Raw genomic sequence first — 57,671 nt, 5'->3', positions numbered from 1 at the left:
CCCGGCCCTGGAAACCGTCGACCTCGACCGGCAGAACGGCCGGGAGCTGCTGGCCCGGCACTTCGTGCAGCGTCGCCGCGCCGACATCCGGGCGTTCCTGGAGGACACGCCGTTCCCGGAGGACCGGGAGTCGACCGAGCGGGCCTACCGGCTGACCGGTGACTACCGCAGTCTCTTCGACGACGTGGTCAGCTACGCCCGGCAGACGGTGCGGGACCCGATTGGCGGCCAGGTCCGGCAGCGGGTCCGTTACTGGTCGGCGTTGGCGCTGCTGCGGGCGCTGGCCTCGTCGCCGCTGGCGGCGGCGGCGACCCTGCGTACCCGGGCGGCCAACGCCGACGCCACCGACGCCGACGAGGCGGACGCGCTGGGCCGAGCCGCCGTGCTGGACCTGCCGGACGACGAAACGCAGGAGTCGGTCGACCTGGTGCCGGGCGCGGAGACCGAAGACGACCGGGGCAGCCCGGAGCGGCGCAGACTGCTGGGCTTCGCACGCCGGGCCGAGGCGCTGGCCGAGCAGGGCGACAGCAAGCTTGCCCTGCTGGTCAAGGAGGTCAAGTCGCTGCTCGGCGATGGCTTCAATCCGGTGGTCTTCTGCCGGTACATCGACACGGCGGAGTATGTGGCGGCCCGGCTGGAGACTGCGCTGGGCAGGAACTTCGCGGTCGGCTGCGTGACCGGCACGTTGCCGCCGGAGGAGCGTACCGAGCGGATCCGGGAGCTGACCGCCGACGCCAAGCGCCGGCCGGTGCTGGTCGCCACCGACTGCCTCTCCGAGGGGGTCAACCTTCAGGAGCACTTCCAGGCGGTGGTGCACTACGACCTGGCGTGGAACCCGACCCGGCACGAGCAGCGGGAGGGCCGGGTCGACCGGTTCGGCCAGCAGGCGACCAAGGTCCGGGCCGTGATGATCTACGGTACGGACAACCGGATCGACGAGATCGTGCTCAAGGTGTTGCTGCGTAAGCACGAGCAAATCCGCAAGGCGCTCGGGGTGTCGGTGCCGGTCCCAGACCAGAGTGACAACGTCCTGGAAACCATCGCCCAGGAGCTGCTGAACGCCCCGGATTCACCGGAGCAGCTCACCCTGGACATGTTCGGCGCTGCGCCGCGCGAGGAGTTGCACCGGGAGTGGGAGTCCGCAGCGGCCAAGGAAAAGGAGTCCCGCACCAAGTACGCCCAGCGGGCGATCCAGCCCGCCGAGGTGGCCGCCGAACTGGCTGAAACCCGGGCCAGCCTCGGCACGCCGGATGAGGTGACCACGTTCGCCCGGGCGGCGCTGACCGCGCTCGGCGGTGACGTGCTAGACCGCCCGTACGGCTTCGACGCGGCCACCGGTGGCCTGCCACTGCCGGTGCGGGACGGCTTCCCGGCTGGTTTCCCTGGCCGGCTGGCGCTGCACCGCGACCTGCCGACCGCACCGCGGACCGCGCACCTGGACCGCACCGACCCGTACGTCTCGGCACTGGCCAGGTATGTCCTGGAGAGCGCGCTCGACCCGACGGTGCCGGACACCGAGCGGCCGGCCCGCCGGGCCGGGGTGATGCGGACGTCGGCGGTGCAGAAGCGGACCACTCTGCTGCTGGTGCGGTTCCGGTTGCACCTGACCCTGCCGACCCGGGCGGCGGAGACCGAGCCGCGTCGGATGGTCGCGGAGGAGGCCCGGGTGTTGGCGTTCCGGGGCGCACCGCAGTCCGCCGAGTGGCTGGCCGAGGAGGAAGTGACCGCGCTGTTGTCGGCGCAGCCATCCGGCAACGTGCTGCCGGACGCGGCCACCCCGCTGCTGGAACGGGTCATCGGCGGGCTGGGAGCGGTGGCCGAGCATCTGGACACCACCGCCGACACGCTGGCCGAAGGACTGCGCGCCGCACACATCCGGGTCCGCGAGGCGGCCGGGCAGCGGGTACGCCGGCAGATCGCGGTCACCGCGCAAAAGCCGGCCGACGTGCTGGGCGTGTACGTCTACCTTCCGTCGGGTCTCTGACCGAGGTTTGGCTGGACGTTCATGTCCGGCTATCTGAGCCCATAGTCCGAAGTGAACGGAGAGTCGTACCAGCGGTGGATGTGCCTATTCGCATGCAGGAATAGCCTGGGCGGTCCGGTGTCCCCTCGGCTCCGGACCGATACCGGATTCGTGGAGGTGCCCCATCGCCACGCTATTCCCCGCGGTGCAGGTGGTCGGCGGGCTGCTGCCTGCCGGCATGTTGCAGCGCATCGTCGACGCCGACCCCGACCTGCCGGCGAGCGACCCGGTTTCGTACGGGCTCCAGTCTGGTGAGTCGGTCCGTCGGTACGCGAACCGCGCGTTCGCGTACCTGAAGGAGGAGTGGCGGGAGTTCGCCAAGCTCCGGGCGCGGGACGGCGGAACGGCGTCGCTGCGGGTGACCCGCGATCGCTGGCTGATGGTCCTGCTGCGCGAGCTCGGCTACGAGCAGCCGGATCCGACACCGTCCGGAATCACCGTCGACGACACCCCGTTCCTGGTCGGGCACGTCTGGCAGAAGACGGTGCCGCTGCACCTGTTGCGCTGGGGCACCGACCTGGACCGGCGTACCCCGGGAATGCCCGGCGCGGCCGGCTCGGCGCCGCATTCGCTGGTGCAGCGGCTGCTGAACCGCTCCGACCAGCACCTGTGGGCGGTGCTCACCAACGGGCAGAAACTGCGGCTGCTGCGCGACTCGGCCAGCCTGGTCGGCTCCGCATACGTCGAGTTCGACCTTGAGGCGATCTTCGAGGGTGATCTCTTCCCCGACTTCGTGGTGCTCTACCGGGTCGCGCACGCCAGCCGGCTGCGCAGCGCGGACGCGGACACCGGACCGACGTCGTGCGTGTTGGAGCAGTGGCGGGCCTACGGCGCCAAGCAGGGCGAGCGGGCGCTGGAGCAGTTGCGCGACGGGGTCGAGGTGGCCCTGGAAATGCTCGGCACCGGCTTCCTCGACCACCCGGACAACACCGAGTTGCGGGCGGCGATCGAGCAGACGCTGTCGCTCGAGGACTACCAGCGGTCGCTGATGCGGCTGGTCTACCGGCTGCTCTTCTGGTTCGTGGCCGAGGACCGTGAGGTGCTGCTCGACCCGGCGGCGAGCCCGGACGCGGTACGCCGCTACGACACCTACTTCTCGGCCCGACGGCTGCGGGAGCTAGCGCTGCGCCGCCGGCACTCCGGGCACGGCGACCTGTGGGAGGCGGTGCAGCTCGTCTTCCGGCTGCTCGGCGAGGAGTCGGGCCATCCCGGGCTGGCCGTGCCCGGCATCGGCGGCCTCTACGAGCCCGGCCCGCTGGACGCACCGCTGGCAAAGGCCCGGTTGACCAACACCGCACTGCTGCGCGCGGTCGAAGCGCTGGCAATTCTGCCGCAGCGCAAGGGCGCCGGCCGGCAGCGGGTCGACTTCCGACACCTGGGCGCGGAGGAGCTGGGCAGCGTCTACGAGTCGCTGCTGGAGCTGCACCCCCGATGGGACCCGGCGGCCCGGCACTTCCACGCAGAACGGCTCGGCGGCAGCGAGCGCAAGACGACGGGCTCCTACTACACCCCGTCCTCGCTGGTGGAGTGCCTGCTCGACTCGGCGCTCGATCCGCTGCTGGACGAGGCGACCGCGCTACCAACCCGGCAGGAGCGGATCACCGCGCTGCTCGACCTGACCGTCTGCGATCCGGCCTGTGGGTCGGGGCACTTCCTGATCGCGGCGGCCCGGCGGATCGCCAAGCGGCTGGCTGCCGAGGAGACCGACGAGCTGGAGCCGACGCCGGACGCGGTCCGGTCCGCGCTGCGCCGGGTGGTCGGCCGGTGCATCTACGGCGTCGACATCAACGAGATGGCCGCCGAGTTGGCGAAGGTGTCGCTGTGGCTGGAGGCCATGGAGCCGGGCCGGCCGCTCGGCTTCCTCGACGCCAACATCCGGGTCGGCAACTCCCTGCTCGGGGTCACGCCGAAGCTGCTCAAGGAGGGCATCCCGGACGCCGCCTACGTCGCCCTGACCGGCGATGACCGCTCGGTAGTCAACGCCCTGAAGAAGCAGAACGCCAAGGAACGCGCCGGGCAGACCGACCTGTTCGGTTCGTCGGGCGTCGAGATTGGCAACGCGTCGCTCGCCGCCGAGGTCAAAGACATCGTGTACGCCGAGCCGCGCTCGTTGCGGGACGTTCACGTGCAGGCCCGTAGGGCGCAGAAGCTGGAGCGGGACCGTCAGCACGCCCGCCTCGTCGCCGACACCTGGTGCGCCGCGTTCGTGCAGTCGAAGACCGAGGCAACCCGGACGATCGCCATCACCCAGCGGGTGCTGGAGGGAGTCGATCGGGGCGAACGGACCCTGCTGGTCGCGGGTGTCGAGGCGACGGTGGAGAACTTGTCCCGGCAGTACCAGTTCTTCCACTGGCACATCGAGTTCCCGCACATCTTCCGCGTCCCCAACTACGGGCCGGCGGACAACTCAACCGGCTGGCGGGGCGGCTTCTCGTGCCTGCTCGGGAACCCGCCGTGGGAGAAGATTGAGTTTAAGGAAGAGGAGTTTTTCGCGGGTCGTGATGCATCGATCGCTAAGGCCGCCAACGCCTCGGCACGCAAGAAAGCCATCAGAGAGCTGGCAGGATCTAGTGAGCCAGGAGCGCAGGAGCTGTATCGTGAGTATCTTGCGGGGCTGACTCACGTCGAGCGAGTCAGTCATCTAATCAAGTCGAGTGAGCGCTATCCGCTGACGGGGGCGGGGAGGTTGAACACATATGCAGCCTTCGCGGAAACAGCTCGAGTAATATTGGCTACCCGAGGGCAACTTGGAATGGTTCTGCCCACCGGAATTGCTACGGACGCTAACACGCAAGACTTCTTCAAGGATCTAGTTGTCAACAGAAAACTTGTGTCGCTCTACGACTTCGAGAACGAAGAAAGAGTATTCAAGGGGGTTCACAATCAATTCCGATTCTTGCTCCTTTCCGTTGGCGGGACAGATCGGCGCATTGAGCAAATATCGCTAGCATTTCGCGCACGCCAAGCTGACCAGATCGCGCGCCGCGCTTACTCGCTCACGCCCGATGAAATCACTCTAATAAATCCGAATACCGGAACTTGTCCCGTATTCCTGTCTCGTCGCGACGCGGAGATTGTACTAAAGATCTACCGACGTGTGCCTATTCTGTGGCAAGAAGGCGACCGTCCGGTCAATGATTGGGCGCTTTCATTTCGTCAAGGATTGTTCAACATGGCCACGGACTCCGGCGCCTTTTGGGTCAGGGAGCAGCTTGAGGACGCAGGCTGGATCCGCGACGGCAACAGCTTCGTGCGCGCCAACGATCGAATGCTTCCACTTTTCGAAGCCAAAATGTTTCACCATTTCGACCACCGTTACTCGACATACGAGGGGGCTACCCGGGAGCAGTTGAACAAGGGCACTTTACCTCGGGTCACGGATGCGGCTCACGGTAATCCGAGCGGCTGCGCCGAGCCTCGCTACTGGATTTCCGAGTCAGCCGTACTTGAGCGTCTTGGTGACCTCCGGAAGAGGGGTTGGCTGCTGGGATGGCGAGATATTACGACGGCGGCCAATGAACGCACCTTTATATCGACGGTAATTCCACGAAGTGCCGTTGGACATACGATACCGCTGGCGATTTCGGCTGTCGACCCAAGACGCATCGCCTCACTACAAGCAAACCTGAGCACATTCTGTCTTGACTACGTAGTGCGACAAAAACTTTCTGGCACTCACCTAACGTACGCCTATACAAAGCAGTTCCCCGTGATTCCACCGAGTAGGTACGACGAGCGAGTCCCTTGGCTGCAAGAATTCAGGTCGCTGGAATCCTGGATCAACGCCCGCGTCCTAGAGCTTTCCTATACAGCGCACGATCTCAATCCGTACGCGCGAGACCTCGGCGACAATGGGGCGCCGTTTTCCTGGCATCCAGCCCGACGAGGGCTTATGCGCGCAGAGTTGGATGCTGCATACTTTCACCTCTACGGCGTTGAGCGCGGCGACGTGGACTATATTATGGACTCATTCAAGGTTGTCCGAGAAAAGGATGAAAAAGACCACGGCGAGTATCGCACCAAGCGTCTAGTCCTTGAATGCTACGACGCCATGGCCGCCGCCGTTCAGACTGGTCAATCATATGAAACGCCGCTTAATCCTCGCCCCGGCGATGGCCCTCGGAACTTAGCAGGATAGGATTATGATTGGCCCTGCGGCCGCTCACCTCGGACGTCGGGAATTATGCGCCAGGGCGGGAATTTCGGCAATTTTTCCCTCGTTGAGCGCGTCCCAGTAGATTCCGCTAGGGCGTCGAGGAGAGCCACACCAGATAACCTCGTCAGGGGTTACGATCAGGTCGACGCGGAAGTCGTGTGGCGATTCGGGTAGGGGCACGTCAAGAACTTGAAGTTGGTGGACCGTCGTCACAAGCAGGGTAGCGGGTGCGATCAGACCAGCCTCAGTTAACAGGGCGACTTCGATGTCGGAGTAACCTGCACCCTTACCCACTCGCACACCTTCGCGGTTGACTGCGACGCTACCGCAGACTACCAGCTCGATCGGCTGCATTTGTTTGATGTCGACAGTGGTGGCGTGGGCGGCTGCACCCGACCCAGTGGCTATGGACGCGGGCGGAGCGGCAAGGTTGCTCGGATCGAGCAAGTAGAACGGCCGGGTGTTGGCGAGCTTGGGAACGGCCATATAGAGCAACTTTCGGTCACTGAGTGCTTGCAGCCTGACCGGCAGCTGGGCCTTGTCCGGGTTCGATTTGATCACTCTGGCTCGGCGCCACTGTGGCAGCTCGGCCAGTCGAGCGGACGCCCTGTCGGCGCCAAGGAAGTTTGGAATTCGACCGTGTGCCCCAGGAGGCAAGATGGCACCGAACTGGTCCAGCCGGCGCCATACCTTTTCACGTGTTTGCTGCTTCTCCTGGTCGATATTCATACACACCTCATTTCGCCATAAGCGAAAGTACTCGGTCGGTCACGTCGTCGATGCCGGCACTGTTGCGCCATACCTGGAGCTCTCGGCATGCACCGAACAGGACGTTCGCCCCGCCGCCAGCCCGGGTCTGTTCAACGACATCGATCGCCTCGTGCAATACGGCAGCTGACTCCTCGATCTGGCGTTGCCGAATGTGAGCCAGGGCGAGGTTTCCGAGCACGATAGAGCGGGACTTTTCCCGGCCATGTAAGGCGAGAGATGTGGCTTCGAGCACGGCCTGAGCCTTCCGGGGCTTCCCAAGTGCCAGGTAACAAGATCCCGCCATCCGATTGAACTGCTCGGCTGCCACGAGCCCGTGCGCTGGGTCGGCTGCGTCTACCCTCTGGAGCCAGTCCTCTGCCTCACCGAGTGCCTCGTCACATGCGGAGCGCTCTCCCATCATGGCGTTCGCTTCCGCGACATGTAGCACCGCCAAGCCGGCCAAGGCATAGCTACCAACGCTAATCGCGAGTTGGGCGGCTTGGGCGGCTTGGGCCAGCCCTCGTTTGGGTTCGCAGTCGGCATAGAGGGCCACGAAGCCGGCGCGTAGCCGCGCGTGCGCCTCAGGTAGAAGGTCAGCGTTCTGCTTGGCAACACCGATTGCCTGGTTGTAGTACCCGACGGCAGTCCGGCAATCCCGACGCTGCGACGCATCCCAAACGAGTTGCCCCATAAGCATCGCCGAGTCGGCCCGTACGGTGGCCAGTGCTCGCCGGACCCCACCGAGCGAGGCGTAGGAATGCAGAAAAGTGATCTCACCGTGCAGACGCGCCACGGTCGGTAACAGCGAGGTAGATGGCGTGGTGTCGTAAGTGTCTGTGACGGTGACAAGTTCCTGGCGTAAGTAGGAGACGGTAGCAAGATCGACTGCCCGTGGGTTCTTCAACGAGTACGCGAGTCGGTCGCCTCGCCGCGTTCTCGCCTCCTCAACGTCCTCAAGTAGTTGGGCGAGTTCCTCCAAGGTCACTTCAAGAGCGATGGCTAGCCCTCGCCGTACCCACGGCTGGGGCTCCGACTCGGCACGTTCCCATCGCACGACCGTAGTGCGATCGACCCCAAGCCTCTCGGCGAGGCTTTCCTGCGTGTGCCCGACCGACTTTCGTCGGCTGGCCAAACGATGTCTCCTCAAAGCCATTGCGGGTGCCTTCCGTCGCGGCTTGTCAGCAGGCGCCATCGGACAGTTATCCAGATGTCATGCCGAGATGCAACATTTCTGCCTCGATTCCCCGAAGGTCGCACACTGTGGCGCCGGGACCCTGGCCGAAAGGCTGGTCGTACGGCCCGGGGCGGGTGCTGTGGCCAACGGTTTCCGCCATGCCGGCGTGGCGGACTGCCGACCCCGCCCGCCTCGGTGCCGATCCAGTCGGCAGGCACGGACGACGTCGGGAGGGCACAGATGTCTTGGTTTGCGGGAGCCGCCCGGAGGGCGGGGTGGGGTGGTGTTGCGGTTGGGGCGCTGGTGGGCGTACCCGATCAGGCTGGTGGTAGTCGGCGGTGAGCGCGGTGTATCCGAGGCTGACCTCGACGGACATCCGGTCGGTCCGGTTCGGGCGAGGGCCGTGGCGGCGCGGCTTGGATCCGGACGAGGTGTACCGGTTCCTGGACCGGTTGGCCGACGAGATGGACCTGCTGCGACGCGACGTCCGGGTGGCTCGCGACGACGCGGACCGGGTCAAGGCGGCGTTGCGGAGCTGGCAGACCCGTAACGCCCGGATCACCGACGGCCGGTGGCGGGGTGATCGGCGGTGACGGACCGACCGGTCGGGCGGCCATCCGCGGCCGTCGAGGTGTCCGACGAGATGGCGGCGCACTTCCGGGACACGATGCTGACGCACGCCAACGACCCCGGCCTCGGGGTGTGCGTGCGGTGTGGGCGAAGCCGGTGCGACGAGTGGCGGTGGGCCTACGAACGGCTGGTCCTGGCCGGCCGGCTCGACGACCTGCCGAAACCTGCCAGACCGGGCGAGGGTGGGACGCCCTCGGGAGATGCCGGAGCTGCCGGGTGATGGTGATGGTGCTGTGCCGCCGGTCAGGCCCAGGGGTCGTCAGCCGCAACCGACTCGGCATCCACCGGAGCCGCACCCTGCTCATCCCAGTTCACGCTCGTCGGTCGCTTGTCGGTGCCGACGACCTCACGCACCACCTCGACGGCCCGTGCCGGGGTGATTCTCGTTTCGGCCGGGTGGTATTCAGTGGCCTGGCCGCCGTAACTGAACTCGATGTCGCCGTCCCAGGCGGGGATCCCCGGCTCGACGGCGTATCCGCCTTCGGGCGGACCGAAATACAGCACGAAGGATCGCTCCGGGTGCCCGACACCGACCTGCGTGCCGCCGGCCGGCCTCCCGTCGTGGTACCGGAACACGTCGACCACCACCGGCTGCCCGGCCTCGTGCAGTGCGAACAGCAACGCCCCGACCTCGTCCGGGGTTTCCACCAACGCGTGGCCGGTGCCGAGCCAGGTCGCCTCATAGGTGGTCATCTGATCGTCGCCTCCCCGGTGCCGGTGTAGGTCTTCCAGTACCTCGTCCTGCCGTCCGTACCGACAACGTAGACCGCGAGACGCGAGCCAGCCGGTAACAGGGCCGGCAGGATCGTTGCGCAGCCGTACGGGCCTGGGCAGGGCGGTTGCGAGACGACAAGTACGGCGTCCCTGGGGCCGGTGTCCCGCCGCATGATGGCGGCGACATGCCCCTCGACGTGCTCGATCGCCGACTTGAGTCGGTGCCACTGATTGACGTTGTCGTCACGTCGTAGCCCCGGCGCGTTGGCACCGGGACCCTGAACACCGCTCCAGATCGGCTTGCTGCGGGTCTTGCCGTCGGCCGTGGCGAGTACCCCGGCGGTCTTGCTGCCTCTGGGTAGCAGCGGAAGCAGGGCCTCGGCCACACTCGCCAGCCAGGGAGGGGGCGACGTGCCAGACGGTGGGGCCGGGTCGGCGGCGGCTCCACTGCCGGATGCCGAGCCGTCGGAGGTCAGCGGAACGCCCATCGCGGTGGTGGAGTAATGGGCCAATGCCTCGGCGCTGCGCAGGATCAGCGTCGCACTCTCGTCGGCATGCCCGGCCGCCTGCGCCAGGCTCGTCGCTGCGCCGGGAAGTTGGGCAGTGGTGGCACCCTGCGCAGCGTCGACCAGTCGTCGCCGGGCCTGGTCCAGCTTCATTCGGGCGACATACAGCGTCGCGACGACCGCGTTCAGGTCGGCCACGCCAGCGCGTACGGCGGCGGCTACCTCGGCGAGAAGACTCATCTGCGGGGTGCCCGTCGGACCATGGCAGCATCATGCCGGCTATCGAAAGCTGGCGATGTCGCACATCGGACGACAAAGGTCATCAACCGAAGGGGCGGTCTTCCCGGCTTGTCGAGCCAGTAGCGAAGAAGTGAATCAACCTTATGATCGCCATAGTCACTACTGGTAACTGAATGATCGCGACATGTCAACTCTGGGCTCGACCTGGGGAGGACGAGCATGGCGTTCTCTTACTCGGCGGTCAACCTGGTGGGCACTCTGCTGCCCGGCGGCGTGGTACAGCGCATCGGTGAGGGCGATCCCGACCTGCCCGGCATCGATCCACAGTCGTACGACATGGTCGAAGGTGAGTCGGTGCGGCGCCTCGCCAACGTCAAGTTCTCCTACCTGCGTGACTCGTACGCGGACTTCATGAAGCGGCGGAACCGTGGCCGGACCGGTCGAGCCGGTCGTGATGACTGGCTGTCGGTGCTGTTTCGGGAGTTGAACTACCGGCAGGACTTCGAACGGCTGCCGCAGGGGATCGCGGTCGACGGACAAGCCTTCCCGGTCAGCCACGTCTGGCACAGGAACGTGCCGGTGCACCTGGTGCCCTGGGGTGCCGAACTCGACCGGCGACCCGCCGGAGCGGCACGTGGTCGAACCGGCGCCGCACCCCATCCGATGATGCAGCGGTTGCTCAACCAGAGCCCGCAGCACCTGTGGGGGCTGCTCTCCAACGGCCAGCGGCTACGGGTACTACGCGACTCCACCAGCCTGGTCGCCTCGTCGTACCTGGAATTTGACCTTGAGGCAATCTTCGAGGGCGAGCTGTTCGCGGATTTTGTCCTGCTCTACCGGTTGGCCCACTCCAGCCGGCTCAGGGCGCGAGACGAACAGGCCGGGCCGTCCTCCTGCATGCTGGAGGAGTGGCGGGCCTACGGCGCCCGGCAAGGAGAACGGGCTCTCAGCCGGCTGCGCGGCGGCGTCGAGGTCGCCCTCGAAATCCTCGGTACGGGCTTCCTCGACCACCCGGCCAACCGGGAGCTACGAGAACGGATCGGGCGCGAGTTATCCCTGGCCGACTTCAAGCGTTCGCTTCTGCGCCTTGTCTACAAAATCATCTTCTGGATGGTCATCGAGGACCGGAACGTGCTGTTCGTACCGACGGTGGAGCCGGCGGCAAGAGAGCGCTACGACACCTACCTGTCATCGCGGCGGCTACGGCGACTGGCCGGGGTCCGGCGATACTCCCGCCACGGTGACCTGTGGGAGAGCGTCAAGATGCTGTTCGGGGTCCTCGGCTCGGAATCGGGGTCGCCGCTGCTCGGGCTGCCCGGCCTCGGCGGGGTCTTCGAGCCGAGCGCCCTGGACGAGCCGTTGGCGGACGCCCAGCTCACCAACACCGCACTGCTACAGGCGGTGGAGGCGCTCAACGTCCTGGCCCAGCGCAAGAGCGGCCGGCGGTATCCGGTGGACTGGGAACACCTCGGTTCCGAGGAGTTGGGCTCGGTTTACGAAGCGCTTCTCGAGCTGCACCCACGCTGGGACCCATGCCGGCGGCGGTTCTCCTTCGAGCGGCTGAGCGGTAACGAGCGTAAAAAGACCGGCGCCTACTACACGCCTGCATCCCTGGTCGAGCAACTGCTCGACACAGCCCTGGAGCCGCTCCTCGACGAGGCGTGTGCCGCCCAGACGCCAGCCGAACGCATCGACGCGCTGCTAGAAATCACGGTCTGCGACCCGGCCTGCGGGTCGGGACACTTCCTTATCGGTGCGGCTCGGCGGATCGCCCGGCGGATCGCGATCGAGGAGGTTGACGAGCCGGAGCCACCTCTCCCTGCCGTTCGCAAGGCTCTCCGGACGGTTATATCGAGATGTATCTACGGAGTGGATATCAATGAGATGGCCGTCGAGTTGGCGACCATCTCATTGTGGCTGGAGGCGATCGAACCAGGCAAACCGCTCGGCTATCTGGAAGGCAACATCCGAGTCGGCAACTCGCTGCTTGGTGTCACCCCGGCACTGCTCAACGCTGGAATCCCTGATGCGGCGTTCGCCCCGCTCGAAGGTGACGAGCGGCCGATCGTTACCGCACTCCGGAAGCAGAACGCTACTGAGCGGCGTGGCGAACGCCCACTCGGCGAGGTCATCGACACGAGCAATCTGGATCTGGCCGAGACGGCACAGGCCATCGCCCACCTCGCGCCCTGCGAGACGCTGGCCGACGTACACGTACAGGCCCGCCGGGGCAGGCTGCTGGACGAGGAACGGCGGATAAAACGGGAGATCGCCGATGCCTGGTGCGCCGCGTTCGTCGCTCCGAAGATCAAGGAAACGCGGCCGTACGCACTCACGCAGGCAGTGCTGGAGAGGATTGGTAAGGGCGAAAGGAGCCCGGCGGTCGACGCAGCTCGACAGGTCGTCCGTTCGATGGCCCGACAATACCGGTTCTTTCACTGGCACATCGAGTTCCCGCACATCTTCCGAACAGCCAAGGACGGCGTGGAGGTCGACGCGGCGACCGGCTGGCGGGGCGGATTCTCCTGCGTGCTCATGAACCCGCTGTGGGAGCGCGTGAAGCTGCAGGAGCAGGAGTTCTTTGCCAGCCAGAGTACTGAGATCGCCCAAGCCCCGAATGCTGCGGCTCGAAAGCGGCTCGTGGCAGCCCTGGTAGACAGCGACATCCCCGAGGAGCGCGAGCTACACAACCGCTGGGTTAGGGCTTCACGGGAAGCTGAAGGAACCAGCCACATGCTACGAACTGCGGGGCGGCATGCATTAACTGGCCGGGGGGATATCAATACCTACGCAGTCTTTGCCGAGACTGGACGGTTGATCCTTGGGTTTCACGGGATGTTTGGGTCCATTGTGCCGACGGGAATAGCCATCGATGCTACCACCCAATACTTCTTCAAAAATCTCGTGACGACTCACACCTTAGTCTCACTCTACGACTTCGAGAACGAAGACAAAATCTTCCAAATGCACAACCAGTTCCGATTCTCATTGCTCACCCTGGTAGGTGCAGGGCGATTGACCGGAACAGCTTCCTTCGCATTCCGACTCCGGAGGCCCAACCAGATAGCTGAACGCGCGTACGAGCTTACCTCCGACGAAATTCACTTAATCAATCCGAACACCGGAACAGCGCCCACCTTCTCTACCCGCCGAGACGCCGAGATTGTACTGGGTATCTACAGGAGGATTCCTGTCCTTTGGGACGAGACTGAAGACCAAGGGGGGCCATGGGGCCTGTCATTCGTTGCGATGCTGCACATGGCAAACGATTCCCACCTATTCTGCGGGCAGCACGAGTTGATTGCTGCCGGATGGACGCTTGAAGAGGGAATATTCGTGCGCTCCGGGCAGCGGATGTTGCCGCTTTTCGAGGCCAAACTGGCGTACCACTACGATCATCGGTACTCGACCTACGAGGGGGCGACTCAGGAGCAGCTCAACAAGGGAACCCTTCCGCGCCTTGACGAGGCTGCCCACGTCGATCCAAACCGCGTCTCCCAACCTCGCTACTGGGTGACCGAGGAGGCAGTTGCTTCCCGACTCAAGGGACGATGGGAGCACTCTTGGCTGCTTGGATGGCGCGACGTATGTCGCAGCGTTGATGAACGCACGTTGATCTCCACCGTTCTGCCTCGGACAGCTGTCGGAGACAAGTTTCTACTCATGTTGCCTGCCAAGATACTCGGTGGCTTACAGGCCAACCTCAGTTCTCTTTGCCTGGACTACGTGTTGCGGCAGAAGTTCAGTGGACCTTCACTGAAGTATTTCGTCGTCAAGCAGCTACCGGTGCTTCCTCCTGGGCAATACGAAATGCCGACCCAGTGGGATCCCACAGTGCGGAACCTGGAGGCGTGGATTCGGCCAAGGGTTCTGGAGTTGACATACACCGCGTACGACCTGGCTTCGTACGCCCGTGACCTGGGCGACGATGGCCCGCCGTTCGCCTGGGACCCGCAGCGGCGCGAGCTGATCCGTGCCGAGTTGGACGCCGCTTACTTCCACCTCTACGGGGTGGATCGTGACGACACCGACTACATCCTGGACACCTTCAAGGTGTTACGCGAGCGGGAGATGCGCATCCATGGCGAGTACCGCACCAAGCAGCTCGTACTCGCCAGCTATGACGCCATGGCGAGGGCCGCGATCAGTCCGGGCGCCTACCAGACCAGGTTGGACCCAGCACCGGGAAAGGGACCACGGCATCCACGCTGACGTATGGTGACCCCCTCAAGGGCAGCGGACGTGCTGGAGGTATCAGGTGGGCGAGCCCCGAACGGTTGCGCTGGATGAGGCGATGATGCGTGCGGACCCGCGCCAGCAGCGCAAGTTCGATGCCCTCCGCCACAGTCGCCACTTCTCGGAGGTAGTGGAGGCCAACCGGGCCTACCTGGCGACGGCCGTCCCCGACGCAGGGGCCAAGGAGTTGGAGCACTGGTCCCTGTCCTGCCTGCCGAACTCGGGATCCCGCCGGCTCTCCGCGATCAGCATGGCCCGCATGGAGACGTTCGTGTTGCTGAAACCCGAGCAGGGCGGCGACAACGCGGCGAAGGCGTTTGTGATCGCGCGGCGCTCCTTGCTCGACAGTCAGCTGTTATCTGACGGACGGGTCAGAGGAAAGATCAAGGGCTTGACCTGGTCGACCTCTCGGAGATACGTCACCGCGGGCGCCGACCAGGTGCGGATCAACGGGCGCTACGACGATCTGATCGCGGCCCTGGCACAGGAACACCTGGCTGCGGCTGCCGGCAAGCTCGCCAAGGATCTGCTGGTACACCGCGTTTCGTACGCCCGACACCACAACTACCAACTTGCCGATCGCGTGCTTGGTAGAGCCTCCTGACCCAGGCTCGCCACCTGCTGTTCCCCCGGACCGCGCCGGACATAGAGTGGTGAGCCGGTCGATCTTTCGGGGAGGCGACGGGAATGCCGGAAGGGCTGCGGTCGGCGCTGCTGCTGCGTACCTGCCTGGAGGTGCTGCGCGACGTCGGTGAACCGACGCACGGCCGGGAGGTCCTCCGACAGGTGAGCGACCGGGTCGACCTGAGTCCGGAAGAACAGGCACCAGGGGGGAGTGGCGCGCCTCGCTGGACGGTGCACGTCCGGTTTCTTAGCGGCGATGCGGCGACGATCGGCTGGGTCGTCAAACAGAACTACCTGTGGTGGATCACCGAGGCCGGTCTGGCGGCCCTCGATCGGTGCGCCACGGCCGAAGAGCTGCACGCCGAGTTTCGGCAACGCAGAGCGGAGGTCAGCCGGAGTCGGAAGCAGGCGAGCAGGAAGTTCTCTGGCTCGCTCAACACCATCGTGGAGGCGTTGTCGGGCCTGCCGGCCGGCATGTGGACTTCGCATGAGGACCTCGCTGAGCTGGTCGGTGGCAACCCGGAGGAGATTGCCCACCTGTTGGCGAAGGAGCCTGTGCCGAACGCCCACCGAGTACTCCGGGCGACGGGTGAGGTGCCCCAGCCGATGCACCAGCACTTCAAGTACCGGGGAGCTGACCTGACTGAGAAGCTCGGTCAGGAAGGCGTCGAGTTTGTCGCCGATCGAGCCGTTCCAGAGCAGCGAATCACCGCCGACATCCTGCGAGACCTGACGAAGGACGGCGCATCCCCAGGCACCCGACGGGCCTGGCTGGTCCGAGGCAGCAACGTCGACGGTGTGGACGTGGTGCCGGAGTGGCTGGCCGGCGGGTGGGTCTCGCTCGCTGCGTCCCAGCTCCCCGAAACCGGTCCCGAGGTCGACCCGCAGCGCCTGCAACAGTTGGTGGCCGACTCGTACCGGCACAAGAGCTATTCGGTCCGGGAAAAGCTGGTCGGCCAGTTCAACGCCTTCCTACGGCTGATGCGGGAGGGAGACTTCCTACTCACCGTGCACCGCGGCGACGTACACCTCGGGGTGGTCGACGGGCCGCCGACCTTTGTCGCGTCACCGGACCACCGGTCCAACCTGCGCCGGCCGGTCCGCTGGCTCAGCACCCGGCAGCCGATCGACCTGGCGCAGCTTCCGGCGCCGCTGCCGACCCTGATCCAGAGTCAGGACGACGTGGTCGACCTGACCGACGGCCTGGACGCGCTGGAGCGGCTCTACGCGCCGCTGCTCGCGGAGGCGCCACCGGCCGCGCCCGCAGCCGAAGCACGGCTCGGCGAGGTCACCGACGAGTTTGCCGAGGAACTGCTGACCGATCCCGACTGGCTCCGTGAACTACGCGACCTGCTCGCCGAGCGGCGGCAGGTCATCCTGTACGGACCGCCGGGCACCGGCAAAACCTATCTCGCGCATCGGCTGGCCGGCCGGCTGACCGAGTCGCACGCCGTCAAGCTGATCCAGTTCCATCCGTCCTACACCTACGAGGACTTCTTCGAGGGCTTCCGGCCGGAGAGCGGCGAGGACGGGACGTTGCGCTTCAAGCTGACCTCCGGACCGTTGCGCAAGCTGGCCGACGACGCCCGGGAGCACCCCTCCACCCCGTACATCCTTATCATCGACGAGATCAACCGAGGCAACCTGGCCAAGGTCTTCGGGGAGCTGTACTTCCTGCTCGAATACCGCGACCAGCGCATCAGTCTGCAGTATTCGGCCGAGGACTTCACCCTGCCGGCCAACCTCTACCTCGTCGGCACGATGAACACCGCCGACCGCTCGATCGCCCCGGTCGACGCGGCGATGCGGCGGCGGTTTGCCTTCGTCGAGCTGCACCCGTCCCGACCGCCGGTCTCCGGGCTGCTGCGCCGCTGGCTGGATGCTCGTGCTTATCCGTCGGAAGCGGCCGACCTGCTCGACGCGCTCAACGCCCGGCTGGCCGATGCCGACCACGCGATCGGCCCTTCCTTTCTGATGCGCGATTCGGTGTACAACACGACACACGGGCTGGAGCGTGTCTGGCGGCACGACATCCTGCCGCTGTTGACCGAGCACCACTACGCCGACGAGCTCGACGTGGCCGCGCACTACGGGCTCGACGCGCTGCGGTCCGCGGGGCCCGATCCCGTACCCGAATCGTGACCACGATCGTCCGGCTGCGGGAGAGCGACCGTGCCCGTCCGGTACGGCTGACCGGGGAGCAGGCCCGACGGCTCGCGGCAGCCGGCGTCGTCGAGGTGCGCCCCGGAGCCGGCGCCGGCACCTGGCTGCTTCGGTCGGACCGGACCGTCGGCGCCGCCCGAATCGGCGATGTCGAGCTGTACGTCGAGCCGAAGCTCCCGGTCGGCAACCTCCTCTTTCTGCTCGGCTACGCCCGTGATCCGAAGGGTTGGCGAAAGCACCGCGTGCCGGCTACCGACGCTGATGGTCTGATGCCGGCGCTTGCCGACGCACTGTGGCGGCAAATCGACCAGGCAATCCGGCCTGGGCTCCCTCAGGGCTACCGCACCACCGAGGCCACCTCCACTGTCTTGCGCGGCCGCATCCGCGAGACGCGGCAGCTCGGCCGCTGGCCGGGTCGCCCCGTGCCACTGGAAATCCGGTACGACGAGTTCACCGCGGACATTCCGGAGAACCGGATCCTTGCCGGCGCGGTCGAGCGGATGCTCCGGGTACCCGGCATCCGTCCGGAGTCCCGACGCATGCTGCGGCACCTGTCGGCCGTCTTCGCCGAGGTCAGTCCGCTCTGGCCTGGTCAGCCGACGCCGGCCTGGATCCCGACTCGGACCAACACCCGGCTCTGGCCGGCGCTGAGGCTGGCCGAGCTGGTGCTGTCCGGAAGGTCGATCGACGTCCGGACCGGTCACGTGGCAGTCAACGGACTCCTGATCGACCTGGCCACGCTCTTCGAGGAGTTCGTCACAGCCTCCCTGCGGGCCGCGCTACAGTCCCGGTTCGGCGGTCTGCTGATCGCCCAGGCCAACGGCCACCTGGACCACGGCCGGCGGATCGCGGTGCGTCCTGACCTGGTCTGGAAGAAGAACGGCCGAGTGATCGCAGTCGCCGACGCCAAGTACAAGCGGCATACCCCGACAGCGGACATGTACCAGATGTTGGCCTACTGCACGGCGTACGGGCTGCCTCGGGGACACCTGGTCTACGCGGCCGGTGGCACGCCGTCACGACACGTCGTACGCAACGCGGGTACCGAGATCGTCTGTCACTTCCTCGATCTCGGCCGGGCACCCGCCGACCTTCTCACCGAGGTCAACCGGTTGGCCGAGGAGATCGCACGAACGGAGACCACAATGGCCTCGTCGATTCGCTAGGGTGGCGGGACGTCGTATCACCGAGCGTTGCCGGGGAATCACCAAATGGATCTTATCCTCCGTGGCTGGACGAAGAAGTTCCAGCAAGACCATGACCTGCACAAGCTCAACGAGGCCGAGGCGTTTGAGGCGTTCGCCGGATACTGCGTGCTCAGCAGTTGCTACGAGGACGAGTTCAACCCCGACCAGTTCCGGATGGGCGCCGGCGGCGACCTCGGCATCGACGTGGCGGCCCTGGTTGTCAACGGTGACCTGGTCTCCGACGTCGCTGACGTGCGAGAGGCCGTGGGCAAGGCCAAACAGCTCGACGTGCACTTCGTCGTCGTGCAGGCGAAGACGAGCCCCAAGTTCGAGAGCAAGGTCTTCACCGATCTCGCCGACAATCTGGTGCAAATCTTCACGGCCGAGAAGATGACCTACCAGGCATCGGCCGACGTGCTGAACTTTCGGGCCTGCGTGGAGGCGGTCTACGCCGACCCCAGCAAGCTCACCCAGACCCTGCCCCGGCTCTCGGTGGCGTATGCGTCGTCGGGCAGACCCGGCGACGCCCATGTCGAGGCCAAGCGCGTCGCGGCGGAAAAGCGGCTGGTGGAGACGCTGCTGTTTGATCACGTCGACGTACGCGCGATCGGCGTACAGGAGCTGCGCGAGCTCTACAAGCGGGCGACTCAGACGGTGGCAGCGAATTTCACCATGCCCAAGCGGATCGCCCTGCCGAAGACCCCAGGTGTCGATCAGGCGTTCCTCGGCGTCCTTCCCGCCCGGGAGCTCGTCGAGCGCGTGTTGACCGACTCGACGGGAGGCATCCGTAAAACGCTGTTCTACGAGAACGTCCGGGACTTCCAGGGCGACAACCCAGTCAACCTCGAAATCCGTGAGTCACTCCGCGACGACCAGCGCCGGGACCGGTTCGTGGTGCTCAACAACGGGGTGACCGTGGTGGCCCGCCAGGTGACCCCGGTCGGCGACGACATCAACATCCGCGACTTCCAGATCGTCAACGGCTGCCAGACCTGCCACGTCCTCTTCGAGGAAAAGGACGCGCTCACCGACGACGTACACGTCACAGTCCGGTTGATCGAGTCCCGGGACGAGGACGTGATCGGCGGAGTGATCGCCGCGACCAACCGGCAGACAGCAGTGACCGACGACGACCTCGCTGCCCGGGAACACTTCCACAAGGAGCTCGAAGACTTCTTTGCGGCCGAGACCGGACCTCGGCAACTCTTCTACGAGCGCCGCTCCCGCCAGTACGCCGACCAGCAGAACGTCATCAAGAACCGGGTGATCAGCCGGAGCCAGCTCACCAAGGCGTACGCGGCGATGTTCCTCGGCGAGCCGGCCCGGGCCAGCCGCTATGTCGAACTCAAGGCGGCCCGGAAAGACGACCTCTTCCAGCCTGGACAGCAGCCTCTGGTCTACTACACAGCCGCCTCCACCTACTACCGGGTGGAATGGCTTTTCCGGAACCGTCGCATCGACCGCTGGTACGGCCCGGCGCGGTATCACCTGCTGGCCGGGGTCCGCTACCGGTTGCTCGGTGACCGGCAGTTGCCCACCCAGCCCAAGGCCGCCGCAGCAGAATGCAAGGAAATCCTCGACAAAATGTGGAGTCCGGTCGCCGCGGAAGACCTGGTGAGTCAGCTACTGGTCGCAGTCGACGCGGCCTCGACAGCGGCCAGCAAGGGAGCGCCGCTCAGCGATGCGGTCCGAACCCAGCGGTTCGCCGATCACTTCCGGCGCGAGGTGCTGGGTACGAGCTGACCGGCCATCGATTGGTTAGGGTGCTGCGGTGAGTAGTGCGTACCTCGTCGTCCTCGGAGAACGGGACGCGATCCGATGGGTACTGGCGGAGCAGCGGATGGCGTTCCCCGCCACGCAGCGCACCGAGGTGACTGCCCTCACCCCAGACGACCGACTGCTGCTCTACGCGACCCGGGGGGCCTGGCACAACCCGACCCGGGACCGGGGGCGCCTGATCGGCACCGCCACCGTCACGGGTCCGGTACGTAGGCTCGACCCGCCGGTGGAGATCGCCGAGCGTGCGTTCCACTCCGGATGCCGGCTGGCGATCGACGGCGTCGTGCCCTACCCGGGCGGGCTGGAATTGCAGCCTCTCGTCACACGGCTGGCGGCCTTCCCGAAGCCACACGCCTGGAGCATCTACCTGCGCCGGCCCCTGCTCCGGCTCACCGACGACGATTACACGCTTCTGGAGCGCGAACTACATCCCCTGCTCACGACCCGGGGTCTCGGTCTGTCAACGTACCCGTCAACGAAGGTGGCAGCAGGGAACTAGGCTCGCCGACCCAGCCGAGCCAGAGACCGTCCCGGGCCCTGGTCATCGCGACGAACAGCTGGCGGCGCAGCAAGGCGAGTTGCTCGTTGTGGGTCTCGATGTCGGTGCCGCGCGGCCGGCGTTCCCGAAGGCTGGCGGGATCGAGCCGAGGCAGGAAGACCTGCTTGAACTCCAGCCCCTTGGCACGTTGGTAGGTGCCCACCTTGACCAGGCTGCTCGGTGAGCCGTCGTAGTCCTTAAGTTGCTGGGTCGGCAGGCCGAGCGAATCGATCAGTTCGGCGTACCGGTCCACCAACGAATTGGTCGGCACCAGCACGGCGAGATCACCGATGTCGGTACCGCCGCCGATGGCCGATTCGATCGCGGCGGCAAGGGCGAGGTCATGCTCCTCCTCGGTCGGACTTCCAGCGATGCTCGGAGGAGAGCCGGAACGCACCACCTCGACAGTCCGGAGCCCTGACTCGGCCTCCTGGCCGCCGTCGTCGAATTTGTGGTCCCGCATCAGGTTCTGCGCAGCGGCGTATACCTCGCGGGTGTTCCGGTAGTTGCGGTTCAGCACGTGCGACCGGCCCCGGACGTTGATGCCGAGCGAGCCGAGGTTGAACCCACCGGGATAGATCGCCTGTTGCCCGTCGCCAACCAGCAGCAGCCCGTTGGGACGGTCGCCGACGAGGGCGTAGAGCAGCCGGAGCGCCGCGTCGGTCAAATCCTGCGCCTCGTCCACGATGACGGCGTCGTACTCCGGGGGATTGTCGGCTACGAGGGTGTACGCCCTGAGCAGCGCGTCGGTGAAGTCAGCTATGCCACGCCGCGCCAGCTCAGCGGCGTACTCCTCGGCAAGCCGCCACACCTCGCGGCGCAAGTCGACGGCCAGCGGCGTGCCCCGGCCGTTGCGCTCCAGCCCGAGGTAGGTGTCAAGACTTGGCAGCGCTCGTCCCCGGATGACCCAGTCCACTTCCTCCTGTAGGTAAGCGCTGGTCAGGCCGGCCTTGCGTAGTGGGCTGCCATGCGGGGTCATCCGATCACAGGCGGCTTTCCACGCGTTGCGGGCTGCCCCAGGGTCGATTCGCACCGCAGCCCCGTTGCGGTGTAGATAGCGGTACGCCCATCGGTGCACGCTGGAAAACTCGACGTTTCCCCGCACCTCCGGAGCGAACCGGGCGAAGATTTGCTCGTACACCTCGGGAAGGTTGCGGACGTACGTCGTGACCAGCACCCGCCGGCCCAACCTCGCGAGCTCGCGGGCGCGGTGCAGAGCCACCACCGTCTTTCCAGTCCCGGCTGCTCCCCGGATCCGCGCTGGTCCCTTATAGACACGCCCGACCAGATCCTGCTGAGCGGGATCGAGATAGACCATCCAGTCCTCAATGGGCCTGGTTAGCACTTCCGCGAGCTGATCGGCCGGCACGTGTACGAACTCCCGGCTCGCTGTCGGCACATCCAGGGCATGGGCGATCTCCGGGTCGGGTGGCATCGTCGGCTCAACCGTCAGCGGCGACTCGTCCGGCTCCTCCGACGCTGTCAAGACAGAGCCGTCGGCGGTGCCGTACATCGCCAGGTTCATCGCGACTTGCCATGCCTCCGACCGCATTCGGCCGTCCAGCGCGGTGAGGTCATCGTCTGAGTTGAGCCCGCGCAGAATCGGAATTTCCTGCTGCTGAAAGCCGAACGCCGCCAGTTCGACGTCGTTCCAAGCCATGAACAGGCGCCCCTCTTCGGCACGCCTCTGCTGGTATGGCACCCGGTCGCCGCTCCCAGGGTCTTCGTCGATCACTCGAAGAATGTTCTGGCTATCGTCGATTTCCAGTCGCAGGCGCTCCGCGCGGCGATAGACCGCGTCGTGCTCGCCGAAGAGGAGGAGGACGATGACCTGGCCAACCTGACGCCAAATCAGACGGTGGCCGTGGTTCGTGACGTACGACGTGTAGGTGCCGGGCTGTGCTCGCTTGACCGCGTGGGTCTGCAAGCGAGGATTGCCGAACGGCTTTATGGCGAGTTCGGTAAGGGTCTGGGACAGCGCTGCGAGAACCCCTGGACGGTGGAGATACCGATCTATGCAGTCCTTGAAAGTCGGAGTGTACCGGTGGTCGTACATCCAGCCCTCGATCCCTCCCGACAGCGTGTACTGCGAGCCTAGCGAGGTCAGCAACCCAAGCGCTGGCCCTACCAGGTTGGCCCGGAAAGAGACGGCGTCGGCCGGTGGGACCGGTCGGTTACGGGCGGACACGGACCTGGTGAGCACGGCCAGCATCAGAACGGTGAGCACTTTGTTGACGATGACCAGGGGATGTCCGGTTGGGCGTACCGCCGGGACGAGGGCCGCCGGTTCAGCTGAGCACCGGTGTTAGGAAGGGCCCCTTCCTCTACAGAATGCGATAAGAAGGGGCCCTTCCTTACACCCGGGGGGCTCGGACCGGGACGACCAGCGGGCCGTGCTCGCCGTCGATCACCCGTACCCGGGCCTGGTAGTGCGTCGACAGCAGCTCGGCGGTGAGGACGTCCCGGGGCGGTCCGGCGGCGACCACCCGGCCACCGGCCATCAGCACCAGCCGGTCGGCGTACTCGCCGGCGACGGAGAGGTCGTGCATGGTGGCCAGCACGGTCAGGCCGTCGTCGCGGCGCAGCTGGTCGATCAGCTCCAGCACCTCCTGCTGGTGCCCGATGTCCAGCGCGCTGGTCGGCTCGTCGAGCAGCAGCAGCGGGGCGCCCTGGGCCAGTGCCCGGGCCAGGAAGACCCGCTGCCGCTCACCGCCGGAGAGGGTCACCAGTGGCCGGGCGGCGAACCGGGACAGCTCCAACCGGTCGAGTACGTCGTGCACCGCCGCCAGGTCTGCCGCCGACTCCCGCCCCAGCGGCGGGATGTACGGGGTGCGGCCGAGCAGCACGTAGTCGAGGACCGCCATGCCGGCCGGTACGACCGGCGACTGGGCCACCGTCGCCACGATCCGGGCCCGCTCCCGGCGGGTCAGTCGGGGCAGTGGCGTACCGAAGAGGCTGACCGATCCGGAGTCGGCCGGCAGTAGTCCGCCGACCGCCCGGAGCAGGGTCGACTTGCCGGCGCCGTTCGGGCCGATCACCGTGACCCACTCCCCGGTGGCGACCGACAGGTCGACCCCGGCCAGGATCGGCGCGCCGCCGAGGGTGATCCGCAGCCCGTCCGCCTCGACGGCCGGCGCGGTGCGCGGTTCCCCGGCCGACGGCGGTGGCGGGATCCTGGTCACCGCGGCTCTCCGGTGACGGTGGGCGGCTGGTGGGCGCTCACAGCGGCACCCGTCGGGTGGTCCGCAGCACCAGCGCGAAGAACGGGCCGCCGAGCAGCGCGGTGACCACCCCGATCGGAATCTCGGCCGGGGCGGCGACGGTCCGGGCGGCCAGGTCGGTGAGGCTGAGGAAGGCGGCGCCGAAGAGCACCGACAGCGGCAGGATCGCCCGGTAGCTCGCGCCGGCGAGCATCCGTACGGTGTGCGGGACGATGATCCCGACGAACCCGATCAGCCCGGAGACGGAGACGGCGGCGGCGGTGCCGAGCGAGGCGGCGGCGACCAGCAGCAGCCGGGACCGCTGCGGGTGCAACCCGAGGCTGCTCGCCTCGTCGTCGCCGACCGCGAGTACGTCGAGTTCCCGGCGGTGCAGCAGCACGATGACGGTGGTGACCACCGCGTACGGCAGCAGCACGAGTACGTCGTGCCAGCCGGCGGTGGCGAGCCGCCCCAGCATCCACGAGTAGACCTCCTGGATGCTCTCCGCGTTGCGTTGCAACAGGTACGTCTGGCCGGCGGCGAGGAAGGCGGAGACCGCGACCCCGGCCAGGATCAGGGTGGCCGCCGAGCGGTCCCGTCCCCCGGCGGCACCGAGCAGGTACGTCAGCAGCACCGCGCCGAGCGCTCCGACAAACGCGGCCAGCGGCACGGTGACCGGCAGCCCGACGGTGATGTCGGCGCCGGTGACGCTCCGGGTGACGATGACCACGGTGACCGCGAGACCGGCCCCGGCCGCCACTCCGAGCAGGTGCGGGTCGGCCAACGGATTCCGGAAGACTCCCTGGTAGCAGCCGCCGGCCAGGGCCAGCATCCCGCCGACGAGGAGCCCGAGCACCACCCGGGGCAGCCGCAGCTCGGTGATGATGGCGATCTCCCGCTCGTTCAGCCCGCTGTGCAGGTGTACGCCGGGGACGAGGTTGAGCAGTTCGATCGCCACGCTGCCGGGTGGCAGGCTGACCGGTCCGAAGGCGATGCCGGCGATCGCGGCGACCACGACGGCGGCGAACCCGACGACGAGCCAGCGACGCCGCAGTCCCGCCGGCCGGGCCTGCCGTACATCCCGGGTGCCCCGGCCCTGTCGGGCGGGGTGCCCGGGATGTACGGCCGCGCGTGCTGTGCTCAAGCGGGGACCTTGGCCACCGCGTCCACGATCGCCCGGAGCAGGTCGACGACCCGGGGACCCCACCGGGAGGCGACGTCGTCGTCGAGGGCGACGATCTGGTTGTTCTTCACCGCCGTCACCCCGGCCCAGCCCTTGCGGGCCTTGACCGTGTCGGCGGACTGCTGGCAGCACTTGGTGTCGGCGAGGAAGACCAGGTCCGGGTTGGCCTGGATGATGGCCTCCTCGGAGAGCTGCGGGTAGCCGCCCTTCGCGCCGTCGGCGTCGGCCGGGTCGGCGATGTTCTGCAGCCCGACCATGGTGAACAGCGACCCGACGAAGGTCTTGCTGGTCGCCGAGTAGTACTCCGGGCCGAGTTCGTAGAAGTACGTCAGCTTCGTCGACCGCTGCGGCAGGTCGGCGGTGAGCTTCGTGATGTCGGCCTTCATCCGGGTGACCACGTCGGCCGCCTCGTCGGGGTGCCCGGTCAACGTGCCCAGTTCGGTGATCTGCCTGTACGAGTCGTCCAGCGTCGTCGCGGCCGGCGCCAGGTAGTGCGGGATCTTGAGCTGGCTGAGCTGGTCGACGATCTTGTTGAGGTCGTTGGTCAGCACCACCAGGTCGGGCTGCTTGGCGGCGATCGCCTCGGCGTTCGGGGTGAACGCCGACAGCTCGCTCTTCGGCGCCCCGGCCGGGAAGTTGGAGTTGTCGTCGACGGCGGTGACCTGCGGGCCCGCCCCGATCGCGAAGAGCATCTCGGTGGCGCTCGGTCCGAGCACCACGATCTTCTCCGGGCGCTTGTCGAGGGTGAGCGACCCCACCGTGACCGGGAAGCTTGCGGCGGAGCCGCTCTGCCCGGTGGCCGGCGGCTCGGCGCTGTTGTCGGCGCAGGCGCCGAGCGCCAGCGCCGCCGTGGCCAGCAACGCGGCGAAGATCCTGGGCGTACGTCTCATCGGTCCTCCTGTCGGTCGAGGTTCTGGTGCTCCGCCGACAGGGGCCGATCCGCCCCGTCCGCGGGGCGCCCTTCCTCGAAGGCGCAATCCGCGACCGCACCGCAGGCGACCTGGCTCATCCTCGACACAGCCGGGCGTGGGCACACACGGGTGGGAGGCATCACAGTTGCGGGACAGCGCCGGTTTCGCACCGGCTTCGCTGCGGGGTGGTCGGGGGAAACCGTAGCGCATCGACCCGGTCACCCGACACCGACCGTACCGCCGTTTCGGGGCATTGCCGCTGATCACAGCCGCCGTCGACGCCCAGCGCCCCGGGCGGCTGGGCGGCCCGGGCCGGGTGCCCCGGCGGCCCGGCCGGGGTGCTCCGGCCGGGCGGACAGCGACGAGCGCCCCCATTGGGCTACCGTCCTGCGATGCGGGTCAGTTGGCGAGGTCTGATCGGGGTCGGCACCGCCCTCGGCGCGGTGGTCTGTTGGGCGATCGGGTTGGCGGTGCTCCAGCACACGACGGAGCCGACCGGTGCCGCCGGGTACGCCGAGAACAACACCTACTGGGTACGCGACCTGCGGATGATGGCGCTGCTGGTGGTCGTACTCGGGTTGCTGCTGGCCGTCGACGGCGCGCGGGCTGCGGTCCTGCCGGTCGGCGCGCTCGGTCTGCTCTGGCTCGCCGCCGACGTGGTGCTGGACCGGACCGACCTGGCCGGCGCGACGGCGGCCACCGGGCTGGCGTTGGTCGGCTGCGCGGTGGTGCTGGCCGTGGTACCGCTGCTCGCCCGCTGGCGGAATCCCGACGGGCCACGACCGGAACCGCGCACCCTGCTCGTCGTCTCCGCGATCGCCGCCGCGACCGCCCCGCTCGCCGCCCGCATGGAGTCGCCGACCGACACCGAGCCGGCTCTCGCGGTGGGTGCGGTGCTGCTCGGCGTGCTGCTGGTCGTGACCGGGGTGGCGGCGGCCCGGGCGGCGGCGCCATCGACCGCTGCCCGGGGTGGAGCGGCTCGCTGGCTCGGTGCCGGTCTGCTGACGGCCGCCGGTGTCGCCGGCGTGGTGTCGATTCGGGCGGTCGGCGTCAGCGCGGAACTCGTACCGATGCTGGTGCTGGTGGCGGCGCTGATCGTCGGAGGTTCGCTGTTGGCGTCCGAGCGGCCGACCGACCGGGCCGACCTGCTTCGGCGGACCGGAGCCCTGGCCGTCGCGGTCGCCGGTTATCCGGTGCTGGTGATGTGCCTGGCGATCCTGCTCATCTTCTCGGTGCCGGTCGGCGGATGGCTCACCGCGCTCGCCGGCAGCCCGCCGGTCAACGCCGCCGACTCGGACACCCTGTACGCCCTGGTCGGGCTGCTCACCGGCCTGGCGCTCAGCGGACTCGTCAGGATCGGTGCCGGCGGTCAGCCGGTACGGAGCTTGCCGTCGACCCGGGGTCGGGGCACCCCGTCGACCGCGACGCAGATGCCGTAGACCCTCGCCCGGCTGGTCCAGCCGTTGACCCGGCCCCGGTTGTTGCTGATCTGGACCCGACCCGTCGTCGCGTCGACCGCCGAGACCAGGTGCAGGTAGACCGTTCCGGCGACCTTGGCCAGGACGATGTCGCCGACCTCGACCCTGGCCGGGTCGACCGGCGCCACCGTCACCCGTTGCCGACTGTGGATCAGCGGCACCATCGAGTTGCCGGACGGCCGGAAGCCCAGTGTGGATCCCGCCGCGACCCGGCCGGCCATCGCGTCCAGGACGCCCATGCCGCCCATCGTGCCGGTCGGGTACGACCGGACGCCACCGGATTGCGCCCCGACCGGCGTACCGTCGACGTCCCTGCCGGTCGTCGGCGACGCGGACCGGCAGGCACGTCGCTCAGCGGCTGGTCACGATCTGCCCGCTCGACGGGTCGAACGGGAACGAGACGTGCTGGTGGATCATCTGCCACCGGCCGTCGCGCCGCTGGAAGATCCGGGTGCCCCGGGACCACGACTCGACCGTCGCGCCGTCCCGTCCGGTCACCCGCATCCGGTTGAGTCCCCAGGTGACCGCCAGGTCACCGCGTACCATCACCTCGAGATCGGGGATGTCCCACCGGAACTCGCCGTCGGCGATGTCGAAGCCGTACTGGCAGACCTCACGGACCGCGCCGGCACCCCGGTAGACCATCGGGGCCGCGTGCTCGTACGACACCACGTCGTCGGCGATCTTTGTCATCACCCCGTTGATGTCCTTGGCGGCGGAGTCCCGGAACCACTCCGCGAACTCCCGACGGATCTCCGCCTCGGCGCCATCGGACGGGTCCGGGGCACCGGCCAGGTGGGCGTCGAGTCTGTCGAAGCAGCTGCGCCATCCTCCGGCGTTGCCGTCCCGCACCGCCGTCGACCGGAAACCGGTCTGCGCGAAGGTCATCTCGGTCTTCCCGCCCTGCTCGGCGAGGACGACCCGGACCAGGGTCTCCGGCCCGGTGTTGCCCTCGGCGTCCTGCTGGGTCAGCGTGAAAACCAGCCGCTCCGGCGGTACGACCTCCCGGATCTCGCCGTACTCCCGGTGCCGGTCGAAGCGCTGCTGCCAGAGCTGTCGGTAGGAGTGCAACCAGTCGTCGATGTCGACCAGCGGTTCCACCCGGATCCGGCTGGGCCGGCGCTGCGCGTCCCGCCCCCGGGAGACCAGGCCGGCCGCCTCCAGCACCGCGACGTGCTTCGACACGGCCCGGGTGGTCATCGCGAACGGCTCGGCCAGTTCCGCGACCGAGGCATCGCCGTCGCGCAGCCGGTCGAGGATCGCCCGCCGGGTCGGATCGGCGAGCGCCGCGAAGGCGGCGCTGAGCGTGTCCCGTGACATTCGGTACCTCCTAGTTCCGGAACTAGTTGGTGCCGTAAGACGCCGTGCTGATCCCCGTCAAGTCCGGACCGCCCCCGCCCCCGCTTCCGGCTGGCCAGCGTCCACCAGCATCGGCCGGCCGGAAGTGCCACCCTCCACGTGACCGGTGCCTGAGAGTCACCGAGGTGACTCTCAGGCACCAGGGCCAGGCGGCAGACACTTCTGCCGCCGTGCCGCCGGACCGCTCGTCAGCGGATCACGAACTGCTGACGGTCACGTTGTCGATCGCGGCCTCGACCAGGCTCGCCCCGGAGGCGTCGGCGGCCTGGACCAGGAGCTGGATCGACTGCCCGGCGTACCCGGAGAGGTTGGCGGTGGCGGTCGTCCAGGCGCCGTCCCGGTCCGACGCCGCCCCGGCCTGGTTGAGCAACTGGGTCGTACCGCCGCTGTGCACCACGCTGACCCGCAGGTAGTCCGCGCTCGACGAGTTCGAGCCGTGCGCGAGGTACCAGGCCAGGGAGAGGGTCAACGTGCCCCCGGCCGGCAGGGTGATCGCCGGGGAGCGGGCACTGGTCACCCCGCCGTCGACGTCGTAGTCACCGGCCGCCGACCCGGCCAGCCGGCCGGTCACCAGGTTGTTGCTGCCGGCGTACGGGGCGAGCTGCTTGGCCCCGCTGGAGGTGGTCGGCTGCGCGGTACCCCGCTCGAAGACCCCGGAGGTGGCGGTGTCGGTGCCCGACGGGTTGACCGTCCAACCGGTCGAGGTTTCGAAGGTGTCCGACCAGACCGTGGTGCCCGGGTTGCCGCCGCCGCAGTACTGGGCCTGCTTGCCGATCGCCCGGTACGGGCAGTCGGCGTACTCGGCGAGCATCAGCACCGCCTCCCGGTTGCGGGAGGTCTGCGCCGGGATCACCTCGTCCGGCGGATAGAAGCCGCCGCCACCGGACGAGCCCGGGTACATCTCGAAGGTGTACGCCCAGATGTTGTGGGTCGCCCACATCCAGTCGATGCTGTCGCCGTCGGTGATGTAGAGGTCGGACGACTGCTGCGGGGTGTAGTTGTTGGTGGCCGCCATCTGCTGGCCGATGGTCCGGAACGTCGCCTCCTGGTCGGCGTTCAGCCCGGGCCCGGTGTTGGCGGTGGTGTAGCCGTACGGCCAGAGCACCAGCTGTGAGTAGGTGTGGAAGTCGATGTTCGCCTTGATCTGCTGGGTGCCGCCGACCACCCGACTGTTGACGAAGTCGCGCAGTCGGGCCGTCTCCGGCGCGGAGAACGCCGACGGGCCACGGTAGGTCTCCGAGGAGGTCGAGCCGGACGAACCGCCGCAGCAGCCCCAGTTGTAGCTCCAGTTTCGGTTCAGGTCCGTGCCGACGTTGGACGAGCCGCTGTTCGGCTGCCGGTTCTTCCGCCAGGAGCGGTACGAGCCGGTGGCGATGTCGTACTCGCTGCCGTCCGGGTTGACGGTCGGCACGATCCAGATCTCCCGGCTGTTGACGATGTTGGTGATCCGGGAGTCCGACCCGTACGAGTCGGTGAAGAGGTTCAGCAGGTAGACCGCCATCTCCACGGTCAGGTGCTCGCGGGCGTGCTGCTGGTGGTTGAACAGGATCTCCGGCTCGTTCTCGTCGACGCCGACGTTGTCGGAGATCTTGATGACCGGAAGGTCGCGCCCCTCGTACGAGGTCCCGATGCTGGACCGGCGGGCGATGCTCGGATGGTCCGCCACCACCTGGTTGATCACCGCGTTCAGTTCGGCGTAGTTGTGGTACGCCGAGTCGGCCGCCGGGAAGTCGAGCAGTCCCACGTCGTCGTGCGTGTGGGTCCGGTCCGGCGGCGCCGGTACGGCCTCCACCTGGAAGCCGAGCGCGGTGATCGCCTTCACCTCGGCCTCGGTGGCGGTCACGTGCAGCACCCCGTGCTCCACGTAGTCGATCGCGGTGCCGGTGCGGGCGACCGCGTCCCGGTCGGCCCAGGTACGCGGGCCGAGCACCCGGTACTCGGCGGATGCGGCCGGTTCCCCGGCAGGGGCGGCCATCTCGGCCCGTGGGTCGGCGGCGACCGGTCCGGTCGACGCGATCAGGGCGAGTACGACAGCGCCGGCGAGCGCCGCCGTCCGACGCCGCAGCCTGGTCAGGGCGGTGGTACCCGGTAGGGGGGTCGGGGTGCGGAGGGGCATGCAAACCTCCTGGGGGTGTGGAGGATCCCGCTGGATAGTCCACACTGCACCATCCGGCCCATGGTCATATCAATATCGATCTTTCTGATTTCCATCCCAGCCTCTCCCTCATCCCGGCAAAGATTTTCTTGCCGCCATCCTCTGGCGAAAGTTCTCGACGGGCGCGATAGTGGCCACAGGACCCGACCTTCGTCCCCGCGGAGCATCGATGGCCATACCCCCGAACCCGATCAGCCGGCGTACCTTCACCTTCGCCGGCCTCAGCAGCCTCGCCCTGCTCAGCACGGCGGCACCGGCCCAGGCCGGCACCGTGCGACACGGCCACACCACGCACGGCGGGCCGCGACCGGTCGTACCCGACGAGCAGATCACCTTCCACGAGTGGTCCCGCCACCCCGACTGGCGGCGCGGCACCCACCACGGCACGGTCGCGATCCCCGGCCGCCGACCCGGGATCACCCTCCGACGCGCGGCCGGCACGGTCGACTATCCCGACCCGCACACCGGGACCACCCGGACCTGGTCGTACGCCACCTGGACCTCGCCGGTCACCCCGATCGGCTTCGACGCCAGCGAACTGGTCGCGTCGTGGAACGCCGAAACCCCGGCCGGCACCTGGATCCAGATCGAGATGCAGGGCACCTACAACACCGGTGACCAGACCCCCTGGTACGTACTGGGCCGCTGGGCCTCCGGCGACCAGGACATCCGCCGGACCAGCGTCGACCGGCAGGGCGACCCCTGGTCGACGATCTGGACCGACACGTTCTCGATCGACGACGTCGCGAACGGGGTGCTGCTGCGGGCGTACCAACTGCGACTGACCCTGTACCGCGCGCCGGACGCCCCCCGCGCCCCGACGGTCACCCTGCTCGGGGCGATGAGTTCCCTGGTGCCGGACCGGTTCACCGTCACACCGAGCGCCGGTCGGATCGCCTGGGGCCGGGAACTCGCCGTCCCCACCTACTCACAGAACATTCACGCCGGCCACTACCCCGAGTACGACGGCGGCGGGCAGGCGTGGTGCTCCCCGACCTCGACCACCATGGTGCTGGAGTACTGGGGCCGACGCCCGTCGGCCGAGGAGACCGCCTGGGTCGACCCCGACTACCCCGACCCGGCGGTCAACCACGCCGCCCGGATGACCTACGACTACGCGTACGAGGGCTGCGGGAACTGGCCGTTCAACACCGCGTACGCCGCCTCGTACGGGCTGGACGCGAAGGTGACCCGGCTGCACTCGCTGGACGAGGTGGAGCACTTCATCAACGCCGGGATCCCGGTGGTGACCAGCCAGTCGTTCCTGGCCGAGGAACTCGACGGCGCCAACTACGGCACCTCGGGGCACCTGTTCGTGGTGGTCGGCTTCACCCGCGACGGCGACGTGGTGGTCAACGACCCGGCGTCGAGCAGCAACGACGTGGTCCGCAACGTCTACCGCCGAGACCAGTTCGAGCAGATCTGGCTACGGACCAAGCGCTACAACGCCAGCGGCGGCGTCTCCGGCGGATCGGGCGGGATCGCGTACCTGATCAAACCGCCGGGAAGGCACTGGCCGAGGGTGCCCGGCTCGACGAACTGGTGAGTCCCCGACCACGGTGAGACCTCCTGGGGAGGAGGACACCGGCTCCGTACCCGGTCAACGACGCCCGGGAACGGGGCCGGTGTTCCGGTCGGACCCGGCCCGGTCAACGCCCCGGACGCGGCGCCTCAGCGTACGTCGTTCGGCCTGTCCGTCGGCTTGTCGACACCGGCCGGCTGGTCCTCGCCGGCCAGTGCGGCGCGCAGCCGCTCCTTCTCGGTCCGGCGCCGCTCCGACGCACCGGCCAACTGCTGCGCCATCTGGTCACGCCAGCCCCGGAGCAGGAAGAACGACAGCGCGGCGGAGAACGCCACGGCCAGCATGAGCTTGAGGAAGAGGTTCATCTCGACCGGCCAGAGCGCCAGGGCGACCACCACGAACAGGCCGATCCGACCCAGCGTGTACTTCACCGCGGGACTCATGTCTGCCACTCCGATCAGCTCGTCCGCTCAGCTCGTCCGGCCGGCGAGCCACCGTACGCCGGCGAACCAGATCAACCCGTACGCCATGGCGAAGACGGCGGCGGCCAGTCCGCCCGAGACCAGGGCCGGGGCTCCGGCGGCCAGCCCGGCCGCCAGCAGCCCGGCGGTGATCCCGACGGCGGCGGCGACCAGGGCCGCCGCGACCCGGGCCGGACCGAACTTCCAGGCCCGGAACTCCTCGACGAAGACCCAGGCCGGCAGGATCACGGCCAGCCACCCGCTCGCCTGCCCGGAGTGCCCCAGACCGATCAGGGCGAAGGTCCAGTCGAAGACCAGCAGGGCCAGCACCCCGACGACCACCCCGGCCAGGACCAGCCCGAGCAGGTCGGCGAGGACGACGATCCGCCCCTGGTCGTCGCGCCGGGGAAAGGAGGGGGTTCGTTCGTGCTGCTCGCTCATGACCAGTCGAGCGTACGTGAGCCGACGCGGAACGGCCCGCGCCGGGCCGACCGGTTTCCGCGGGTACCTCCGCCGGGTCGCCCGGGTGAGCTCAGGCCCAGATCCGCTGCGGCTCGGCACGACGCCGGGCCAGCGGGACCGGAGCCTCGTACTCGCGTACCACGGTGTACCGGGCGTCCCGTTCGACCGGCTGGAACCCGGCGTCCCAGACCAGGTCCAGCAGTTCCTCCCGGGACGGGACGGCCGGCGCCTGGTACCCGCCGTCGGTGTGCAGGAGGCGGTGCTCGGCGAGCGAGCCGGTCAACTCGTCGGCGCCGAAGTTCAGGGCGAGTTGGGCGACCGACGGCCCGTACGCCGCCCAGGACGCGCGCAGGTGCGACACGTTGTCGAGGAGCAGCCGGGACACCGCGAAGGTCTTCAACGACTCCGCCGGAGACGCCGCCGACGCCGAAAGGTCGTACGGGTGGCGCAGCGGAACGAAGGCGACGAAACCCCCCGTCTCGTCCTGCAGTTCCCGCAGCCGGAGCAGCTGGTCGATCCGGTGCCGGGGCTCCTCGCCGTGACCGTGCCGCATGGTCGCCGTCGTACGCAGCCCGCCGGCGTGCGCCGACCGGTGGACCCGGGCCCAGTCCGGCCAACCCGTCGTCGGCCCGCCGTCCGGATCGACGATCTCCAGATCGCCCCCGGTCAGGGTGTCCAGGCCGGCCTCGACGAGCTCGCGGAGGATCTCCTCGGCCGGCCGGTCCACCGCGGTCGCGTACCGCCGCACGTCGGTCGCCGTGACCACCACCGGTGCGTCGCCGGACGACGCCGAACCCAGCGCGCGCAGCAGGTCGGCGTAGCTGTCGGGGGCCGGCACCGGGGCCACCCCGTCAGCCTCGACCAGCACCCGGTCGGCGTGCCGGTCGGTCCGTCGACGGTGTGCCAACCTGCCCACCCAGACCAGGTCGTCGCTCGCGAAGAGTGCCTCGCCGTCGGCCCGGGTCAGCCGCTCTCCGGCGTAGACCTTCTCTTCCAGCTCGCGCTTGCGCCCGCCGTCCATAACAGCCACGTCTCCTCCAGCCGATCCCTGACGAGCCTACGTGGCGGATGGACCGACCCTCGCCGGACGGCCGGTGGTGCGAGCGGGTTCACCACCTTCTCAGCGTCTCGTTACCTGCCCCGGATCGACATCAGGTACACATTCAGGTAAGACGAAGTGGGACGGGATACACCACTCAAGGCGATACCACGGCGGCGCGGACGCGTGCCGCACGTACGTCGGACGGGGAGCGGCATGGCGAACAGCAGGCGCGGACAGGCGGAGCGAACGGACAACATGGTGTCACCGGTCCTTCGGCCGCTGCTCTGGTCCGCGCTGGTCGGCGCGATCGTCGCGGGGGCGCTCGCCACCCCGGTCTGGGCCGACCCACCGCCGTCCAACAGCACGCCCAGCACGGTTCCCGACGCCGGCCTACGCCCGCAGCTCGGCGGCCCGGCGGTGCCCGGGGCGCCCACCAACACGACCTCGCCGAACATCCAGGTGCCGAGCGTCAACGGCCCGCTGGCGAACCGGATCTACGCCCTTGAGGTCGAGGTCGCGTCACTCGGCGACGACCTGCTCACCCTGCGACAGCAACGCGACGAGGCCGAAGCCCGGGTGTCGATCACCGAGACCGGCCTGCGGATCGCCCGGGACAACGTGGCCGTGGCCCGCGCGACCGCGGACAGCGCGGCGGCGGAGGCGCTCAAGGACGCGGCCGGGCTGCCGCCCGGCGCGTTCGGTTCCGACCTGCACGGCTTGGAGCTGCTCAAGCGGATTCAGCGCGGCGAGCAGCGCAGTCCCCGCGACACCAGCCTGGCCGCCGAGAATGTGAAGAACGCCCTCGAGGCCCAGCAGAAGGCCGAGACGGAACACCAGCAGGCGGTGGCCGCGAGTCAGCTGGCCGAGAACAACTTCACCGCGGCCGAGAAGAAGTACAAGGAACGCTCCGACGCGCTGCTCAAACTCAAGCGTGACAACGCCGACCAGCTCGCGGCGATCGAGCGCCAGCGGGAGGCCGCCGAGCAGCGTCTGGGTGCCTCGATCGGCCTGGACAGTGTCAACGGCCTGGTCGCCAACCCGAAGGCGATCCGGGCGATGAACTACGCGCTCGCCCAGCGGGGCGACCCGTACGTGTGGGCCGCCGAGGGGCCGAACCAGTTCGACTGTTCCGGGCTGATGTGGGCTGCGTACCGCAGCCAGGGCTACACCCTGCCCCGGGTGTCGCGGGACCAGTACCGGGGCACCAGGGGCAAGACCGTGAACCGGTCCGCGCTGCTCCCCGGCGACCTGGTCTTCTTCGCGTCGGGCAGCAGCCCGTCGTCCATCTACCACGTCGGGATGTACATCGGCGGCGGCAAGATGGTGCACGCGCCGACCACCGGCGATGTCGTCAAGGTCTCCACCGTCCGCTGGTCGCAGTTCTTCGCCGCGACCCGGGTCTTCGACGCGGTACCGGCCCCGAACACCACGCCGACCACACCGCCGCCGACCACGCGCCCGCCGACGAACCCGACCACCCCGCCGACGAACCCGACGACGCCGCCGACGAACCCGACCACCCCACCGACGGACCCGACCACCCCACCGCCGACCACGCTGCCGCCGCTCACGCCGGAGCCGACGTCCGGTGAACCGACGGAAGAGCCGTCGGACGAACCGACGGAAGAGCCGACGGACGAACCGACGAAGGAGCCGACCGGCCAGCCGGACAGCCCGGACGACGAGGCGACCAGCACACCCAGTGCCACCAAGACATCTCCGGCCGCTACCAACAGCCCCAGCTCCACCGGCAGCTGACGGAGCCGGCGTCCGCCCGACTGTCCGGTCATGCTGAGATATGGCACGGTGAGGGTGGACGTACTTCCGGCCCGGCCTACCGGTCCGGGCGTGGGCGCGGGAGGCAACTTTGGACGAATCACAGGCAAAGCCGAACGCCGGGGACGCACCGCCGGACCCTGACGGTCCGGTCGGCTCCGGCTCGTCCGCGTCCAGCGGTGGTGCCGGCGGTGGCGGCGATCTGCCCCCGTTGCCGCCACCGCCGCCGGTGGGCACCGCGCTGCCCGAATCCACTGACGAAGAGCTTCCCGAGGCGTACGAGCCTCCTCCGCCGCCAGCCGATGGTGCACTGTGGACGGACGCGCCCTGGGACGTACCGGCCGGGCAGTCGGAGCAGTCGCCGGTGGAGACGACGTCGCCCGCCCCGGCCGCTGACCCGGAGCGACTCCCGGCGCCGGCCGACCTGGTGACCCAGGGCATGGCAGCCGACCCGGCTGACCCGGAACCGACCGGGGAGCCGCTCGTGGCGGGCGCCGACCAGGCAGCCGTCCGGGATCCCGGTACGACGCCCGACCAGGCCGATGGCGTGGCCGTGCAGGCGGACCGGGCCGACGGTGTGCCCGTGGAATCGCACCAGGCCGATGGCGTGGCCGTGGCCGTGCAGGCGGACCCGGCCGATGGCGTGGGCGGGCAGGCTGATGGCGTGGCCGTGGGCGCGCAGGCGGACCGGGCCGACGGTGTCGCCGTGCAGGCGGACCAAGCCGATGGTGCGGGCGGGCATGCGGACCGGGCCGATGGTGCGGCCGCAGAACCGGGTCAGGGCGACGGTGGCGGCGCGGCACCGGGCCAGGTCAGCGCGGACCCACAGGCCGAGCCCGGGCACAGGTCCGACCGGGCCGATGTCGTGGCCATCTCCGAGGCCGGCGGGCCAGCCGGCACGGGCGGGGCCACCCCGGCCGAACCGGTCGTACCGGCGGCGCGGACCGAGTCGCCAGCCGCCGCCGACACGTCGACGGTGCGGGGGCGTGCCGTGCCGACGACCACGGCCAGCCCGACCCCGGCCGACATCGCCGCCGTACCAGGCGGTCTGTCGACCGGCCGGACCTACCGGGCCGGGGAACTCGCCGACTCCGGCACCCCGGCGCCGCGCTCCTCGGCTCTGGCCGGGTCCACTGCCACCGCGACCTCGACGCCCGCCCCGGCGACGCCAGGAAGCCCGGCGACTCCGGCACCCCTCGGCGTCTCCACAGGGAGCCCGGCGACTCCCGCGCCCCTCGGGGTCTCCTCAACTCCGGTCGGGGCGGCACCTCCGAGTCCGGCGTCGGGCGGGATGACGCCGGCGAGTTCGGTGCCCCCACTGCAGCAGCGCCGCCCGCAGACACCGGCGGTCGACTCGCCGTGGTCGGCCTTTGCCAACGCCGTCAAGTCCCCGGCCGCACCGGCTGCCGAGGCGCCGGCCCCGGCACCGCCCGCCACCACCGCCTCCCCGGCCGGTTCACCGGTCGTCGAGGCGGGTCCGCCGGCGACGTACACCGTGCCTCCGCAGCGAAGCCCACGTGGCACCAGTGCCGGTACGACCCGGGCCAGCGCCTCGGTGCCGGGCCTGGCCCGCGTGCTGCCCGCCGAGGCCGCCGCCGTGGCGTCGATGCCGGCCCAGGCCAAGGTCTACCGGGCCACCGAGCCTGATCCGGCCACGCCGCCGCCCCCGCCGCAGCCGCCGGAGCCGGTACGGCCACCCGAGCCGGCACAGCCGCCGAACCCCACCTGGCCGGATCCTCCGGGCCCGAGCCCGTTCCCGGCGCCCACGCCGCAGGTCCCGCCGCCCGGCCCCGGGCCGATCCCACCCAACCCCGGGCCGGTTCCACCCGTTCCCGGTCCGATCCCACCCGGGCCGGCGCCCACGCCGTATCCGCCCGCGCCGGAGCCGGGCCCGGTTCCGCCGTACCCGCCCTCGCCGTATCCGCCGCCGACCGCGGCCGGGTCGGTGGGCGGCTCGGTGCTCGACGGTCGACCGTCCAGCGCGCCGCCGGTGGTCGTCCCCGCGCCCGCCCTGCCCGCCTGGCCGCCGCCGACGAACCCGACCGCGCCGGGCGGCTACCGGCCCCCCGCCACCACGCCCGGTTACTCCCTTCCGCCGTCCGGCCCCGGGCCCCACGTTCCGCCTGCGGACGCCGCTCCGGCCGCCCCCGGTGTGCAGGCCGGCCCTCCGCGCCTCGAGCCCTCGGCGCGGTTCGCCCCCGGGCAGTTCGGTTCCGCCCAGGGCGCCGCGTTTACGCCCTCGCCCCGGTACGGTGCCGGCGCCCGGGAGCAACCCGAAGGCACCGTGTACGGGGGCGCCGCGGGTCAGCCGAGCTCGCTGATGCGGGACCAGGTGGAGAACTCCGGCTCGCTGACCGGCCACATCCTCGCCCAGGGCTGGGCGGACACGCCGACGCAGCGGACGAACACCACGAAGGTGGTGCTCGTGCTGCTGGTCGGGCTCGGCATCCTGGTCGGGGTGGGCCTGCTCGTGGTGCTCCTGGTCGGAGATTCCTTCAACGACCTCTTCGGTGGCCTGCTCGGCGGCTGACCGGAGGATCCGATCGGAGTACGCCCTGGTGGAGGGTGCGGTACCAGGTGCCGGTGCCCGTCGGCGGGGCGGCGGGCGGCCCGGGCCGGCTTGATCCACGAGGTGAGCCTGCCCACTGCCGAGCGCGCCGATGTGGCACCGGCCGCTGTCCCCCGTACACTCGTAGAGTTGTTGACCTGGCGCGTCATGCGCCCATGGGCGATCTTGCGGGCGAATCGACGGCGACTCTGGTCGCGGCGGCCATCGCGAAGATGCGCCCCGCTTGAGAGGTTTTTCTTGACCAGCTTTGCTGACCCCGGCACGTTTCCGTCCGTATTCGACGCGCAATCCGAATCGCTCGAATCTGTCATTTCCCCGGAGCACATTGTTGCCGAAGCGGAATCTGCGCCGAATGCGCGTACCGATGCCGCTGATTCCGCTGTTTCCACTGATTCCCCCGAGGTGACCGGGACCACGGTTGTGCAGGCGCCCGATTTCGCGGCCCTGGGGCTGCCCCGGCAACTGGTCCGGGCACTTGACCGGGAGGGCATCACCACCCCGTTCGAGATCCAGCGGGCGACCCTGCCCGACGCGCTCGCCGGTCGGGACGTCCTCGGCCGGGGGCAGACCGGCTCCGGCAAGACCCTCGCTTTCGGGTTGCCTGTGCTGGCTCGGATGGCGGCCGGGCCGAAGGCCCGCCCGAACCACCCCCGGGCCCTGATCCTGGTCCCCACCCGGGAACTCGCGATGCAGGTCAACGACGCGCTCATGCCGCTCGGCCGGGCGGTCGGGGTGTTCCTCAAGACCGCCGTGGGCGGCGTGCCGTACGACCGGCAGATCGACTCGCTGCGCCGGGGTGTGGAGATCATCGTGGCCACCCCGGGCCGGCTGGGCGACCTGATCGAGCGGGGCGTCTGCCGCCTCGACGACATCCAGGTGACCGTCCTGGACGAGGCCGACCAGATGGCCGACATGGGCTTCCTGCCGGACGTCACCGAACTGCTCGCCAAGACCCCGGCCAATGCCCAGCGGCTGCTCTTCTCCGCCACCCTGGACGGTGACGTCGACACGCTGGTCAAGCGGTTCATGACCGACCCGGTCACCCACTCGACGGCCCCGCCGACCGCCGCCGTGTCCACGATGGATCACCACATGCTGCTGATCCCGCCGCACGACAAGTTCGCCGTGGCGGCGTCGATCGCGGCTCGACAGGGCCGCACGATGATGTTCGCGCGTACCCAGATGGGCGTCGACCGGCTGGTCGCGCAGCTGGCCGAGGTCGGGGTCCGGGCCGGTGCGCTGCACGGCGGCAAGACCCAGCGGGTCCGCACGCGTACCCTCGCGGAGTTCAAAGAGGGCCGGACGAGCGTCCTGGTCGCCACCGACGTGGCGGCTCGGGGCATCCACGTCGACGGCGTATCGCTGGTGGTGCACGTCGATCCGCCGAAGGACCCGAAGGACTACCTGCACCGGGCGGGTCGTACCGCTCGGGCCGGGGAGTCGGGTGCGGTCGCCACGCTGGTCCTGCCGAAGCAGCGCCGCTCCACCCTGGCCGTGCTGCAGAAGGCCGGCGTGGAGCCGGCCCAGACCCGGGTACGCTCCGGCGACCCGGCCCTGGCCGAGGTGACCGGGGCCCGGCAGCCCAGTGGCGTACCGGTGGTCGACGAACCGCCCGCGCCGCGCCGCGGTGGCGACCGCCGGCAGGGTGACCGCCCGTACGGCGAGCGCCGCTACGGTGACCGTCCCCAGGGCGAGCGCCGTTTCGGTGACCGTCCCCAGGGTGAACGGCGCTACGGCGACCGCCCGCAGGGTGACCGCCCGCAGGGCGAGCGCCACTACAGCGACCGTCCCCAGGGCGAACGTCGTTACGGCGACCGCCCCCACGGCGAACGGCGGTATGGCGACCGCCCGCAGGGCGAGCGCCACTACAGCGACCGCCCGCAGGGTGACCGCCCGCAGGGTGAGCGCCACTACAGCGACCGTCCCCAGGGCGAACGTCGTTTCGGTGACCAGGGGCGCGACGACCGTCGACCGGACGAGCGGCGCGCACCCCGTGAGCGCTGGTCCGACGAGCGGCGGCGCCCCACGCCGACCCGCTGAACCCGACCCGCTGGACCGTCCCGGCCGGGACACCGGAACACCCGGTGTCCCGGCCGGTTCGGCATTGTCCGGACCCCGATGTCGGATCGGGCCGGTAGCGTCCGTAGGCATGTCGCACATGCCGAAGTCGCTGTACTGGGTCCGGACCGACCTGCCCGGCTCCGACCATGTGATCGTCGACGACCGTCGAGGTCTGTCCGCCCGGGGAACCCTGCTCGCGGTTGACCCGGTGCCGTTCACCTGCCGCTACGAGCTGCGTACCGACGAGCACTGGGCGACCGAGGGACTCGAGGTCAGCTGCGAGGGTGCGGGATGGCTCCGTACGCTGCGGCTGGTCCGCGCGGCCGGCCGCTGGCGGGCCAGTACCGCCGAACAGGGCGACCTGGACGCGGTGCTGGCCGCTGCCGGACGGCCGCCGACCGGCCTGCCCGGCACGGAGGATCCGGAACGGCTCGCCGAAGCGCTCGACGCTGACCTGAGCGGCTCCCCGCTGTTCAACACCCTTCCGGTGCGTCGGCTGCGGCTGGCCGAGGCCACCCCGGGGACCGCCCGCACGATCACCGTCGTCTGGGTGCTGCTGCCCGGCCTGCAGGTGCTACCGGTCGAGCAGACGTACACGGTGCTGGACGGGCAGACGGTGCGCTTCGCCATCACGGGTTTCACCGCCGACATCGAACTCGACCCGGACGGCTACGTACGGCTCTATCCCGGTCTGGCGGAGCGTCGGGCCTGACCGGGCTCCGGCCCGACGCGGCCGACCACGCCCCAGGCAAGCACCGCCAGGCCGAAGGGCAAGCACAGACAGGATCGGGACAGGCGCCGCCAGGTTCGGCGCGGCGGTCAGCCGGGCCAGGCGCCGGTGCTGAGGAAACGCTCGACCGCCGAGAGGTGTGGCTTCAGGTCCATTCCCCGGCTGGCGACCCAGTCGTCCGAGTAGTACGTGTCGGTGTAGCGCTCACCGCCGTCGCAGAGCAGCGTGACCACCGATCCGGTCCTGCCCTCGGCCCGCATCTGGGCGATCAGCCCGAACGCTCCGCACAGGTTGGTCCCGGTCGACCCTCCGATCCGGCGGCCGAGCACCCCGGAGGCGGCGCGCATCGCGGCCAGTGAGGCGGCGTCCGGTACCCGGATCATCCGGTCGACGACGCTCGGCTGGAACGACGCCTCGACCCGTTGCCGGCCGATCCCTTCGATCCGGGACGCGTTGTCGGTGACGACCGACCAGTCACCGGACGCCCAGGCCGGGTAGAACGCGGAGTGTTCGGGGTCGACCACACAGAGCCTGGTGGGGAGCCGACGGTAGCGGATGTACCGGCCGATGGTGGCGCTGGTGCCACCGGTGCCGGCGCCGACCACGATCCAGTCGGGCACCGGGTGCCGTTCCAGCGTCATCTGCGCGTAGATCGACTCCGCGATGTTGTTGTTGCCCCGCCAGTCGGTGGCCCGCTCGGCGTACGTGAACTGGTCCATGAAGTGCCCGCCCAGGTCCTCGGCGAGCCAGCGGGCCTCGACCACCACCGCGGCCGGATCGTCCACCAGGTGGCACTTTCCGCCCTGGAACTCGATGAGGGCGATCTTCTCCGGCGAGGTGGCGGCCGGCATCACCGCGATGAACTGCACCCCGAGCATCCGGGCGAAGTACGCCTCGGAGACCGCCGTGGAGCCGGAGGACGCCTCCACAATGGTGGTCCGTGGGCCGATCCAGCCGTTGCAGAGTCCGTACAGGAAGAGCGACCGGGCCAGCCGGTGCTTGAGCGACCCGGTCGGATGCACCGACTCGTCCTTCAGGTAAAGGTCGATCCCCCACTCCCGGGGCAGCGGGAAGCTGAGCAGGTGGGTGTCGGCGGACCGGTTCGCGTCGGCCTCCACCGCCGCGATCGCGGCGGTCACCCACCCGCGCTCCGCGTCGTCGAACCGGTCAAGGTGCTCCACGGCCAGCAACGTAACAAGTCGGTGGTCAGGACGGGCCGGGGCGGGGTGGGGTGACCGGCTGGGGACGGTTCTCCCACTTCGTCGACAGGGCCACCCCGGTCCGGGTCGAGGCGACCCCGGCGGTCCGGTTCAGCCGCAGAATGAGCTGTTCCAACTCGGCAATTGTGCCTACTCGCGCCTTCAACAGGAACGACTCGACGCCGGCCATGAAGTAGCAGGACTCGATTTCCGGCATGTCCCGAATCGCCGTCAACACGTCGTCTGTGTCGCCGCCCGAGTCCTGCACGATGCCGATGAGCGCCGTCACGCCGAGGCCGATCGACTCCGGCTCGACATCGGCCCGGTAGCCGCGGATGACCCCGCTGGTCTCGAGCTTGCCCACCCGCTCGTGCACCGCTGGCGCCGACAGGCCCACCTGGCGGGCCAACTCGGCGTACGAAAGTCGGGCGTTGCCACGCAACAGCTCCACGAGCGTCAGGTCGATGGAGTCCACGAGGTGAGACCCTAGTCGGGGGCCGGAGAGGCGCGGCGAGCGGCAGCGACATTGTTGCTGACAAAGGGCCGTGAATGCCGTAAATCGTCCCGAGTAAGCTCGCAGACAGTACGTTTTCGCGTTTGCCGGACACGACACTCCGGCGGTGTTGTAATTGCCGTACGTCCCTTAAACGAAGGCTCTGGCAAGCATGTGTTACGGGGGCGGTCCTACCAGTCCGGGGGCTTCGTAGACGCGAGGAGGGGGCTGTGGACACAGGAGATCGTCTGCTGACACCGGGCGAGGTGGCAGCGCTCTTCCGCGTCGATCCGAAGACCGTCACACGCTGGGCCGCGGCCGGGCGTATCGGCAGTATCCGGACACCGGGCGGGCATCGGCGCTTCCGCGAGTCGGAGGTACGCGCGTTGCTCGAGGGCGAGGGCATGCTCGACGAGGTCGACGACGGCATTGCGAACCGGCCACGTAACGCCGGTCCCGCAGCCCCGAGTGGCCCCGGCCCAGCCGGCGCCGGCAACATGGGGATGCACTGATCGGACCGGCAGGTCCTGGACGCGTACCGTCGTCGCGGCGGCGGTACGTCGGCCAGGCGTCGGACAGCCGGCGCCCCGCGGTCCTACCGTCGTCGCGGCGGCGGTAGCCAGGCCAGGCGTCGGACCAGCCGGGGCACACCGAGCCCCGGTGCGCCGGGCCCGGTCGGGGACACGCCCGTCACGGCCGGGGACACATGGCGGTCACCCGCCGACGGAGGGCCAGCGTTGTCAGCCTGCCAGCAGCTCGGGCGGGCAGGCCGGGTCAGGTCCGGTCGGCGCCGAGTTCGCCGGACCAACGCTGGAACAGCGTGTGCGGTACGTCGATGGCGTCCAGCACCTTTCCGGCGACGAAGTCGACGAGCTGCCCGGCGGTCGCACCGGCACCGGCACCGTAGAAACCGGGGCTGGCCGGCAACACCACCGCGCCGGCGTCGTGCAGCGTGATCAGGTGCTCCAGGTGGCTACGGGTGACCGGGGTCTCCCTCGGCACCACCACGACCGGCCGGTGCTCCTTGAGGTTGACCTCGGCGGCCCGCTGCAGCAGGTCCTTGGAGAGGCCGATCGCGATTCCGGCGCACGCCGCCGTACTCGCCGGCACCACGACCATGCCACGTGTCGGGTACGAGCCACTGCTGGGCCCGGCGGCGATGTCCCCGGCCGGCCAGTACGTCACGTCGGCGTCCGACAGGTCGCGTCCCAACCAGGCGGCGAGGTCGTCCTTCCAGTGCGCGTCCCGGAACGGCCGCCCGGTCTCGTCGAGGATCGTCAACCGGGCCGCCCGGGAGACGACAAGGTCCACCGCCTCGCCGGCGTCGAGCAGCGCGCCGAGCACCGCCGCCGGGTACGGCGTACCCGAGGCTCCGGAGACACCGATCACCCACGGCCGTCGCATACCCACCAGCCTGCCCCAACCGGTCCCGGCCCGACCAACCGGCCCTGCCCTCCGGCCGAGCCCCGGCATCGACGTCCCGCCGCGCGTGACCAGATCATCACCAAATGCGAGATCAGACAAGGGCGGCGGGGATCACCCGGACACCTGGAACTGGAATTCTGCTCACGTACGTCTCCGGTGCGCGTGAGGAGGACTGAATGGCCGGGCTCCCGTCCTGGGTCGCCGAACTCGTCTGCCCGATCCCCGGACGTCTCTCCCCGCACGCCGACGCGGTGCAGGACTGGCTGCTCGACTGGGTGGAGCGGATCGACGGGCCGCTCGACCCACCGGCCCGGCAGCGGCTCGCGCACGGCGCCGTGGCCCGGTACGCCGGCCGGCTCTACCCGGACGCCACCGAGGCCGACCTGCGGGTGCTCACCGCGCTGTTCCTCTGGTTCTTCCTCCTCGACGACGCCTGCGACGGCACCGGCACCCCCCGACCGGACCACGTCAGTGCGCTCTGCGCCGAGGTGCTCCGGCTGCTGCGCGAGGAGTCGCCGCTTCGCCCGGAGGCGCTTCCCCCGCCGTTGCGGCGGATGCTGGCGGACGCCTGGCAGGTGCCCCGGTACCGGATGACGGCCGGTTGGCGGGTCCGCTTCGTCGACTCGGTGGCGCACCATCTGCACGGCGTGGTGACCGAGGCGAGCAACAAGGCGACCGGGCGGCGACCTGACGTCGGCACGTACATCCCGTTGCGCCGGGCCACCTCGGCGGCGTACGTCTCGTACGCGCTGATCGAGTTCGCCACCGGGCGGCCCGTACCGGACGCCCTCTACCACCACCCGGCGGTACGCATGGTCGCCGACACCGCCAACGACCTGCTCTCCTGGTTCAACGACCTGCTCTCGCTGGACCGGGACAGGGCCACCTCCGGCGGACACAACCTCGTGCTGGCGGTGGCCCGGGAGCAGCGGATCACGATCGACGCGGCGGTACCCCTGGTGGTCCGTCGCTGGCAGGAGTCGATGCGCGACTTCGGCCCGCTGCGCGCCGCCGTGCCGTCCTTCGGGCCCGACCTCGACGACGCGCTGGGACGGTACCTCGACGGGGTGGCGAACTCGGTACGCGGCACGATGGACTGGTCGCTGGAGAGCGCCCGCTACGCCGACGCACTGACCGCCGACCGGTGACGTCGGCCCGCCGGCCCGGAGGCGGTCACCGGCCCGGAGGCGGTCACCGGCCCGGCAGCGGTCACCGGACCGGCAGCGCCGAGGCGGAGGTCAGGCGCCGAGGTGGAACCGGACGACCAGGTCGAGCAGCGCGAAGACGAAGAGCGCGATGCCGACGAACCCGTTGGCGGTGAAGAACGCCCGGTTCACCCGGGACAGGTCGGTCGGCGTGACCACCACGTGCTGGTAGCTGAAGGCGACCGCGGTCAACGCCAGCCCGATCCACCAGAGCCAGCCCAATCCGACCACCGCGCCGAACCACAGGAACAGGCCGAACGTCACCACGTGCGCCACCGTCGAGGCGTGCAGCGCGAAACGCTTGCCGTACCGGGCGGGGACGCTGCGTACCCCGATCTCCCGGTCCACCTCGGCGTCCTGGCAGGCGTAGATGAGGTCGAAGCCGCCGATCCAGAGTCCGACCGCCGCGCCGAGCAGCCAGGCCGGGCCGGAGCCGTCGAAGGTGCCGGTCACCGCCAGCCAGGCGCCGACCGGGCCGACCGCCTGCGCCAGCGCCAGGATCGCGTGCGGCCAGTCGGTGAACCGCTTGCCGTACGGGTAGACCACCAGCGGGATCGCGGCGAGTGGGGCGAGGGCCAGGCAGAGCGGGTTGAGCGCGGCCGCGGCGGCGAGGAAGACGACCAGGGCGACGACCGCGCCGGTCCAGGCCGTCCGGACGCTCACCCTTCCGGTGACCAGTTCCCGCCCGGCGGTACGCGGATTGCGCGCGTCGATCCGCCGGTCGATGATCCGGTTCGCCGCCATGGCGAAGGTCCGGGCGCCGACCATAGCGACGGTGACCAGGGCCAGGTCACCCCAGCGGACCCGGCCGCCGTGCAGTTCCATGGCGGTCAACGCCGAGAGGTACGCGAACGGCAGCGCGAAGACCGAGTGTTCGATCATCACCAGCCGCAGGAAGGACCTGACCCGTCCCGGCGCCTCCACCACTGCCGTCATGAGATCCCGTACTCCTTCCAGCGCTTGTCGACCAGTGCCCGGATCTCGGGCGACATGGTCATCTCCTCCGGCCAGCCTCGGGTGTAGCCCTCGGTGGGGAGCTTGCGGGTCGCGTCGACCCCGGCCTTGCCGCCCCAGAACTGCTGGTACGAGGCGTGGTCCAGGTGGTCCACCGGCCCCTCGGTGAGCAGCAGGTCGCGGGAGTAGTCGACGTTGCCGAAGGCCCGCCAGGCGACCTCGGCGTAGTCGTGCACGTCGCAGTCGTCGTCGACCACGACGATCAACTTCGACAGCGAGAGCAGGTGGGCGCCCCAGATCGCGTTCATGATCTTCTGAGCGTGCTTGGGGTAGCGCTTGCGGATCGAAACGATCACGCAGTTGTGGAAGACCCCGGCGGTCGGCAGGTCGTAGTCGACGATGTCCGGGATCAGCAGCTTGAGCAGGGGCAGGAAGATCCGTTCGGTGGCCTTGCCGAGGCCGTGGTCCTCCTGCGGCGGCTTGGACGTGATGATCGAGTGGTAGATCGGGTCCCGTTGGGTGGTCATCGCCTCGATGTGCAGCACCGGGAAGGGCTCGACCGGGGTGTAGAAGCCGGTGTGGTCGCCGAACGGCCCCTCCGGCAGCCGTTCCCCGGGCTCCAGGTAGCCCTCCAGCACGATCTGCGCGTGCGCCGGCACCTGCAGCGGCACGGTCAGGCAGTCGACCATCTCGACCCGCTCGCCGCGCAGGAAGCCGGCGAACAGGTATTCGTCGATGTCCCCCGGGAGCGGCGCGGAGGCGGCGTAGCTGACCACCGGGTCGCAGCCGATCGCGATCGCCACCGGTAGCCGCTGGCCCAGCCGCTCGGCCACGGCGTGGTGCGCGGTGGAGTCCTTGTGGATCTGCCAGTGCATGCCGAGGGTGTTGTGCGAGTGCTGCTGCAGCCGGTAGAGGCCGAGGTTGCGCTTGCCGGTCTCCGGGTGCTTGGTGTGGGTCAGCCCGAAGTTGTGGAAGATTCCGCCGTCGCCGGGCCAGACCTGGAGACCGGGCAGACGGTTCAGGTCGACCTCGGCGCCCCGGTAGACCACCTGCTGACAGGGGGCGGTCTTCACCTTCCTCGGCGGCACCGACTTCAGCTGCAGCACCTTGCCGAGGCCCTCCCGGATGCCGGACCAGCCGACCGGCAACTCCGGCTTGACCAGTGCGCCGATCCGGTCGCCGATCTCGTCGAGCCGCTCGACGCCGAGCGCCATCGCCATCCGCCGGTCGGTGCCGAACAGGTTGACCGCGACCGGCATCTCACCCCGGGTCGGGCGCTCGAAGAGCAGCGCCGGGCCGTGCGCCCGTACCGTCCGGGTGACCACCTCGCTGATCTCCAGGGTCGGATCGACCGGGACCGGAACCCGGCGCAGTTCACCGGCGCCCTCCAGCGCGCCGACAAAAGCCCGGAGATCGTCGTACGGGAAGCCACGAGCCGCCATGGCCGCTAGTCTGTCGCACCATCCGTCCGGCGGCCCGACCCGGGTCCCTCGGCGTGACTCCGACCCCCGGGATACGGGTCGACGACACGGTCGGGGGGACGACCCGGCCGGTCAGAGCAGACCGATGCCGAGCAGCAGGGTGGCCAGCATCAGGCTCGCCCCGCCGAGCACGGTCAGCCAGATCAGCTTGTTGGGCCGGGTGTCCGAGGGGCGTACCACGGACAGGAAGAAGCCGAGCGACATCAGGATCGGCGCGGCGACGAACAGCACGCGGATCAGGGTCAGCGTGCCGGCGCCGTACCCGGTCCGGTCGAGGTAGAGCAGGGCGACGAGGGCGAACATCACCAGTACCCCGGCGTGCGCGTGCCCGGCGGTCCACAGGCCCCGGCGGACCGGGTTGTCGAGGTAGCCGGGAATCCGTCGGACCAGCTGCATGAGCAGGGAGAGCCCGCCGAACGCGACGGTCGACACGGTGATCAGCAGGATGGCGGCGGTGGTCTGGGTAGCGGGCGACATCGGGGGCTCCAACAGGTCGACGAGCGAAACTTTTCGCTGTCAAGATTGCCGCCCGAGCGACATCTTGTCAATAGCTAGATCCACTCGCCGGCTCACCCGAGCGGCGCCGCCGGAGCGCGTGGGACAGTCCCGGTCAGGCCGACTCGGTGGCGAGCCGGGCGCTGAAGCCGAGCATCGCGGTGCCGGTGAACCCGTCCAGCGTCCGGCGTACCCGACGGCGGGAGAGCAGGCGCCGGGCCCGGTGCAGGGCTCCGACCAGCAGTAACAGGTAGAGCAGCGACAGCACCGCGTGGCTCAGGGCGAACACCAGCAGTACCGCGACCGGCGCACCGGGCCCGACGAACTGCGGGAGCACGGCCAGGTAGAACGCCAGCACCTTCGGGTTGGTGATGTTGGACAGGAAGCCCTGCCGCCAACCGACCACGGCCTGCCCCGGCGGGGTCGTACCGTCACCGTTCAGGCTCGGATAACGGCCGACCCAGGCCGACCGCCAGGCCTGGATGCCGAGGAAGGTCAGATAGCCCACGCCCAACCACTTGATGGTCAGGAACAGTGGCTGGGACTGGAGGATCACCGCGCCCAGCCCGGCGGCGGCCGCGCTGCCCTGGACCGCGTTGGAGCTGGCCACCCCGACCGCACTCCAGGCACCCCGGCCCCGACCGGCGGCCAACGTGTTCCGGGTCACCACCGCGAAGTCCGGGCCGGGCACCAGCACCAGCACCACCGCGAAGAGCAGGAAGGTCCCGTACGCCGTCCACGACATCGCCCGAGCGTATGACCACCCGGCCACCCGTCACCTGCCGACGCCCGGTTCAGTCGCCGGAGTAGAGCCGCGCCAGGTCGACCAGTACGACGTCCGGCCGCCCGCCGGCAATCCCGACCAGCCGGTCGGTGAAGCCCTCGGCACTGGCCAGCACCAAGGCGGACCCCGCTCGTGTCGTATCCGGGGCGCTGGCGGAGCGGTTCCCAGACCGGCCGCAGCCGGTCCAGGTCCGGGCCAGTTGACCGCCGACGGCACGGTACGGCGGTTGCCCGACTGGCCCGCTCGCCACCCCTGCCGCATGATCGTTCGCATGTCTGATCCACGTCCCACCGCGACCGTGGCCCGGACCACCGCGGTCGCCGTCGCCACCGGGCTCAACTACGGATACTTCGGTGCGGCGATGGCCGGCGCGCAGCTCTTCCTCACCCCGCGCCTCGGCCTGGACACCACCGAGCAGGGCAGTCTGTTCGCCGTACCGATCGTCGGCATGCTCCTCGGCACCGCGCTGGCCGGCCGGCTGGTGATGGCACTGGGACGCAAGCACACCCTGCTTTGGATGGCGGTCGGGGCCACGGTCTTCTCGGCCGCATCGCCACTGGTCGCCGAGTTGCTCTGGCTGAACGTCACCCGGTTCCTGCTCGGGGTGGCGATCGGGGTGACCAGTGTGGTGGTACCGATCTTCGTGGCCGAATCCGCCCCGACCGCCAGCCGGGGCCGGATCGCCGTACTCCACCAGGTGGCCACCATGGGCGGCGTCGCCGGGGCGTTCCTGGTGGCGTACCTGCTGGCCGAGAGCGGTCAGTGGCGGATCATGCTCGGGCTGTCGGCGGTGTTCGGCGTACTCGTGGTGGGGCTGCTGGTCCCCGCGCCGGAGACGCCCCACGGGCTGACCCTGCGCGGCGAACGCGCGACGCCGGCACTCACCCCGACCGGCCGGACGAACGCACTGCGCGAACTGTTCGGCCCGCGCTACCGCCCGGTGACGCTGTTCGTGATCCTGCTCGGCACTCTGGTCCAGCTCACCGGGATCAGCGCGGTCAGCAACTTCAGCCCGCGGATCTTCGAGGGAATGGGGTTCCGAGGACCATTCGCGCTGCTCGTGCTCCCGGCCGTCGTTCAGCTCGCCGGCCTGGTCGCGTCGCTCTGCTCCGCCGTCGCCGTCGACCGGCTCGGGCGCCGGGCCACCCTGCTGACCGGTACGGCGGTGATGGCGCTCGGGCACGGCCTGCTGGTCGCCGCGTTCGTGCTGGAGTCCGTCGACGGCTGGGGTACCGCGCTCGGTTTCGTCGGGCTGCTGCTCTTCACGGTCGGTTTCAACGCCGGGCTGGGCTCGCTGGTCTGGGTGTACGCCTCCGAGGGCTACAGCGACCACCTGCGCGGGGCCGGTGCCACCGCCCTGCTGCTGCCCAACCTCACCGCCAACTTCCTGCTGGCACAGTTTTTCCTCGGCGCGCTGGTCGGGCTCGGCGGGGTGGCCACCTTCGGGGCACTGCTCGTGATCACCCTGCTGACCTGGGTCTTCCTCTACCTGCGGGCGCCGGAGACCAAGGACCGTAGCCTGGCGGAGATCCACGCGTACTGGCAGAACGGCCGTCGCTGGCCCGACCCGGTCGCCCAGCCCTGACCCCGACCTTCCCCCGTCGGCCGGATGCCGCCGTGATCCTCGTTCAGCAACAGCGGAAGGCCGCGAGCCGGGAAGATCAGTCGAGGCCGCCGTACGAGTGCAGGCCCTCGAAGAAGATGTTCACCCCGTACAGGTTCATCTGCATGGTCAGGAAGCCGATCACCGCGATCCAGGTCGCCACCGGACGCTTGACGCTCGGCGTGGCCCGGGCGTGCAGGTAACCGGCGTAGACCACCCAGGAGATGAACGCCCAGGTCTCCTTCGGGTCCCAGCCCCAGTACCGGCCCCAGGCCGCCTCGGCCCAGACCGCGCCGGCCATCACCGCGAAGGTCCAGATCGGGAACGCGAAGGCGTGCAGCCGGAAGGCCAGCCGCTCCAGGCTGGCGGCGGCCGGCACCCGGGCCCCCAGGGTGTACGGGAAGCTGCGCTTGCCCTGGTCGTAGCCGTTACGGATGAGGTACATCACCGCCGGCACCGCGCCGAGCAGGAACAGACCGGAGGAGAGCGCCGCCGCCGCGACGTGCACGACGAACCAGTACGAGTTGAGCGCCGGCACCAGCGGCACGATCGGCACGTAGAGCACCAGGCCCGCGATCGCGAGCAGCAGCACCATGGCGAGCGCGACAAAGAGCCCGAGGTGCCGGATCGCCGGCCGTCGGTGCAGCAGCACCAGCCAGGCGACGGTGCCGACGAAGGTGACCGCCAGCACGTACTCGTACATGTTGCCCCACGGCATGCGGTCGGCGGCCACCCCACGGGTGACCAGGACCGCGAGGTGCAGGACGGCCGCGACCACGGTGAGCGCGACGGCCGCCCGACCGAGCAGCGCGGCCCGGGCCGAAGCATCCCCGGCACCGCCGGGCGGCGTACCCGCCGGCAGCTTGACGCCCGCGTTCGGTTCCGGCCCGGCCGCCGCACCGGCCCCGACCAGCGCCAGCTCCCGCTCCGGTCGGACCGCCGCCCGACCGACCCGGCTGCGGTTGCCGAACGCGTACTCCGCGGCGTGGCAGATCATCGCCAGCAGGTAGCCAAGGATCGCCACCGCCAGGAGCTGGTCGGAGAGCGCAGCCATCAGTCCGTCTCCTCTTCCGTCGCCGTCCGACCGGACCGTGCCGCAGCGACGAGCCGGTCGAACTCTTCGGCGAAGCCTGAGTAGTCGGTCCGGGGCAACCCGCCGACCTCCACCAAACTACTACGATCCGTCGTGGACGTGTCGGCGGGTGCCGGAACCACCCGGAACCACACCCGACGGCGTCGGATGAACAGCGCCGGCATCAGACCCACCAGCAACACCGCCGAGCTGACCAGCACGATCATCTCGCCCGGGTCGTACCGGACCGAGATGGTGGCGTACTGGAGGGTGCCGACGAACTCCACCGTCGTACCGTCGTCGAGCGTCCACTTCTCCCCGGGACGCAGCAGCTTGCCCTCGCCGACCTGCTTCAGCCGGCCGCTGTCGACCTGCCCCCGGTCGAGCGAGTAGATCGATCTCGGGATCCCCGCGTCCATCCCCAGGTTGCCCCGGTACGGGATCAGCATCAGCCCCGGCGACCGCTCGGCCGGATAGATCGACCGGACGAACGGTCCGGTCTCCGGCGTGGTCGGCAGGTACAGCCCCTCGAAGGCGACCTGCAGGTTCGGGTCGCGCTCCCCGGTCTTCGGGTCGATGTTCACGTCCGGGAAGACCGCGACACCCTCACTGGTCAGGTTGCCGTCGATGCTGAGGAACGCCTCGTCGCTGGTCTGCGACTTCCCGTAGCGGTCGGTGTAGCGCACGATCGGCGCGTAGCCGTGCCCGAGCAGGTAGACACTCGTGCCGCCGGCCAGCCGCAGCGGATCGTTCACCGAGAAACTCGCCGGGTACGGCGTACGGCCCTGCTGCTCCACCAGCGCCCTGGCCCGGAACGACTCCGGCTGCCCGGTCGGCAGGAACCCGGCCTCGAAGTCGGTCAGCACCAGGCAGAACGGCGGCAGGTCGGCGCCGTCCACCCGGTGACCCAGCTTCGACTCGCTGAACTGCTGCAGGGTGTTGCAGAAGGCGTTGTCCGGGCCGGCGACCAGCAGCCGGTTGCCGTGCCAGCCGTACCAGGAGCCGAGCCCGACGCCGAGCAGCACCCCGATCAGCGAGATGTGGAAGAGCAGGTTGCCGCTCTCCTTCAGGTAGCCCTTCTCCGCCGAGACGGTGTCGCCCCGGACCGCCACCCGCCAGCGCCGCTTCCGCAGCATCGCCGCGATCGCGGCCGGGTCGACGTCGGAGTCGGTCAGCACCGCGTGCCGCGGCAGCCGGTCCAGTCGCCTCGGCGCCGCCGGGGGCACCGCCCGCAGCGCGCGGACGTGGTCGCGCAGCCGCGGCACGATGCAGCCGATCAGCGAGGTGAACAGGAGTACGTAGATCGCCGAGAACCACGGCGAGGCGTACACGTCGAAGCCACCGAGCCGGTCCACGATCGGGAACCAGTCCGGATGTTCCCGCTGGAAGGCGTCGACGTTCTCGATGCTGACGTTGCGCTGCGGCAGCAGCGAGCCCGGGATCGCGGCGACGGCGAGCAGGAAGAGCAGGATCAGCGCGGTACGCATGCTGGTGAGCTGCCGCCACGAGTTGCGCAGCAGGGCCAGCGGCGCCAGGGTACGCCGACGTCGGGGCGCCTCGGCGGCCTCCGGCCCGGTGGTCGGGCGGTCGTCCACGGTCGACATCAGATGCTCACCTCGCCCACCCCGACCGTGGTCTTCAACCAGATGTTGATCTCTCCCCAGCCGCCGGTGATCAGCGCCAACCCGATGATGATCAGCAGCACCCCGCCGACCCGGGTCACCCAGCGGCTGTTCCGGCGCACCGCCCGGAACAGCCCGAGCAGCCGGTGGAAGCCGAGACCGAAGACGATGAACGGCAACCCGAGGCCGAGGCAGTACGCGACCGCGAGCACCACCGCCCGGTCGGCCTGGCCGCTCGCCGTACCCATGCCGAGCACCGCGCCGAGGGTCGGGCTGACGCACGGCGCCCAGGAGAGCGCGAAGACCGCCCCGAAGACCGGGGCACCGAGCAGGCCGGCGTTCGGCAGCCGCCGGATCCGGAACTCCCGCTGCATGCCGGGGATCAGCCCAAGATAGGAGAGGCCCAGCACCACGATCACCGCGCCGATCACGATCTCCAGCGGCCGCTGGTGCGCGAAGAGTGCCTGACCCAGCGTGGTGACCAGCACGGCGGTGAGGGTGAAGACGACGGTGAAACCGGCGATGAAGAGCAGCGTGCCGGCGAGCACCCGGCCCTGTACCCGGACCCGGGACCGGGTCGCCACCGCCACCCCGCCACCAGGCTCCGGCCCGGCTCCGGGCCGGTCCGCCGCGCCGCGCCGCTCCAGGTCGCTGCCGGCCAGCCCGGTCACGTACGACAGGTAGCCGGGCACCAGCGGCAGCACGCACGGGGACAGGAAGCTGACCAGGCCGGCGAGCGTCGCCGCGCCGACGGCCAGCAGCAGCGGGCCACTCTCGGCGAGTTCGGCGAAGGTCTCGCCCATCAGCCCGGCCCGCCCGCGGCCGGCTGCTCCCCGGCCAGTCGGGTGACGATCGGCTGCAGGGTCTCCTGCTTGGTCGACGCCCGGATCACCACCGCGATCCGCCCGTCCCGGTCGAGGACCACGGTCGCCGGAATCGAGTTCGGCGGGATGTCGAAGGCGAGCGCCAGTTGGCTCGGCGGGTCGAACAGGCTCGGGTAGCTGACCTTGAACGCCTGCTCGAACGCCTGGGCCTTGTCCCGGCCGTCCTGGATGTTGATCCCGACGAACCGGACCCCCTGGTCCTTGGTCGCCTGGTAGGTCGCCTCCAGGTCGTCGGCCTCCGCCCGGCACGGCGCACACCAGGAACCCCAGAAGTTGACCACCACCACCTGACCACGGTCCTGCGCCAGGTCGTAGCTGCCGCCGTCGAGCAGCTCACCGGCGACCTTCGGGGCCGCCGGCCGGTGCTCCGGGGCGCACTCGATGATGCCGTCGCTGGTCGTGCAGTCGTCCTGCCACCTGCCGCCGTCGCCGCCCGAGCAGCCGGCCAGGGCCAGCATCGTGGCGGCGACGAGCAGAGCGCCGAGGCCGACACGCCGGGGACGACTCATCGTCAAGCTCCCTTGGCCGTCCGGGCACTCGGCGACATCGCCACCAGGTGCGCCGCCGGCTCGGAGTAGCCGATGCCGACGATCTTGGCACCGTCGAAGTGGAAGGAGGTCAGACTGGCCAGCCCGCACTGCCGCCGACGCGGATCGTGCCAGAGCCGCTTGCGTTCGACGTACCGGCGCAGGGTCCAGATCGGCAGCTGGTGCGAGACGCAGATCGCCTCCCGCCCCTCCGCCGCCACCCGGGCGGCGTGCAGCGCCCCGAACATCCGCTCGGCGATCACCCGGTACGCCTCCCCCCAGGACGGGGTCACCGGGTCCCGCAGCACCCACCAGTTGCGGGGATCCCGGAACGACCCGTCCCCGGGGGACACCCGCTTCCCCTCGAACCAGTTGGTGCTCTCGATCAGCCGCTCGTCGACCCCGACCGGCAGGTTGAACTGGGCGGCGATCGGCTCGGCGGTCTGCTGCGCCCGTTCCAGCGGGCTGGCCACCACGTACGCGATGTCGCGGTCGGCGAGCGCCTGCGCGGCCGCCTTCGCCATCTGCACACCCAGCTCGGAGAGGCGGTAACCGGGCAACCGGCCGTACAGGATCTTTTCCGGGTTGTACACCTCGCCGTGCCGCAGCACGTGGACCACCGTGGTGCTCACCGCGTCATCCCCCGTCATTCCCCGTGACCGGCCGCCGCCGCAGCCTCCGCCGCGGCGGGCAGCGCCGCCGCGTACTGTTCCAGCGCGTCGTCGTCCAACGCCGTCGACACGAACCACGACTCGAAGGCGCTCGGCGGCAGGTAGACGCCGCCGGCCAGCATCGTGTGGAAGAACGCCTTGAACGCGGCGACGTCCTGACCGCGCGCGCTCGCGTAGTCGGTCACGTCCGCGTCGGTGAAGAAGATCGAGAACATGTTCCCGGCGTACGACAGCCGGTGCGGCACCCCGGCGGCGGCCAACGCCTCGCCGGCCAGCCGGCCCACCGTGGCGGCCGTCTCGTCGAGCCGCCGGTACACCGCCTCGTCGGCCAGCCGCAGCGTGGTCAGCCCGGCGGCACAGGCGAGCGGGTTACCGGAGAGGGTGCCGGCCTGGTAGACCGGTCCGGCCGGCGCGAGCCGCGCCATGATCTCGGTACGCCCACCGAACGCCGCCGCCGGCAGTCCACCGCCCATCACCTTGCCGAAGGTGAACAGGTCGGCGTCGACCGGGTCGAGCCCGGCCCAGCCGCCGGCGGAGACCCGGAAACCGGTCATCACCTCGTCGACGATCAGCAGTGCGCCGTTGGCGTGCGCGATCCGGGCCAACGCCTGGTTGAACCCGTCCCGGGGGGCCACCACGCCCATGTTGCCGGGGGCGGCCTCGGTGATGATCGCGGCGATCTCCGACCCCTGCGCCGCGAACGCCGCCTCCACCGCGGCCACGTCGTTGTACGGCAGCACGATCGTCTCGCCCGCGGCCGCGCCGGTCACCCCGGGCGAGTCGGGCAGACCGAGGGTGGCCACACCGGAGCCGGCGGCGGCGAGCAGGGCGTCCACGTGCCCGTGGTAGCAGCCGGCGAACTTGACGATCTTGCTGCGACCGGTGTAGCCCCGGGCCAGCCGGATCGCCGTCATGGTCGCCTCGGTCCCCGAGTTGACCAGTCGGACCTGCTCCACCGGGGTACGCGCGACGATCTCGGCGGCCAGCTCGACCTCACCCTCGGTCGGCGCGCCGAAGCTGGTGCCGAGCGCGGCGGCGGCCTGCACCGCGGCGACCACCTCGGGGTGGGCGTGCCCGAGGACCAGCGGACCCCACGAGCAGACCAGGTCGACGTACCGCCGGCCGTCCGCGTCGAAGAGCCACGGCCCGGAGCCCCGCGCCATGAACCGGGGAGTGCCCCCGACGGCGAGGAAGGCCCGGACGGGCGAGTTCACCCCGCCCGGCACGATGGCTCGGGCGCGGTCGAAAAGGGCCTGGGAGGCCGGGGCGTCGGCCGGGTAGCGGCCGGGGCCGGCGGGGTACGTCGCGCTCACGGTTCCGCCATTCTGTCAGCGCCATCTGACCGGCCGGCAGCCACCCCTGGGCGGGTCGCCCGGGTCACTTCTACGGCCTTCCCCCTGTCGGTGGTCGTGGTCCTCGGGGTTGGCCCAGCTTGGAACGGACCGACCGCGCTGGGCTGATCCCGGTCCGCTGGGGGCACGGTCGGAGGTTGAGGCGGATCACCCGACCGTGCGCGTCCAGGTGGTCACGGTCGGGGGGGGGGGGGGGGGGGGCCCCCCCGGGGGGGGGGGGGGGGGACCCCCCCCCCGCCCGGCCCCCCCCCCCCCCCCCCCCCGGGGCGCCAGCC

Annotated in this window: 46 protein-coding genes and 1 riboswitch (1 of these 47 running past the window's edge); of the genes, 18 read left to right on the top strand and 28 right to left on the bottom strand. The window is 69.6% G+C overall.

The genetic code is table 11. The annotated features are described in order from the left end of the window. Both V1633_RS22130 and V1633_RS22125 read left to right on the top strand, forming a co-directional pair. Nucleotides 1–1,984: the 3' portion of a helicase-related protein gene (locus tag V1633_RS22130; RefSeq protein WP_331216295.1), read on the top strand. The gene continues 860 nt to the left of window position 1, outside the view; only the last 1,984 of its 2,844 coding nucleotides appear in the window; its start codon lies beyond the left edge, outside the window; it ends in the stop codon at nt 1,982–1,984. 184 nt (nt 1,985–2,168) lie between these two features. Beyond that, nucleotides 2,169–6,161 carry an Eco57I restriction-modification methylase domain-containing protein gene (locus V1633_RS22125; RefSeq protein ID WP_331216294.1) on the top strand — a complete coding sequence of 1,331 codons (3,993 nt, stop codon included), beginning with the start codon at nt 2,169–2,171 and terminating at the stop codon, nt 6,159–6,161. Between the two features lie 24 nt (nt 6,162–6,185). Here the strand turns inward: V1633_RS22125 and V1633_RS22120 are convergent, their stop codons facing one another. Then, nucleotides 6,186–6,908: a 5-formyltetrahydrofolate cyclo-ligase gene (locus V1633_RS22120; protein ID WP_331216293.1), complete on the bottom strand. Its 723-nt coding sequence runs from the start codon at nt 6,906–6,908 to the stop codon at nt 6,186–6,188. A gap of 7 nt (nt 6,909–6,915) precedes the next feature. Continuing rightward, a complete protein-coding gene (locus V1633_RS22115; protein ID WP_331216292.1) occupies nt 6,916–8,082 on the bottom strand; it encodes a helix-turn-helix transcriptional regulator in 1,167 nt (388 codons plus the stop codon). A gap of 359 nt (nt 8,083–8,441) precedes the next feature. On the opposite strand from V1633_RS22115, the gene V1633_RS22110 reads away from it, so the two are divergent. Next, nucleotides 8,442–8,696 carry a DivIVA domain-containing protein gene (locus V1633_RS22110; RefSeq protein WP_331216291.1) on the top strand — a complete coding sequence of 85 codons (255 nt, stop codon included), beginning with the start codon at nt 8,442–8,444 and terminating at the stop codon, nt 8,694–8,696. A 280-nt stretch (nt 8,697–8,976) separates the two neighbouring features. Here V1633_RS22110 and V1633_RS22105 read toward each other — a convergent pair whose 3' ends face one another. Continuing rightward, nucleotides 8,977–9,426, bottom strand: a complete 450-nt coding sequence (locus tag V1633_RS22105) for an Imm1 family immunity protein (protein ID WP_331216290.1) — start codon at nt 9,424–9,426, stop codon at nt 8,977–8,979. Continuing rightward, nucleotides 9,423–10,193, bottom strand: a complete 771-nt coding sequence (locus tag V1633_RS22100; RefSeq protein WP_331216289.1) for a DddA-like double-stranded DNA deaminase toxin — start codon at nt 10,191–10,193, stop codon at nt 9,423–9,425. Before V1633_RS22100 ends, V1633_RS22105 begins: the two co-directional genes overlap by 4 nt. A 219-nt stretch (nt 10,194–10,412) precedes the next feature. Between V1633_RS22100 and V1633_RS22095 the strand changes: the two genes are divergently transcribed. The 6 genes from V1633_RS22095 (at nt 10,413) to V1633_RS22070 (ending at nt 20,681) form a co-directional block, all read left to right on the top strand. Then, nucleotides 10,413–14,405, top strand: coding sequence for an Eco57I restriction-modification methylase domain-containing protein (locus V1633_RS22095; protein ID WP_331216288.1), 3,993 nt, complete (start codon nt 10,413–10,415; stop codon nt 14,403–14,405). A 46-nt stretch (nt 14,406–14,451) separates the two neighbouring features. Continuing rightward, the gene (locus V1633_RS22090) at nt 14,452–15,033 is read left to right on the top strand and encodes a hypothetical protein (protein ID WP_331216287.1); all 582 of its coding nucleotides are present in this window, start codon (nt 14,452–14,454) and stop codon (nt 15,031–15,033) included. A gap of 83 nt (nt 15,034–15,116) precedes the next feature. Next, on the top strand, nt 15,117–17,195 hold the full coding sequence (locus V1633_RS22085) for an AAA family ATPase (RefSeq protein WP_331216286.1): 2,079 nt from the start codon (nt 15,117–15,119) through the stop codon (nt 17,193–17,195). Next, complete coding sequence (locus V1633_RS22080) at nt 17,192–18,382, top strand: McrC family protein (protein WP_331216285.1); 1,191 nt, start codon at nt 17,192–17,194, stop codon at nt 18,380–18,382. The genes V1633_RS22085 and V1633_RS22080 overlap by 4 nt, the downstream gene beginning before the upstream one ends. 27 nt (nt 18,383–18,409) lie before the next feature. Then, the gene (locus V1633_RS22075; protein WP_331216284.1) at nt 18,410–20,146 is read left to right on the top strand and encodes an AIPR family protein; all 1,737 of its coding nucleotides are present in this window, start codon (nt 18,410–18,412) and stop codon (nt 20,144–20,146) included. A 28-nt stretch (nt 20,147–20,174) separates the two neighbouring features. Continuing rightward, nucleotides 20,175–20,681 carry a hypothetical protein gene (locus V1633_RS22070; RefSeq protein ID WP_331216283.1) on the top strand — a complete coding sequence of 169 codons (507 nt, stop codon included), beginning with the start codon at nt 20,175–20,177 and terminating at the stop codon, nt 20,679–20,681. On the opposite strand, the gene V1633_RS22065 is transcribed toward V1633_RS22070, so the two are convergent. The 4 genes from V1633_RS22065 to V1633_RS22050 all read right to left on the bottom strand — a co-directional run bounded on the left by V1633_RS22065 (nt 20,620) and on the right by V1633_RS22050 (nt 25,993). Beyond that, nucleotides 20,620–22,947 (bottom strand): UvrD-helicase domain-containing protein, encoded by a 2,328-nt coding sequence (locus tag V1633_RS22065; RefSeq protein ID WP_331216282.1) that lies wholly within the window; start codon nt 22,945–22,947, stop codon nt 20,620–20,622. The genes V1633_RS22070 and V1633_RS22065 overlap by 62 nt on opposite strands. Nucleotides 22,948–23,074: 127 nt before the next feature. Further along, a complete protein-coding gene (locus tag V1633_RS22060; RefSeq protein ID WP_331216373.1) occupies nt 23,075–23,893 on the bottom strand; it encodes an ABC transporter ATP-binding protein in 819 nt (272 codons plus the stop codon). Between the two features lie 46 nt (nt 23,894–23,939). Beyond that, nucleotides 23,940–24,974, bottom strand: coding sequence for a FecCD family ABC transporter permease (locus V1633_RS22055; protein ID WP_331216372.1), 1,035 nt, complete (start codon nt 24,972–24,974; stop codon nt 23,940–23,942). 86 nt (nt 24,975–25,060) lie between these two features. Continuing rightward, nucleotides 25,061–25,993 (bottom strand): ABC transporter substrate-binding protein, encoded by a 933-nt coding sequence (locus tag V1633_RS22050; RefSeq protein ID WP_331216281.1) that lies wholly within the window; start codon nt 25,991–25,993, stop codon nt 25,061–25,063. Nucleotides 25,994–26,102: 109 nt separating this feature from the next. Then, nucleotides 26,103–26,188: riboswitch (cobalamin riboswitch) on the bottom strand. 218 nt (nt 26,189–26,406) lie between these two features. Between V1633_RS22050 and V1633_RS22045 the strand changes: the two genes are divergently transcribed. Further along, nucleotides 26,407–27,453 (top strand): hypothetical protein, encoded by a 1,047-nt coding sequence (locus tag V1633_RS22045; RefSeq protein ID WP_331216280.1) that lies wholly within the window; start codon nt 26,407–26,409, stop codon nt 27,451–27,453. Here the strand turns inward: V1633_RS22045 and V1633_RS22040 are convergent. The 3 genes from V1633_RS22040 to V1633_RS22025 all read right to left on the bottom strand — a co-directional run bounded on the left by V1633_RS22040 (nt 27,384) and on the right by V1633_RS22025 (nt 30,967). Continuing rightward, nucleotides 27,384–27,731: a hypothetical protein gene (locus tag V1633_RS22040; protein ID WP_331216279.1), complete on the bottom strand. Its 348-nt coding sequence runs from the start codon at nt 27,729–27,731 to the stop codon at nt 27,384–27,386. The two genes, V1633_RS22045 and V1633_RS22040, sit on opposite strands and share 70 nt — an antisense overlap. Nucleotides 27,732–27,843: 112 nt before the next feature. Further along, nucleotides 27,844–28,812 (bottom strand): metalloregulator ArsR/SmtB family transcription factor, encoded by a 969-nt coding sequence (locus V1633_RS37040; protein ID WP_407952079.1) that lies wholly within the window; start codon nt 28,810–28,812, stop codon nt 27,844–27,846. Nucleotides 28,813–29,047: 235 nt separating this feature from the next. Continuing rightward, nucleotides 29,048–30,967: a M14 family zinc carboxypeptidase gene (locus V1633_RS22025; protein WP_407952078.1), complete on the bottom strand. Its 1,920-nt coding sequence runs from the start codon at nt 30,965–30,967 to the stop codon at nt 29,048–29,050. A 208-nt stretch (nt 30,968–31,175) separates the two neighbouring features. Between V1633_RS22025 and V1633_RS22020 the strand changes: the two genes are divergently transcribed. Next, nucleotides 31,176–32,552, top strand: a complete 1,377-nt coding sequence (locus V1633_RS22020; RefSeq protein WP_331216278.1) for a C39 family peptidase — start codon at nt 31,176–31,178, stop codon at nt 32,550–32,552. A gap of 125 nt (nt 32,553–32,677) precedes the next feature. Here the strand turns inward: V1633_RS22020 and V1633_RS22015 are convergent, their stop codons facing one another. The 3 genes from V1633_RS22015 to V1633_RS22005 all read right to left on the bottom strand — a co-directional run bounded on the left by V1633_RS22015 (nt 32,678) and on the right by V1633_RS22005 (nt 34,472). After that, entirely contained in the window at nt 32,678–32,971 is a 294-nt protein-coding gene (locus V1633_RS22015; RefSeq protein ID WP_331216277.1) for a DUF4229 domain-containing protein, read from the bottom strand. A 27-nt stretch (nt 32,972–32,998) separates the two neighbouring features. Beyond that, nucleotides 32,999–33,430: a hypothetical protein gene (locus V1633_RS22010; RefSeq protein WP_331216276.1), complete on the bottom strand. Its 432-nt coding sequence runs from the start codon at nt 33,428–33,430 to the stop codon at nt 32,999–33,001. Nucleotides 33,431–33,521: 91 nt separating this feature from the next. Further along, on the bottom strand, nt 33,522–34,472 hold the full coding sequence (locus V1633_RS22005) for an aminofutalosine synthase MqnE (protein ID WP_331216275.1): 951 nt from the start codon (nt 34,470–34,472) through the stop codon (nt 33,522–33,524). Between the two features lie 234 nt (nt 34,473–34,706). Here V1633_RS22005 and V1633_RS22000 point away from each other — a divergent pair, with 234 nt between their 5' ends. Continuing rightward, nucleotides 34,707–36,251 (top strand): NlpC/P60 family protein, encoded by a 1,545-nt coding sequence (locus tag V1633_RS22000; protein ID WP_331216274.1) that lies wholly within the window; start codon nt 34,707–34,709, stop codon nt 36,249–36,251. A gap of 118 nt (nt 36,252–36,369) precedes the next feature. Here the strand turns inward: V1633_RS22000 and V1633_RS21995 are convergent, their stop codons facing one another. Then, a complete protein-coding gene (locus V1633_RS21995) occupies nt 36,370–37,113 on the bottom strand; it encodes a hypothetical protein (RefSeq protein WP_331216273.1) in 744 nt (247 codons plus the stop codon). 21 nt (nt 37,114–37,134) lie between these two features. Between V1633_RS21995 and V1633_RS21990 the strand changes: the two genes are divergently transcribed. The 3 genes from V1633_RS21990 (at nt 37,135) to V1633_RS21980 (ending at nt 41,611) form a co-directional block, all read left to right on the top strand. Then, nucleotides 37,135–38,799 carry a hypothetical protein gene (locus V1633_RS21990; RefSeq protein ID WP_331216272.1) on the top strand — a complete coding sequence of 555 codons (1,665 nt, stop codon included), beginning with the start codon at nt 37,135–37,137 and terminating at the stop codon, nt 38,797–38,799. A 459-nt stretch (nt 38,800–39,258) separates the two neighbouring features. Further along, nucleotides 39,259–40,878 (top strand): DEAD/DEAH box helicase, encoded by a 1,620-nt coding sequence (locus V1633_RS21985; protein WP_331216271.1) that lies wholly within the window; start codon nt 39,259–39,261, stop codon nt 40,876–40,878. 109 nt (nt 40,879–40,987) lie between these two features. Continuing rightward, nucleotides 40,988–41,611, top strand: coding sequence for a putative glycolipid-binding domain-containing protein (locus V1633_RS21980; protein ID WP_331216270.1), 624 nt, complete (start codon nt 40,988–40,990; stop codon nt 41,609–41,611). A gap of 107 nt (nt 41,612–41,718) precedes the next feature. On the opposite strand, the gene cds1 is transcribed toward V1633_RS21980, so the two are convergent. Beyond that, complete coding sequence (gene cds1, locus V1633_RS21975) at nt 41,719–42,810, bottom strand: L-cysteine desulfhydrase Cds1 (protein WP_331216269.1); 1,092 nt, start codon at nt 42,808–42,810, stop codon at nt 41,719–41,721. Nucleotides 42,811–42,835: 25 nt separating this feature from the next. Then, nucleotides 42,836–43,303, bottom strand: coding sequence for an Lrp/AsnC family transcriptional regulator (locus tag V1633_RS21970; protein ID WP_331216268.1), 468 nt, complete (start codon nt 43,301–43,303; stop codon nt 42,836–42,838). Nucleotides 43,304–43,551: 248 nt separating this feature from the next. On the opposite strand from V1633_RS21970, the gene V1633_RS21965 reads away from it, so the two are divergent. Further along, nucleotides 43,552–43,833 (top strand): BldC family transcriptional regulator, encoded by a 282-nt coding sequence (locus V1633_RS21965; protein WP_331216267.1) that lies wholly within the window; start codon nt 43,552–43,554, stop codon nt 43,831–43,833. Nucleotides 43,834–44,095: 262 nt separating this feature from the next. Here the strand turns inward: V1633_RS21965 and V1633_RS21960 are convergent, their stop codons facing one another. Next, entirely contained in the window at nt 44,096–44,725 is a 630-nt protein-coding gene (locus V1633_RS21960) for a UbiX family flavin prenyltransferase (protein WP_331216266.1), read from the bottom strand. Between the two features lie 197 nt (nt 44,726–44,922). Between V1633_RS21960 and V1633_RS21955 the strand changes: the two genes are divergently transcribed. Beyond that, nucleotides 44,923–45,894 carry a terpene synthase family protein gene (locus tag V1633_RS21955; RefSeq protein ID WP_331216265.1) on the top strand — a complete coding sequence of 324 codons (972 nt, stop codon included), beginning with the start codon at nt 44,923–44,925 and terminating at the stop codon, nt 45,892–45,894. 90 nt (nt 45,895–45,984) lie between these two features. Here V1633_RS21955 and mqnP read toward each other — a convergent pair whose 3' ends face one another. The 4 genes from mqnP to V1633_RS21935 form a co-directional block, all read right to left on the bottom strand. Then, complete coding sequence (mqnP, locus tag V1633_RS21950; RefSeq protein ID WP_331216264.1) at nt 45,985–46,887, bottom strand: menaquinone biosynthesis prenyltransferase MqnP; 903 nt, start codon at nt 46,885–46,887, stop codon at nt 45,985–45,987. Next, nucleotides 46,884–48,347, bottom strand: a complete 1,464-nt coding sequence (locus V1633_RS21945; protein ID WP_331216263.1) for a menaquinone biosynthesis decarboxylase — start codon at nt 48,345–48,347, stop codon at nt 46,884–46,886. Before V1633_RS21945 ends, mqnP begins: the two co-directional genes overlap by 4 nt. Before the next feature lie 111 nt (nt 48,348–48,458). Next, nucleotides 48,459–48,863, bottom strand: coding sequence for a hypothetical protein (locus V1633_RS21940; RefSeq protein WP_331216262.1), 405 nt, complete (start codon nt 48,861–48,863; stop codon nt 48,459–48,461). 133 nt (nt 48,864–48,996) lie between these two features. Beyond that, nucleotides 48,997–49,626: a LysE family translocator gene (locus V1633_RS21935; protein WP_331216261.1), complete on the bottom strand. Its 630-nt coding sequence runs from the start codon at nt 49,624–49,626 to the stop codon at nt 48,997–48,999. A 310-nt stretch (nt 49,627–49,936) separates the two neighbouring features. Here V1633_RS21935 and V1633_RS21930 point away from each other — a divergent pair, with 310 nt between their 5' ends. After that, nucleotides 49,937–51,250, top strand: a complete 1,314-nt coding sequence (locus V1633_RS21930) for an MFS transporter (protein WP_331216260.1) — start codon at nt 49,937–49,939, stop codon at nt 51,248–51,250. Between the two features lie 76 nt (nt 51,251–51,326). Here V1633_RS21930 and ccsB read toward each other — a convergent pair whose 3' ends face one another. The 6 genes from ccsB to hemL are packed head-to-tail and all read right to left on the bottom strand — an operon-like array spanning nt 51,327 to nt 57,357. Continuing rightward, on the bottom strand, nt 51,327–52,322 hold the full coding sequence (ccsB, locus tag V1633_RS21925; protein WP_331216259.1) for a c-type cytochrome biogenesis protein CcsB: 996 nt from the start codon (nt 52,320–52,322) through the stop codon (nt 51,327–51,329). Then, entirely contained in the window at nt 52,322–53,944 is a 1,623-nt protein-coding gene (gene resB, locus V1633_RS21920) for a cytochrome c biogenesis protein ResB (protein ID WP_331216258.1), read from the bottom strand. The genes ccsB and resB overlap by 1 nt, the downstream gene beginning before the upstream one ends. Next, nucleotides 53,944–54,765, bottom strand: a complete 822-nt coding sequence (locus V1633_RS21915; RefSeq protein ID WP_331216257.1) for a cytochrome c biogenesis CcdA family protein — start codon at nt 54,763–54,765, stop codon at nt 53,944–53,946. The genes resB and V1633_RS21915 overlap by 1 nt, the downstream gene beginning before the upstream one ends. Next, entirely contained in the window at nt 54,765–55,304 is a 540-nt protein-coding gene (locus tag V1633_RS21910; protein ID WP_407952082.1) for a TlpA family protein disulfide reductase, read from the bottom strand. Before V1633_RS21910 ends, V1633_RS21915 begins: the two co-directional genes overlap by 1 nt. A gap of 53 nt (nt 55,305–55,357) precedes the next feature. Then, the gene (locus V1633_RS21905; protein WP_331216255.1) at nt 55,358–56,023 is read right to left on the bottom strand and encodes a histidine phosphatase family protein; all 666 of its coding nucleotides are present in this window, start codon (nt 56,021–56,023) and stop codon (nt 55,358–55,360) included. Further along, nucleotides 56,020–57,357 carry a glutamate-1-semialdehyde 2,1-aminomutase gene (gene hemL, locus V1633_RS21900; protein WP_331216254.1) on the bottom strand — a complete coding sequence of 446 codons (1,338 nt, stop codon included), beginning with the start codon at nt 57,355–57,357 and terminating at the stop codon, nt 56,020–56,022. Before hemL ends, V1633_RS21905 begins: the two co-directional genes overlap by 4 nt. Nucleotides 57,358–57,671 lie beyond the last annotated feature (314 nt).

It is taken from the genome of Plantactinospora sonchi (assembly GCF_036422035.1).
GTDB classification, from domain to species: domain Bacteria; phylum Actinomycetota; class Actinomycetes; order Mycobacteriales; family Micromonosporaceae; genus Plantactinospora; species Plantactinospora sonchi.
Note: the sequence above shows the minus strand (reverse complement) of the source record. Positions and strands in the feature narration are given on the sequence as shown.

Excerpts from the sequence above, each read along its gene's own strand:
- V1633_RS22115 (WP_331216292.1), bottom strand. The coding sequence starts at position 8,082 with ATGGCTTTGAGGAGACATCGTTTGGCCAGCCGACGAAAGTCGGTCGGG.
- V1633_RS22020 (WP_331216278.1), top strand. The coding sequence starts at position 31,176 with ATGGCCATACCCCCGAACCCGATCAGCCGGCGTACCTTCACCTTCGCC.
- V1633_RS22005 (WP_331216275.1), bottom strand. The coding sequence starts at position 34,472 with ATGGACGGCGGGCGCAAGCGCGAGCTGGAAGAGAAGGTCTACGCCGGA.
- V1633_RS22025 (WP_407952078.1), bottom strand. The coding sequence starts at position 30,967 with ATGCCCCTCCGCACCCCGACCCCCCTACCGGGTACCACCGCCCTGACC.
- V1633_RS21940 (WP_331216262.1), bottom strand. The coding sequence starts at position 48,863 with ATGTCGCCCGCTACCCAGACCACCGCCGCCATCCTGCTGATCACCGTG.
- V1633_RS21915 (WP_331216257.1), bottom strand. The coding sequence starts at position 54,765 with ATGGGCGAGACCTTCGCCGAACTCGCCGAGAGTGGCCCGCTGCTGCTG.
- V1633_RS21955 (WP_331216265.1), top strand. The coding sequence starts at position 44,923 with ATGGCCGGGCTCCCGTCCTGGGTCGCCGAACTCGTCTGCCCGATCCCC.
- V1633_RS21980 (WP_331216270.1), top strand. The coding sequence starts at position 40,988 with ATGTCGCACATGCCGAAGTCGCTGTACTGGGTCCGGACCGACCTGCCC.
- V1633_RS22000 (WP_331216274.1), top strand. The coding sequence starts at position 34,707 with ATGGCGAACAGCAGGCGCGGACAGGCGGAGCGAACGGACAACATGGTG.
- mqnP (WP_331216264.1), bottom strand. The coding sequence starts at position 46,887 with ATGACGGCAGTGGTGGAGGCGCCGGGACGGGTCAGGTCCTTCCTGCGG.
- V1633_RS22095 (WP_331216288.1), top strand. The coding sequence starts at position 10,413 with ATGGCGTTCTCTTACTCGGCGGTCAACCTGGTGGGCACTCTGCTGCCC.
- V1633_RS21930 (WP_331216260.1), top strand. The coding sequence starts at position 49,937 with ATGTCTGATCCACGTCCCACCGCGACCGTGGCCCGGACCACCGCGGTC.
- V1633_RS22045 (WP_331216280.1), top strand. The coding sequence starts at position 26,407 with ATGCGGGTCAGTTGGCGAGGTCTGATCGGGGTCGGCACCGCCCTCGGC.
- V1633_RS22010 (WP_331216276.1), bottom strand. The coding sequence starts at position 33,430 with ATGAGCGAGCAGCACGAACGAACCCCCTCCTTTCCCCGGCGCGACGAC.
- V1633_RS22050 (WP_331216281.1), bottom strand. The coding sequence starts at position 25,993 with ATGAGACGTACGCCCAGGATCTTCGCCGCGTTGCTGGCCACGGCGGCG.
- V1633_RS22105 (WP_331216290.1), bottom strand. The coding sequence starts at position 9,426 with ATGACCACCTATGAGGCGACCTGGCTCGGCACCGGCCACGCGTTGGTG.
- V1633_RS21905 (WP_331216255.1), bottom strand. The coding sequence starts at position 56,023 with ATGACGGGGGATGACGCGGTGAGCACCACGGTGGTCCACGTGCTGCGG.
- V1633_RS21910 (WP_407952082.1), bottom strand. The coding sequence starts at position 55,304 with ATGCTGGCCCTGGCCGGCTGCTCGGGCGGCGACGGCGGCAGGTGGCAG.
- V1633_RS22120 (WP_331216293.1), bottom strand. The coding sequence starts at position 6,908 with ATGAATATCGACCAGGAGAAGCAGCAAACACGTGAAAAGGTATGGCGC.
- V1633_RS22015 (WP_331216277.1), bottom strand. The coding sequence starts at position 32,971 with ATGAGTCCCGCGGTGAAGTACACGCTGGGTCGGATCGGCCTGTTCGTG.
- V1633_RS22085 (WP_331216286.1), top strand. The coding sequence starts at position 15,117 with ATGCCGGAAGGGCTGCGGTCGGCGCTGCTGCTGCGTACCTGCCTGGAG.
- V1633_RS21935 (WP_331216261.1), bottom strand. The coding sequence starts at position 49,626 with ATGTCGTGGACGGCGTACGGGACCTTCCTGCTCTTCGCGGTGGTGCTG.
- resB (WP_331216258.1), bottom strand. The coding sequence starts at position 53,944 with ATGTCGACCGTGGACGACCGCCCGACCACCGGGCCGGAGGCCGCCGAG.
- V1633_RS22040 (WP_331216279.1), bottom strand. The coding sequence starts at position 27,731 with ATGGGCGTCCTGGACGCGATGGCCGGCCGGGTCGCGGCGGGATCCACA.
- V1633_RS21960 (WP_331216266.1), bottom strand. The coding sequence starts at position 44,725 with ATGCGACGGCCGTGGGTGATCGGTGTCTCCGGAGCCTCGGGTACGCCG.
- V1633_RS22100 (WP_331216289.1), bottom strand. The coding sequence starts at position 10,193 with ATGAGTCTTCTCGCCGAGGTAGCCGCCGCCGTACGCGCTGGCGTGGCC.
- ccsB (WP_331216259.1), bottom strand. The coding sequence starts at position 52,322 with ATGGCTGCGCTCTCCGACCAGCTCCTGGCGGTGGCGATCCTTGGCTAC.
- V1633_RS21945 (WP_331216263.1), bottom strand. The coding sequence starts at position 48,347 with ATGGCGGCTCGTGGCTTCCCGTACGACGATCTCCGGGCTTTTGTCGGC.
- V1633_RS37040 (WP_407952079.1), bottom strand. The coding sequence starts at position 28,812 with ATGTCACGGGACACGCTCAGCGCCGCCTTCGCGGCGCTCGCCGATCCG.